A 49,511-nucleotide genomic window follows, 5' to 3' on the forward strand; every position below is an offset into this window, starting at 1 on the left:
TGAGGTTCGGCCGGGATTCGTGCAAAATTTGTCAAAACTCCATATAACTATATGAATAAAAAGGAGTTTTAACTTTTCGCTTGATATCCTTCACTCAGGTATTTTCAGTGCCTTGATGCCTGACTGAATGGAGTGGTCCCAACGTTGGGACTTCAACATTAGTCTTTAAGCTTATTTCTGAGAATTGCCTCTTCCTTCGAGGTGAAACCGGCCTCGCAGATAATAAGATTTCTGCATTGGTGTGGAAATAATCCATCATCATCATCCAAAGCGACCCAAGGAATGTCGCGCCCAGCCAGATAACATTCTATTTCTCTAAAACGTATCCCATTAATGTCTTCAACACTCTCAATATCAATAATGGGAAGAACGTCAATTACTCTCGAAGCAATGTCCTGAGTATTTGCATGAAGTGCGCCACTAATTCGCACTGCAATGTAGCCATGCTTTCGCATTTCAAAGTGGCCACCTAGCCGCACGTAAAAGTAGCCATCGCCAAGGTGTGAGTTTTATCCACACGGAATATGCGTCCAGATTACGTTGTTTCGATGGCCTGGCCTGACTAGACGCTATCAACCTTCCGCCGAAAGGAAACTTCGCAGCTTCTTCGCTTCCGCATCGCCGAATCCGGCGACGCATTGAATCAAGTTGGCGCAGCCACTAGGGAACAGATCCAGGTCGTCATCAAGCGCAACCCAATTGTCAGAACTGCCGTTGAGATATTGGTGTATTTCTCTGAATCGAATGGCTTCCATATCAGCCAGGCTATGTATCTCAATGACAGGCAGCACATCAACGATTCTGCTTTGAATATCAGAGGAAAAGAGTGCTGCCAATGCAGAGAGTGAAAGGCTTTCGCGCCATGTGCTGCTAATTACGACATTCACATTCGGATAGTCACGGAGAACGCTTTCTAGACGGTCTCGATTTACAAATAGCTGACTCGAATCTTCCGGTGTTGGAAACGGGTGCAGTACTCCATCAAAATCCAAAAATAGAATCATCGACCGGCCTTGGCACCAAACTCTCGGCCAATCGGTTCGAAATCCATCACTTCGCCGCTATGCAGCTTAGGGTCAAAAAGTGCCAATTTCATCTCAAGCGCCTTCTCTCCGCTGGCGCTTTTCTCTGCAATGCGACGCATATGGAAACGTCTTTTCTTGGTCCTGTTTTTCATTTTCGATTCCGCGGTATCAGTTGTCGGTGGCATCGCATTCTCCGATATAGAAATTGCGTCACGCATCGCTTTCAAGTTGTACAAGCTCGTTTCGGTAGGCGGTCCAAGATCAAGATCTGGGCCGACTAATGGCTGAAAGAAGTCGCGCAAAAACTGACTACGTTCGCCATTCAGAAGCTGCAAAGCATAGAAGCTTTCCTGCTTCCGATCCCGGGGACCCGATGCCCGATATCGCAAGTGCTCAGCTAATTCACACAGCGCTTGTGACACAACCGGATAGTTGCACTCCTCAACATACATCCGGAGACCGGCATGCTTGACCAGGCTAAAGACACGTTCGGAGTAAAGCGCAAACAATCTTGCCCCTATCTGCCGATCGTTGAACTCGTCACCGAGCATGAGCAAAACACGGTAGATACTTTTCCCGCATTCCCATACCTGTTCGCTATCTTGGCGCTCGTAATTCATGCGCAACAAGATCGTCAATGCGGCCAAACTATCCACACTGGCACGACGCTCGAGAGACCCGAGATAGTGCCGTCCGCCTTTCAACCGAATCTCATTATTCGCTTCAAAAACGACGATTTGAATCTCGGGCACAAGATGTCGAAACCATCCGTGCTCTTGGCCGCTGATCGATCCCTTATGGCGCAAGACAGACCATAGTACGTGGTTGATTTCCCATCCTGATCCCGGAATCAGCTGGTTCGCATGCGTTATCAACGACTCACGAGGAACATGGAGACCTTGTGAATATTCAAGGTACTTGTTATTGCGAATCCTGATGCCGTGAATGTCGTGGTCGGACTTACCCGGCTCCAAATATCGTTGAACGTGACGAGGAATGTAGGTGCCGAGTTCATCGCCAAGGTATCGGAACCAATTGATTGTTCGGATTGCATCGACTTCATCATCGCGCCTTTTTGATCGTATCGTCGCCATTTACAAGTCGATAAAGTGTCAAGAACGGTTCGACTATAGATGGAATATCTCATTTATTCAATGAGTTACGAAATCGCGGATTATTAAAAAAGAGCGAAATTAAGGGGGGAATATATAGATTGGCTGCGCGTTTCTAGGTTGCTAAGCTTTCGATGACTAAACAACCCTGTAACAGCGAGTTACCAGCAGCGCCATGACCGACCTGAAGTTTGACGAACCGATGGCCACGTTGCTGGAGCGAGAGCTGATGCATCGCTATGGGCCGATGGTGTCCAATGATAATTTGCGCATTGTGTTGGGCTATCCGTCGAAGGAGGCGTTCCGGCAAGCGATTTTCAGAAAAACCGTCCCAATCCCGATCTTCGATATTGAAAACAGAAAAGGCAAATTCGCCTTGGTCAAGGATGTCGCTGCATGGCTTGCAGAGCAACGAGAACGAGCCGTTACGGAAATGAATACATCGTCCGGCGACAAGTGAAGGAGCGTCATCATGACTTAGCCCAAACCGCATAGCGGGGGGTAGAAACGACAAAGGCCTGTGAGCGTCAACTCACAAGCCTTTTGTACAGCGTTGGATCTCCAAGAACCGCGCTCAGTATCTCCCTTCCCAAATCCTCTGTCAACACTTTGAATTAATCGAAGTGCCTAGCCACGTCCGTGTGGCGCTCATGAAATTGCTGCCTTTGGCAGCGATAGATACAGCCATGGCCAACAGGAGAACCGACATGCGAAAAATTCGCGATGTCCTTGAGTGCATATTCACAAAAGAATTATCCGTAAGAGAAACGTCGCGGCTCTTACGCGTCGGTCGCAGGACCGTTACGGCATATGCGGAACGTTTTAAAACAGCGCAGCTATCGTGGCCATTATCGATTGACATCGATGACGATCAACTAGAGAAGGCCCTATTCCCTTCCACTGAAAGGCAAAAAAAGACCGATCCGCCGGTACATGATTTCGCAGCGGTCCATGCGGCGCTCGGGCAAAAAGGTGCAACGCTGGGAATTCTTTACCAAGAATGGCGAGAAGGCGTCCCGCTAAAAAATCAGATCAGCTATTCGCAGTTCTGCAGACGCTATAACCGATTTAGAAAATCGCTGCAGGTATCGATGCGACAAACAGCAGTGTTTGGCGAGGTCGCCTTCGTGGATTATTCCGGCAAGACGCTGGCCGTGACAGATCCTGATAGCGGAGAGCTGAAAAAGGTCCAGATATTTGTCGGTGTGTTGGGCGGATCAAATTACACATTTTGCGAAGCGACTTGGACCCAGACGTCGAGGGACTGGATTGGTTCACATTCGAGGATGTTTGAATTCTTTGGCGGCGTGCCACGTATTGTTGTTCCGGACAACTTGAAAGCTGGGGTTACCAAGGCAGACCGATTCGCCCCGGTGATTAACGAATCGTACAACGCGATGTGCCGCTATTACGGCACTTATGTCTTTCCAGCGCGTCCACGGGAACCGCGGGACAAATCAAAGGCGGAAGCAGGTGTGTTGCTGGCACAACGGTGGATTTTGTTTTCTTTGAGAAGCCGCAAGTTTTTTTCTCTGAACGAGATGAATCAGGAGATAGGTGCGTTACTGGAAAAACTGAACCGGCGTTCATTTCAGAAATTGCCTGGTTCGCGTTTCACAAAATGGCTGGAGTTCGAACAACCGGCCCTCATGCCTTTACCTGCACAGCGATACGAGTTTGCAGACTGGGGAAAGGTGCGTGCGGCGCAGGACTATCACGTTTGCGTCGACCGCCATTTCTACAGCGTGCCTTACCACCTCAAAGGTCACGAATTCGAATATTGCCTCACAGCTCACTCTCTTGACTTGCTGCACCGAGGCAAATGCATTGTCACGCATACGCGTAGTTTGGAGCCCGATAAGGCGACAACCCTCGCAGAACATCAGCACCCGAGTCACCGAGCGGTACTGCAGTGGAATGAGCCGCAAGCGTTGGCGTGGGCCACAACAGAAGTTGGGCTGAATACCGCAACGCTACTCAAGACGCAACTTGCCAAGGTCCGAGGTTACCTGCTGGGCTATCGCATCACACAAGCAATGAAAGAACTGTTTAAAAGCTATGGCAAGACCAGACTGGAAGAAGCATGCACTTATGCCGTGAAAAACAATGTGACTGGCACGCATGCGTTGCGCAACATCCTTTCCAAAAACTTGGACCAGTTGTTGAAGCACGATGAGCCGGAAAATCCAAGCGACATAGCCCACCAAAATATCAGAGGCGCCGACTACTACAGCGAACTTTTGCAATCGACAAACAATAAGGAAATCGAATCATGATCAATAACACTATTCAACAACTCGAAACACTGAAATTGTTTGGCATGGCCGAGGAGCTGAGTCGGCAAATCAACAATCCCAATATGCAGGACCTACCATTCGAACATCGGGTGAGAAGTATGGTGGATCACGAAACCACGTTACGTGAGAGCAAACGTCTGCAGCTTTTATTGAAAAAAGCCAGGCTACCGATCAATGCTTCCATAGACGATATCGATTACCGATCGCCTCGTGGGCTAGACAAATCCAGCATGCTCACTTTATCAACGCTCGACTGGGTACGGCTTCGACATAATCTGGTGATTACCGGTCCTACTGGTACGGGAAAAACATGGATCGCCTGCGCCCTTGCCAACTACGCTTGTCGGCTTGGGCTATCGAGTTACTTCGTTCGCGTACCGGTGTTGATGGAAAGCTTGCTGTCGGCTCGCGCTTCTGGGCTATTCAGCACGCGGCTGGAGCAGTTGAAGAAGTTCGACCTGCTGATTTTGGATGACTGGGGCATAGAGACATTCAGCAAACGTGCGCAGAACGACTTGCTCGAATTGGTCGATAGCAGGCTCAGTGCAAAGTCGATGATCATCACCAGCCAATTTCCCATGAGCCATTGGCATGACGCGCTGGATAACAAAACGGTCGCTGACGCCATCATGGACAGGATTGCGCATAGCTCGTACTCGATGCAGTTGAGCGGCGAATCTCTGCGAAAAATCAAGGGAGTGGTCACGAAAAAGACCGGAAAAGCAGCACTGAGCGAAAAGCAGACGCGCTGATGGGATCATTCGTATTTGAAGGTGCGCCATGGCGCACTTCCAAATACGAAAGCGATCGAGATGCTTAAATAGCTTTTTGATTCACTCGTTTGCTGAGTTCTTCCGCGCTCTCGCGTCGCTCGCTATATCGATCGACCAGATACGGTGATACGTCCCGCGTGAGAAATGTGAATTTGAACAATTCTTCCATTACATCGACGACACGTTCGTAGTAAGAGGATGGCTTCATACGCCCAACGTCATCGAACTCCAAGAACGCCTTGGCGACCGACGATTGATTAGGAATGGTGATCATGCGCATCCAGCGGCCAAGTATGCGCATCTGGTTCACGGCATTGAACGACTGCGATCCACCCGATACTTCCATCACGGCCAATGTTTTACCTTGCGTCGGCCGTACTGCACCGATGGCCAATGGGATCCAGTCGATCTGGGCCTTCATGATGCCAGTCATCGCGCCATGACGTTCCGGTGAGCACCAGACCATGCCTTCGGCCCATTCCGCAAGGCTGCGCAGTTCCCGCACCTTTGGGTGCGTATCCGGCTCACTGTCTGGCAGCGGCAAGTCACGAGGGTCGAACACCTTGACCTCGCCACCCATCACTTCGAGTAGACGCGCCGCTTCCATGGTCAGTAAACGGCTGTACGAGCGATCGCGTACTGACCCATACAGGAGCAGGAACCGCGGCGCGTGACGTGAGCTGCCTACACCGTGGAAATCCGCGTTAGTCGGAACCCGAAAATGTTCAGGCTGGACGTTCGGTAATTCAGTCGACACGTCGTCCCTCGCTGTCCGGTACTGCCTCACCGTCTTCTTTTAAGAACTGCTCCTTTTGCCGGTGGCGGCAGAAAGTCCAATACCAACTCCGATGGGCAGCACAGTTTAGTGCCTATTGGCGTGGCAACGAAGGGCCGATTGATCAGAATTGGAGTACGTACCATGGCGGTAGGCAGCTGTTCATCGCTTAACGCAGCTTAGGGTAATTAACGCAGCGCCAGTAGTATGGCAATCACGATGGGCGTCAGTATTAATGCGGCGCCATGGCAGGCCAACACCGCCGAGGCGGCCGCACCCAGTAAGATAATTAGCACAAACAGTTTCTGACCGTTGCTCAATGCTATCAGCTTGAACTTGGCCTATCTATTCGACTGGGATTGCACCTGAAAACGCACCATCTCAGGGCATAGCCTACGCAGATTATAACGGTTGTTCGCCTATCCTTTGAAAAGCAACAGTTCCTGTCTAAAATAGAATACTTCTCATTCTTGTCTGTCGATCATGCGTGTCGCCCGTTTTATATCTCCCTTACTTTTTATCGCTTGTTTCTTATTCTCCCTGGGAAGCACCACAGTCAGCCATGCGCAGGACGCGACCACACAAGACAAAGCCAAGCAGATCTGGCAGATCCTTGATTACTTGGCGGTAGATTACGGCGCGGCCGTCCAAAACGGCGCTGTCGCCAGCAAGGACGAATACGCAGAGATGCAGGAATTTTCCGCAAACGCCGAAAAGCAACTGTCCGAACTGCCTAAAACAGACGCCAGCGCAAAGCTCGTATCCGAAGCGAGCAAATTGCGGGAACTGATCGCGGCGAAAGCGTCGCCGGAGCAAGTGGCCGCGCAATCTCGTGCCCTGGCTGCAGACGTATTAAAAGTCTATCCGGTGCCGTTGTCGCCGACGCAGGCGCCTGATCTCAAGCGCGGAGCGGCTTTATATCAAGCAAATTGCGCCTCTTGCCACGGCGCTGCCGGGCATGGCGACGGTCCTCTGGCCAAAAGCTTGAATCCACCTCCGATCGCACTGTCGGATCACGAACGTGCACGGGAACGCAGCGTTTTTTCACTGCAGCAGATTATTTCGCACGGCGTGGCAGGCACGTCGATGCCAGCGTTCACGCAGCTGTCTGAAGACGACCGTTGGTCGATTGCATTTTTCGCGTCCACGATGTCGTACAGCGATGCCGACCGCGAAGCGGGCAAAAAAGCATGGACAGACAATGGGGCGCTGCGCAACGCGGTACCGGACCTGAACGCGCTGACACAAGCCACTGAGGCGGGACTGGAAAAACAGGTCGGTGCCGGTGCGCGTCCACTGCTGGCACACTTACGTAACGAACCTAGCCAGGTGATGGCCTCTAACGAAGATAGCCTCGCTTTGGCGAAGAAACGTCTGACTGAAAGCGTACAAGCTTTGCAGGCAGGCGATAAGGCCAATGCTTCCCGACTTGCCTTATCAGCCTATCTCGATGGCTTCGAGATTGCTGAACCGGCCCTGTCTGCCAAAAACAATGCGCTATTCAATGATCTTGAAAAAGGAATGGGTGCATTCCGGGCAATCGTCAATCGCGGTGATCTCGCAGGAGCAAAAGAGGCGGAACAAGCACTGCAAGTTAAGCTGACCCAAGCACAAGATGCATTAACAACCGCAACTGACGATCCACTTGCCACTTTTCTTGGCGCCTTCACCATTTTGCTACGCGAAGGGCTCGAAGCGTTGCTGGTCGTCGTTGCCATGGTTGCGTTTTTGAAGAAAGCCGACCGTCGCGACGTCTTGAAGTATGTGCATGCGGGCTGGGTAGTCGCTTTGGCTGGTGGCGGCGTCACGTGGGCCGTGGCGACGTATCTGGTCGATCTCAGCGGCGCCAGCCGGGAAATGACAGAAGGATTTTCAGCGATCTTTGCCGCCGTCGTTTTGCTGGGCGTTGGCATCTGGATGCATCAAAAAAGCATGGCTGGTCGCTGGCAGGCCTACGTGAAGGACAAGTTGTCTTCAGCGCTGAATGGGCGCTCGGCATTCATGCTCTTCATTCTGTCGTTCGTGACGGTATATCGCGAAGTCTTCGAGACGGTGTTGTTCTACGCTGCGCTGTGGACCGGTGGAAACGGGGCGTATATGTTATTGGGTATGGCTGCTGCCATTCTGATTTTGGCTGTCGTTGCCTTCATTCTCCTGCGGACATCCGCCCGACTGCCGATCGGTCAGTTCTTTGCTGCCAGCTCCGCGTTGGTCGCCCTCCTGGCCTTCGTCATGGTCGGTAAGGGCGTGGCGGCTTTACAGAAGGTCGGCGTATTCGACATCACGCCCATAACCTTCCCGCAAGTCGATTTACTTGGCATTTATCCTACGACGCAGACGGTTGCTGCCCAATTACTAATATTGGCCATCATTGTTGCAAGCGTAATGTACAACGTACGGTCTGCCAGAATGTAGACGGCGTCTTAACGGGGCCAATAGCGTCATTGCCGTTTGGCTCGGTTCGTATTGCCCGATTTGAATTGTTCGACGGCGAGCGCATGCAGTACCCCACATTCGCTTGACCTGCGCTGTGCATCACAACGGCGACGCAGACCGGCAAGTTGGCTTTGCAACGTCTGCAACGCTTGCATCTGCCGCTCTACGTCGAACAAATGGTCGTCGATCAGCTGATTCACGTCATCGCACAATAAGTCCGGCTTGTCTTGCAACTCAATGAGTCTGGCTATTTCTTGCATGGCCAGCCCGAGTGCGCGGCAATTGCGGATAAAGAGCAGACGCTCCAAATCTTGTTCGCCATAGACACGGTAGTTCCCCGGCGTGCGTCCAGGATTACCCAACAGCCCCTTGCTCTCATAGAAGCGCACGGTCACCGCTTGGCAGCCAGCCGCTTTCGCGAATTCGCTTATTTTCATAAAGCCTCCTTGACCTTATAGCTACTATAAGCTTTATTCTGCAAGAATTGACGCGGGAGGACAACATGGCGGCAGAAACGAGTCAGCAGGGAAACAACCGTTACCGTAGCACCTATACGGTACCGAAGATGGATTGCCCTTCAGAAGAGAACTTGATTCGGATGGCACTGGCAGCCATACCGGTCCACCAATTTGCATTCGACCTTCAGAACAGACGTGTGACGATCGAGCATGACGGCATACCTGACGATGTATCTGCACGCCTTGAGCCTTTGAAACTAGGCGCGACCTTGGCCAGCTCCGAGCCACTATCGGTTCTAAATGATCGGCAGTCAACGCATCAAGAAACGACGTTCAGCATCCCGAAGATGGACTGTCCATCTGAAGAGAATCTGATCCGCATGGCGTTAGCCGACGAGCCCGTCACCTCATTGCGTTTCGACTTGCCGAATCGGACGTTATACATCACGCACAGTGCCGATCCGGCCGATTTGCTCGCACGCCTGTCGCCATTGAATCTTGGGGCGTCGGTGAAAGAAACGCGTGTGGTAGGCGAAGGCAGCAGCGGTTATCAGCAAACTGTTTTTTCCATACCGAAGATGGATTGCCCTTCTGAAGAAAACCTGATCCGCATGGCGCTTCAGGAATACGGTGATAGCGTGCGTTTGTCGTTCGATCTAAAAAGCCGTCAGTTGCAGGTCGTGCACCAGGTGCCGGCGTCAGAGATTCTTGCCAAGCTCAGCCCTTTGAATCTCGGTGCATCGATTACGCAGACAACAATGGCGGACAGCGGACCGGTCAGCGCGACGGCGGCACCAGACGACACAGGAGAAGCGCGCACGCTGCGTCTGCTGCTGGCGATCAATGGCGCCATGTTTGCCGTCGAAATGATATTGGGATTAATGGCGCAATCGGCCGGGCTGGTCGCGGATTCTCTGGATATGTTCGCCGACGCTGCCGTGTATGGGCTTTCGCTTTACGCGGTTGGCGGGGCCGCGCACATGAAGGTCCGGGCAGCGCATATCGCTGGTTGGCTACAGATGATTCTGGCCGTCGGCGCGCTGGTAGAAGTCATACGCCGGTTCACGTTCGGCAGCGAACCGGAGTCGGACCTGATGATGGGGATCGGCGTACTTGCCCTGATCGCTAACGTGAGCTGCCTGGTACTGATTTCCCAAAAACGGAATCATGGGGTGCACATGAAAGCGAGTTACATCTTTTCTGCGAACGATGTGCTGGCGAACATCGGTGTCATCGTGGCCGGCTTGCTTGTCCACTGGACACATTCGTCGTATCCGGATCTTATTATCGGCACCTTCATCGCGTTGATTGTCATGCGTGGTGCTCAACGCATTTTGAAACTCTCTTGATGGATATTCCCTTTCAGGAGACCTCAACGGAGCAACGCTGGCTCCAAGCAAGAAGGCGGCACCGCACGGGCCTGCTCACGCTCGCCTTCATTGTGTTCGCTCTTGATCAGTTGACCAAACGGTGGATAGAGTCGACCTTGGACTTGGGGCAAGTATGGCCGGTATCGTCCTTTTTCAATTTGGTTCATGCCCTCAATACAGGTGCGGCATTCAGCTTTCTGGCCGACCAATCCGGGTGGCAACGTTGGTTTTTGATCGCACTCGGCGTCGGCATATCAGCTGCGCTCACCATATCGATCGTCTTGCATCCACTGCAAAAAACGGCGACATCGTTTGCCCTGCTAATTGGCGGCGCGATGAGCAATGTTGCTGATCGTTTAACGCGGGGCGCCGTTGTCGACTGGCTGGATTTTTACCTGATGAGATGGCATTGGCCCGCATTCAATATTGCGGACATGTCGATCGTGGTCGGCGCGCTCTTGCTTTGCCTCCACGCACATTACGGCGAACAGCCGACTCCCTGAGAGGGGACAGCCGGGACGTTAAAAAAATTGCGGTTGGTTCTCGCCTTCAAACTTATATTGAACTGTAGTGCGTGTTGCACTCCAATGCGAAATTAATGCCAAGCCGCAGTAACGCCACCTTAGCGGTCCTGCCAGCCTTCTTCGCTGACACGTCATATAAGTTCAATGCATCGTAGATATACCTACATTGCGAGTCTCACATCTATAACCACGTCAATAAATAAATTCTTCAAAGCGAAGGCGGCGGCAAAAGCGCTGCGAAATTGTGGCTACTATGAGATGCGAATTTATGGCTACTTTGGCGTGCGGATCAATGGCTACTTTCATGCGCATCCTCAATGTCCTGAGAAAACAGGGTTTTCAAGTACGGAAGTGCGTAATCTTGCCGCCAGCTACTGCTAATTACGATTTGTACATTTACGTATTCTCTTAGTACTGCCTCAAGCCTCGGTAGATTGCAAAATAATTTCGCACTGTCCTGAGGTGGAGGAAAATCATGCAGAACGCCGTCAAAATCTAGAAAAATAATTTTCATTCTGCGAATCGCATTTAACCTGTACCTAACAGATACGTGGAGCGCGTAGACGTCATCAAAGTGTGACTTTACGGAATGAGATACCAAAGAAAAAGGCCCCGAAGGGCCTGATCTCGGTAGTAGGCTACCTTGCGAGATTCTGTTTCCCCTGCTAGCCGCAGGACCCAATTTTCTTTGGGCAGCACGTCCGTCTTTCACTCGCTCTCGGATCGTCTTGGACGGAATTGTACATTGAGAGTCAGTCTCGCAATGCGTCAGTGGCACTAAATTTTCGTCCAACCGGCGCTACTTTCCCCAACACTTCGCAGTTCTGTCGCGTGTCTTACTAATCATGACGATCCGCTACGATTGCCAGAAAAAGAAAAGCCGCCAAGGTTGCGCATTGTTAAGAGGCGTGGCGGCTATGTTGAAATCACTATAACCAAACCAGTGCATTTGCACAAGACCTTTAGTGAGTATACGCATCGACATTGCCACTGATTCGCATCTCAAAGCTGCCACCTAACGCATCTGAAACCTGCCATCGATTCGCATGGCAAATTTGCCTACGCAGACCAAGCGTTATGCGATCAGTTCAATGCCACAAACTGATTTATGGATTTTGGCCGAGCGTTTTTTCTCCAAACACCCAGGGCAGCAAGCGCGCAATATTCAACGCATCATCGAGACCACGATGATGCGTTCCCTCCAGCGTGAGTCGAGCTAGTTGACAGGCCTTGACCATCCCAACCTCTTTACCGATGCGCTGCGCTTTTGCGAATAATCGCTTGGCATTCTGGTGCGGGAGGCCAAGCGGTTCGGCAATTCCATGCAAAGCGCTATCCCGCATGATTTGTTTTTGGTCGTATGCACCCCAGCTCACCCAGATTGATGTTGCGGTTCGATATTGCTCGACAAACTGGTGGAGCAATACCGCCGCATCCGGAAACAATGGCGCGCTATCCACATCACCTTGGTGAATGCCTGTGAGAGAAGTACAAAACGTAGTCAATTTTGGATTTCTGACGGGGCGCACGAACGATTGAAAGCGTCCCAGAACCGTTGCCTCGGGCCCAACCCAGCACGCACCGATTTCGATGGTTTCCATCTGCTCTGCAACGATAGAGCCGTCATCCGAGCAAGTCGCTTCAAGGTCAATTACTAGAATCGTCGCGTCTGGACGTGCCATTCATTCTCCACTTCAAATACTTTATCGATAGAAGACGCTTCCTCATGAGGATTCTTCCTCCGTCTGTCTTTATCCGATCGATATGCTATGTACTTGTAGCTGTTCTTTGATATTCGCCTCGTGTTTGGCCAGCCAATTCCCTGGCTCGATCTTTTCAGATTTTTTCCCTAACCGAGACATAGCCAGCCTAGCGGCCTTGGCACGCTCGTTTTTATCCTTTGTCAGAAAACAGAACAGGGAAAAATCATTCTCGAAAAATTTTCGCTCAAGATCGAGTAAACGCTGCCCTTCTTGGATAGATCCGACATATTGTTGCAGCCTTCCTGCAACAGCATTGACTTGCTTAGATTTACGTCGCAAATCCGGCTCTTGGATCAATGTTTCGGCAAGTTCGTACGCACGTACAATGTCATTGACTGCATCGTAGAGCGCATTAAATGCTCCTGCAGTAACCAGATCAAGTGCGGCAAGACTTCCAAGCCGGTGTTGGAATGAGCTGTTTTCGTATGTCGTGTGTCCATTCGAATCTGTCTCGGTTCGCTGCCGTGTGGCAGTAATGAAGACTTCATAGCGACGCGTTCTGACCATGTCCTGTAAACGTCTCGTGGTCAGCAAACCGAACTGACTTGTTGTCTTTTGCATCCGAGCTTCAAGGGCTTTGACGTCCGCCTGCATCTTTCCTAGCGCTCCAAGGCGCTCGGACTTGGCTGTAAGCGCTTCCGATAATGAGGCGATGCGCTCTTGCCGCGCCTTTTCATTCCGATAATGACTGAGATCGACCATCAATCGGCGATCGGCACCGAATTTGTTCACGCCACAATCGCCTCCGACCAAAGTCAACTTTCCGTCGGCTCTCTCGACAAGCCAGCCATGATTATGTGGTTCCTCGCACAGTTTTCCATTTTCTTTCTGCACACAGCAGCGCACTTTTTCCGGTAAGTGATAGTCGCCAAACAATCGTTTGTAATTAGCCGGGTTGAGTGGTGCATTCACTTCAAACTGATCGAGTGCTTGAATTTCTTCGAAGCTGCCGAAGGTACGAATTTCTAAACTGGATGCATTAGGCTGAGCACTCATGGATAGTGGGCAAAGTTGTTTGCAATGTCGCATTCTATACTGGACATACGTACAGTAACCGACCATGCCAAATGATTTGATTATCTCCATTATTTCGACTATTATTGAAATATGGAAGAATTAGAAATCGCCAAAGCGCTAAGTGCCATCGCGCACGAGTCGCGGCTCGCCGTTTTCCGTCATCTTGTTCAGGCCGGACCGCAAGGTCTACCCGCCGGCAAGCTGGCCGAATTAACAGGCTTGGCTCCTTCGTCCCTATCGTTCCATCTCAAGGAACTCGTCATGGCCAATATGGCGAGCTCAAGGCAGGAAGGGCGATTTGTCATCTACTCGGCCAAGTACGAAACCATGAATGCCGTGCTGGCCTACCTCACTGAAAACTGCTGCGGCGGCAACCCTTGCACTCCGGCTTCCCCCGCCTGCTGCCCTGAAGGAGAATCGTCATGAAACGCATGCATGTCCATGTCCGTGTGGCCGATCTGGCGCACAACATCCGTTTTTACTCGGCGCTGTTTAATGCAGAACCAACAGTCGTCAAGTCTGACTATGCCAAGTGGATGCTCGAAGACCCACGCATCAACTTCGCGATCTCATCGCGCTCGAACGCCATTGGCGTCGACCACTTGGGCTTTCAAGTAGAAACCGAGGAAGAGCTTGAAGAGATGAACGAGCGGCTTGCGAAGGCCGATCTACCAATCGAAACGCAGGTAGACGCCGCATGTTGCTACGCAAAGTCGAACAAGCACTGGACTATTGATCCGCAAGGGATTGCCTGGGAGAGCTATCACACGCTCGACAGCATTCCGGTGTTCAGCGAATCGCGCGAAGAGCCAGCCGAAACGGCCTGCTGCGCACCGGCACCCACGATTATTCCCGTTGCGGCATGCTGCGCGCCCGCCAAAGACAAAAGCAGCTCGGGCTGCTAACCATCCGTTCTTAACTTCCACCTCGATCGCGACATCATGACCGACAAAACCTACAACATCCTTTTCCTCTGCACCGGTAATTCCGCACGCTCGATCATGGCAGAAGCGCTTGTCAGCACCATGAGCAAAGGCCGCTTCAAGGGCTTCAGCGCTGGCAGCAATCCGGGCGGCAAGGTCAATCCGTTCGCAATTGAGATGGTGACCCGCACTGGATATCCAGTCGACCATTTGCGCAGCAAGAGCTGGGATGAGTTCGCCGCACCAGACGCGCCACATATGGACTTCATCATCACCGTTTGCGATAACGCGGCCGGCGAAGCCTGCCCGCACTGGCCAGGGCACCCAGCGACAGCACACTGGGGCTTTGAAGATCCAGCTGCGGCAGAAGGTACTGATGAAGAAAAACGTGCCGTGTTTGAAAAGATATATCGTCAGATTCTGGCGCGGATGAATACTTTCCTCAGCCTTCCACTGCACGTGCTGGAAAAGCACGCCATCCAGCAAGAACTCCGCAAGATTGGTGAAACACCGGTCGCAGCCTAACCGTCATGACAGCTTCACAAGCGGCCGTCGCGAAAGAGGCAGCACCAAGCATTGGTTTTTTTGAGCGATATCTGACGGTCTGGGTCGCGCTATGCATTGTTGTCATCGGCATCGGGCAGGTCTTCCCTTCCGTGGTACGTGTAGTTGGCGGCATGGAAATCGCCCAGGTCAATCTGGCGGTGGGCGTACTGATCTGGGTGATGATCATTCCAACTGCCCATCAAGCGCCATGTAGTGGCAAGTTTGCCATGCGAATAGATGGCAACTTTCAGATGCGACCCGTAGCAGGTTTGTTATGCGATCAGATGGCAAGGTTGCGATGCGAATCGATGGAAGTTTTGATGCGAATATTCACTTTAGAGCGTACCGTAGAAATTTCAGCCAAGATATCAATGCCAGATAAGGCAAGTATAGAAAAGTTAGGAAAGTTATCGAAATTTCCTAACTTTGACGACTGAGACTTGGTTATGCGATTCGCCTTCAACTGCAATGATGACAAATTAACAAATTGTTGGTAAATATTCCTAGTATCGGATCTCACCTTCCTGAATAATTATCGGGCGCCATTTGCGCATGAATTACTTGGGAGGAAACATGAAAAAACTATTAGCCGTGGCATGCATGCTTTTGATGAGCTCTGCAGCCTTTGCTCATTCGGGCGGAACCGATAAAAATGGTTGCCACAATGATCGTAAAAATGGCGGTTATCACTGCCATTAAGATTGACGATGTGATTGGTGGCTTACGACAGGATGCAGTAAGCCACCTTCTTCTACCCTTCCCCTAGGGATTGGGGTTGGAATTTGTCGAGCAACCCACGCAGCTCTGCAATCCGGTTTTCTTGAGAATCAATTTGAGCGGTCGCGGCGGCAAGCTGTAGTTGCGACTGTTGTAGATCCACAACGGACCGCGCATATTGTGTATCGCGCTCGACCAACATTTTCTCCTTTTGCGCCAAATCCTTTTCAAGCAAGTTGCAGCGTTCCTGGAATGGCCGTAACACATCTATTTTCTGTTCGGTCTGATGCAGACGGGTATCCCGTTCGCGTAGCGCCAATTCAGCATGTGAAATTTCATTGACCAGTCGACTTCCCTCTTGATTGAGCCGCGTCACTTCTTCTTGCTTAACGACCAGGCTTTGCTGGAGGTGTCGCATTTCGGCTTGTAGTTGCTGAATTTGCTGCTCATGCCGGCGACTATCCTGATCGCGCTGCTCTTTTACCGAGTGTCGATAATGCTCCAGCGCTTCTCTGGCATGCTGATGCTTTTCTTCCAGCGAACGTCGATGCCCTTCGTTTTCCAAAAGGCGCTCTTTGAGATCAGCCACTTGCTGTTCAGCCGTATGTCGCGCAATCGATTCTGATTGGAGTTGCGTTCGGCGTTGCTCCTGACTATCTGCCAGAGCGTTGTAAGCGTTTCGTACCTGGTCAAGCTGGGCAGTCAAGGAATCGATTTGCGCCCTGAACTCGGCAGCAGTGTCCGCGTGGTACCGCTCGCGTTCAGCCGCTTGTACCTGACATTCATCGATCTTGGCGCGCGATTCGTTTTCCAACTGCATGGCCAACCGCTCCACCAGGTCCAGCACTGCCTCGGAGACGGTCATGCAGCCATTAGCAACACCGCCCTCTTCGTCTTCCAGTTCCTTCAGGTATTTGTGGATCGTTGTTTTGGAGCCGGTATTGCCCAATTCAATACGTATGGCATCAAGCGATGGGTGCCGGCCAAGCGCCAACAACGCATCACGTGCCTTTTTCACGTCAGTCTTATATAGACCGCTTCGCGCCATTGGATCGTCCTCAATCAATATCATACCGTGGTACGTACCACGTATATACATACTAATAATACCGCAATTCTGGAGAAAAATTTGAACTGATTGATGCCAGATAATAAAAAATTATCCTATGTGATGCCTCCAGAATGCACATTTAGCACGGTGCTTGCCTGTACCGCAGCGTTAGGCAGCACGATCGTTAATGCAACGAATAAAGCTTTAATCAGGACGCGAATTTGCAACGATGATGGCTGTCAAATCAACGTCGGAATAATATTTGGAATAATTTGTTGAATATTTTGTTGTTGCGGCATATGATTCAGACATTCCGATCCTATGGAGTCTGTATGCCGTTTCTGATCAAGTCCCAAGCTGATACTCTGCTACGTCCATTTTTCAACGATTTCGAACAAATCATGCGTGCCGCCTGGCAGGATTGGCGGGATAACCGGTTGGCAGCACAGATGCAACATAAGCGTGTGCGAGCAGCCATTGTATGGAACCAGATGTTGGCACATGCCAAACGGCAGTTTGATGGCCGCGAGGACGTCACTGTTGATACGGTCAAGGAATGGGAAGGCATCCTGATTGATGGGCGAATCTTTATCCGCATGAAAAAAGGGACGGATAAGCTACTTTCCCGCAATTTTCCTACACAGACAGCATTGGCGTTTCATGATCAGGATCAGGATTTGTTCGGCGGAATTGTCCGTCTAGAATTACTTTATGTGTTGAACACGGCCGAAACAGACATTGAGCGCATCGTTTTGATTCAACGACACAAGAAGCAAATTGTTTGGTCGATTGACTTGCTCGACGAAGCAGACGACAGGCACAATGTACAGCCGCTTATTCCGCTGGAACCCGCCCCCGAAACGGGCTCTGTGGCGGACCGGATTATCAAACCGAAGACAGATCAAATAGACAAGAAGCAATATGGAAGCTCAGGCGTCGATTCCTAACGCGGTATTTCGCCCGGATTTATTGGGCCTGCGTCGCCGCATGCGCGACATGGGGCAGGCCCAATTGGCCGATGCATGTGGGATTGGCCAAGGAACCTTGTCCAAGATTGAACAAGGCCTGCGTGAACCAACGGAAGAGATCGTACATAAGCTGGCCTCAGCCCTGCACTGCTCTCCCTCATTCTTTTATCAGGCAGAGCGTGAATACGGCTCACCGATGAGTGCGCATCCGATGTTCCGCAAAAAGGCTTCGGTCGGACAGAAAGTGCTCGATCGCGTCATTGCGGAATTGAATGTCCGCATCGGGCATATTCGGACGTTTCTATCGAGCGTCGATTTTGCACCTGAATTGCCTTTTCCGCAGTATGACGTGGATGACTATAACGGCGACATCGAAACAATCGCCGAACACGTGCGCCGCGCCTGGTACGTGCCCCGTGGTCCAATCAAATCGTTAACGGAGTTTGCCGAACGTGCCGGCTGTCTGGTTGTGCACTGTGACATGGAAGCAGCGCGCATCGATGGTGTCAGCTACCGTATTCCAGGCCTTCCGCCAATTATTTTCCTGAATCGCAATCAGCCGGCTGACCGTATGCGGTTTTCACTGGCCCATGAACTAGGGCATTTGATTCTGCATGACTATCCAACGCCAGACATGGAGAAGCAGGCCGATCAGTTTGCGTCTGCATTGCTGATGCCGAAAAGCGATATTGGTCCAGAATTGAATGGGTTGACGATCGAAAAAGCCGCGTACATGAAACCGCTGTGGCGCGTGTCGATGGCATCGCTGATTTATCGCGCCTCAACGCTCAATCGCATCGATCAGGGGAAATACATCTATCTGTGGCGTCAAATGTCGGCACGGAACTTCCGCTTACGTGAGCCAGCTTCACTGGATTTTCCTCATGAGGTTCCCAGCGTCATGGACGCCCTGGTGACCAATCTCACCCACAACATGGGTTACTCCCATGACGAACTGGCCGCGATTCTGCACCTGTATTACGACGAAGTTGCACATATGTACAACTTGACGCCGTCTGCTCCGAAAACTGGCTTGCGTGTTGTGAAGTAATGTCTGGTGTCACAAAAGTCGAGCAATACCTGCAAGCCGCCATACGGGAAAACACCCGTAAAAGCTATGATGGGGCAATCAGGCACTTCGAGATCGAGTGGCGAGGATTTTTACCGGCAACGGCTGATAGTGTTGCCCGTTATCTAGCCGACTATGCTGGCAATCTATCCGTCAGTACGTTGCGCCAACGTCTTGCCGGACTAGCGCAATGGCATGTCGACCAAGGCTTTCCGGATCCGACAAAAGCGCCGGTAGTAAAAAAGACCATGCGTGGTATCCAAGCGCTGCATCCAGCGCGAGAAAAGCAGGCACGGCCGCTGCAGCTGGCGCAGCTCGATCAAGTCTCTAAATGGCTGAATCAAGAAATCCAGCATGCCCAAGACTGCGGCGACAGGCCCACATTTTTGCGTCATTCCCGTGACAAGGCTCTTCTTTTACTGGGATTTTGGCGAGGCTTTCGAGGAGACGAGCTATCGCGATTGGAAGTGCAAAATGTGGAGGTCGTTTCCGGCGCAGGGATGACGGTGTTTTTGTCGCGCACCAAAGGCGACCGCAACAACCAAGGAACATTTTTTAAAGTGCCTGCATTGTCCCGACTCTGCCCAGTCGAAGCGTATTTGGACTGGATCTACGCGGGAGGTCTAACTGAAGGGGCAGTTTTTCGCCGCGTCGATCGCTGGGGGCACATCGGCGATCGCGGACTGCATATAGACAGCCTCGTACCGTTACTACGTATCGCATTCGCATCTGCGAACGTGCCATTTGCAGATCAATATAGCGGCCATTCGCTGAGACGTGGATTTGCCAACTGGGCGACTTCCAATGGATGGGATCTAAAAACCTTGATGGAATATGTCGGATGGAAGAGTGTTCAATCTGCTATGCGCTACGTTGACTCCGTAGATCCATTTGGACAGGCGAGAATCGAAAATGCGCTGTCAGCGAACCAATCGCGCCATATTCCTTCATAAAACTGCTATCTATTAATGTTCGTGCTCTGGTTCGTACGACTGACAATAGCAATCACGGATATTCCTCTACTAAATCACTAACGAGATGCACTGTTAGACTGGTCTTTCCACTTGGAATGTCCCATACGTGAAGGTCGGGACGTCCCCCAAGTATGGCACGCAAGGACCGTCAATATCCGCAACGCTAGTCTCTTCCTGGCACACTTTCCAACAGCACATTGAGACTGCTTCTAAGTAAGGTCCACGTTCGCGGTAGCACCCAAAAACAGATTGCCACTGCTACTACAGAATCGCCCCATGTCCACCCCGTATAGCGGATGATGACGGCGCCTACAATAACACCAAGCGAACCAAGCATATCGCTCCTCACTTCGAAATACGGCCCCTTCATGCTCTTGTCTTTACCACCGGACAGAACACACATGCTGACGAGGTTGGTTATCAACCCAAGTATGGCAATGATCAGCATGCCGGCGGACTGGATTTCTGACGGTAATTGCAAGCGCCGATAGATGTCAAAGAGAATATATAAGGCGACACCGAACAGCAATACAGCGATGAATGCAGCAGCCAGAATCCCGAAACGGTAGTAACCGAAGGTTCGCATTCTGTTCGTTGGTCGCCTACCAATACGGATTGCGGCAAATGCGATCGCTAGCTCCGTGGTATCAGTAAACATATGGGCTTCATCGGATAGCAACGCCAGACTGCTGGTCAATATGCCACCAATCACTGTAGCGATCAGGAAGTCGGTAATCAGACCCAGCGCGAGCAGCAATGCCTTCTCACTCCCCTCACCTTGCGGCACGTGGGAATGCGAATGACCCAAGTGAGAATGCCCGTGTCGCATCATGTCGCTCCTTTCGGATAAGCTCGCCGCCTCCAAAACAGGAGTCTCGCGTACCATGAACTGTCCTGTGCGCCATTCATTCCAGTCGATTCATCGTCACGATGCATAATCTCGTACAGTAGCGGCAATACCAGCAGCGTCAGCAGCGTCGAGGATAAAATGCCGCCAATAACCACTGTTGCCAGTGGTCGCTGTACTTCGGCTCCGGTACCGGTGGCCAATGCCATCGGCACGAAGCCGAGTGAGGCGACAAGCGCAGTCATCAATACCGGGCGCAACCGTGTCATCGCTCCTTCATGGATGGCATCAGACAACGCTCTTCCCTCTTCCCTCAAGTTGCGAATGAACGAGATCATCACCAATCCATTCAACACGGCCACGCCAGACAGTGCGATGAAGCCGACCGCAGCCGAGATAGATAAGGGAATCCCGCGCAACCATAGTGCGATCACACCGCCCGTCAGGGCAAACGGGATGCCCGTGAAGACCAGCAAACCGTCCTTGATATTGCCGAACATGGCAAACAGCAGCACAAAGACCAGCAGCAAGGAGATTGGCACCACGATTTGCAGTCGTTGTGCTGCCGATGCAAGGTTTTCGTACTGGCCGCCCCATGCTATCCAATAACCAGGAGGAATCTTCACGCTTTGGTTGACTTGCACCTCGGCATCCGCAACAAAGGAACCGAGATCCCGTCCGCGGACATTGGCGCTGACCACTACCCGGCGCTTGCCGTCTTCACGGCTGATCTGGTTCGGGCCCGGTGCAATATCCAGGCCAGCGATCTCCCCCAGAGGGATATAGCTGGCGTTCTGGTTCGGGTTCGTCGCCGGCAACTGGATCGGCAAGCGTTTCATCGCTTCGGGATCACCACGTATCGATTCTGGCAGGCGGACGACAATATCGAAGCGGCGGTCCCCCTCGAATAAGGTTCCGGCTTCCTGACCACCTATCGCTGTCGAAATCGCCTGCTGGACCGTGGCAATGTTGAGGCCATAGCGCGCCGCTTTGTCACGGTCGATATTGATTGTCAGCATAGGCAACCCGGTGGTTTGCTCCACTTTGACTTCAGACGCGCCGGAGACGCCCTTCAGAGCTTGGGCAATACGATTTGCCGTTTCATTCAACACATTCATATCGTCACCGAACACCTTCACCGCGACGTCACTTCGCACACCGGATATCAACTCATTGAATCGTAGTTGAATCGGTTGCGAGAACTCGTAGCTATTCCCCGGTATCTTGTCGACTACCTCTTGAATCTGCGCAAGCAGCTCGTCACGTGACTTTCTCGGTTTGGGCCACTGATCTTCCGGCTTCAGCATGATGTAGCCGTCGGAAATATTCGGCGGCATCGGATCGGATGCGACTTCCGCAGTGCCAGTGCGTGCGAAGACACGCTCGATCTCAGGGAAGGTCTTTATCAAGGTCGTTTCGATCTGCCTTTGCATTTCGACGGATTGCGTCAGGCTGGTAGCGGGAATCCGTAAGGCTTGAATGGCAATATCGCCTTCATTCAAGCTGGGTACAAATTCGCTTCCCATGCGTGAAGCGATTAACAAGCACAACACAATGATTGCCCCAGCCAGCGCCAGAATCACCGGTTTGTTCGCCATTCCATGCTTGAGCAAGGGCTCGTACCGAGCTCTGGCGTATTCCATCAGCCGATTTTCTTTTTCCTGAACCTTATCCCCGATGAACAGCGCCACCGCGGCTGGAATGAAAGTTACCGAGAGGATCATCGCACCGAGCAAGGCCGTAACAACGGTGAAGGCCATCGGATGGAACATTTTCCCCTCTACGCCAGAAAGAGCAAAGATGGGCAGGTACACGATCATGATGATCAACTGGCCGAAAATCAGCGGTCGGCGCGCCTCCCTGGAAGCGGCGTAGACCTCGTGGAAGCGTTCGGAGCGCGTCAACGGACGGCCGTGATGCCTTTGCGCGTGCGCGAGCCGCCGCACGCAGTTCTCGACGATGACCACCGCACCATCGATAATGATGCCAAAATCCAGCGCGCCCAGACTGAGCAGATTGGCGCTGACCTGATTGCTGACCATGCCGGTGAATGTGAACAGCATCGCGAGTGGGATCACCATCGCGGTGATGAGCGCCGCACGAATGTTCCCAAGAAACAGGAACAGAACCGCGATCACGAGAATGGCACCCTCCAGCAGATTCTTTTTGACCGTGTGAATCGCCTTGTCCACCAGGACGGTTCGGTCATAGACGGTGATGGCTTCCACGCCAGGCGGCAGGGTCTTGTTGATCTGCTCCATGCGTTTGGCTACCGCCTTGGAGACTGCACGGCTGTTCTCTCCCATCAGCATGAACACCGTTCCAAGAACCACTTCGCGCCCATTGTCTGTTGCTGCGCCCGTGCGCAGCTCGCGGCCGATATCGACCGTTGCCACATCGCGGATGCGAACCGGCACCCCACCGGTATTGGCGACAACGATATTGCGTATGTCGTCCAGCGTGCTGACCTGCCCTGGCACACGGATCAGATATTGCTCACCTCGGCGTTCAATGTAGCCTGCGCCGACATTGCTGTTGTTACTCCCCAGCGCCGTGACCAGGGATTCCAGCGTCAGATGGTAAGACGCGAGTTTTTCGGGCGAAGGCGCGACGTGGTATTCCTTCGCATAACCACCGATCGAGTTTATCTCAGTGACACCGCGCACGTTGCGTAATTGCGGTTTGATGATCCAGTCCTGGATCTCACGCAAGTCTGTTGCGGTGTAACCGGTACCGTCAGGCTTTTTGGCGTTTGGCTTCGCTTCGACAGTCCACAGGTAGATTTCACCCAGGCCCGTGGAAATTGGACCGAGCTTAGGCGTGATGCCAGCTGGCAAACTGTCTTTTGCTTCCTGTATCCGCTGATTGACCAGTTGGCGAGCGAAGTAGATATCCGTACCATCCTTGAAGACAACGGTAATTTGCGATAAACCATATCGCGACAGCGAGCGCGTCTGCTCCAGGTCAGGCAAACCAGCCATTACCGTTTCGATCGGATAGGTAATGCGTTGCTCTGTTTCGAGAGGTGAATAGCCAGGTGCCGCCGTGTTGATCTGGACCTGGACGTTTGTGATGTCGGGAACTGCGTCGATTGGCAGCTTCTGGTAGCTGTATATTCCATATCCTGCCATGCCCAGCACGGCAAGTAATACAAGCCAGCGATGGGCGATTGAAAATTGAATGATGCGTTCAAACATGTCGTTTTCCTCTCGCATCAATGCTCATGTTCGACATCGTTCTTGCCCTGTTCTGCCTTCAGGACAAAGCTGCCAGTAGCTGCATATGAAACGCCCTGCTGCAAGCCTTCCACTATTTCGACGTAATGGACGTCACTACGGCCCGTCTCTACGTGTACAGGAATGAAGCCCTGTGGCACCCGCACGAAGACGGTCGGCTTTTCTTCCACCGACTGGATCGCATCGGACAGCACTGCAAGGGGGACCTCAAATTCGCCGGACGCGATCTCCACGTTGGCAAACAGACCGGGGCGCCATGCCCCCTTCGGATTCGGCAATACGATGCGCGCCGTTGCGGTTCTGGTCTGTTCGCCCAGCAGTGCTCCTACGTACGAGACCCTCCCCTTGGCTTCGGAATCAAAGGAGGTGGCGCGCACCACAGCGCTTTCTCCCACGCGGACAGCGTCGAGCTGATGCGCTGGCACGCTGATTTCCGCCCACACGGTTGACAAGTCGGAAACGGTGAAGACATTCAGGTCTTCACGTACCGACTCTCCCTGCGAAATGTGCTTTTCGACGACCATGCCGTCGAACGGCGCGCGAAGTTCGAAGCGGTTCAATGCGCCAGTGTTTGCACTTGCACCAATCGCTGTCAGCTTTTGGCGTGCATTGCGTGCAGCGATTTCCGCCTCACGCAGCGCCTGCTGCGCCTGCAGATAATCCTGCTGTGCGGAAATTTTCTCCTCCCATAGCTGTCTCTCGCGCTTGTAGGTTGCGCGTGCCAATGCCAACCGTTCCTCAGCATTCAGCAAATCGCTGCGCAGATCCGAGACCACGGTACTGCTGATCGTTGCGAGCAACTGGCCTTTTTTGACTTGCTGACCGAGGTCGGCGGAAACCGACTCGACAATACCCGTTACGCGAGGGACGATATGCGCCGTTCGATCCTGATTGAACTTGATTTCCGCTGGAAGCTGGATCGTCGACGCAATGGTCGCCGGGCCGCTGGTCGCCAGTTTGATTCCTGCTTGAGCTATCTGCGCCTCATTCAGTACGATCGGCTTTTCTTCATCGGCGCGATGCCCAGCTTCGCCTTCATGTGCGTTGCTGTCTTGTGGGCGGTTCGCCGTTTCCGCAGTGGCGTGCGTTTCGCTTGGTTCGGCTTCGTTGCCGCTACTCTGCGGACGATCCAGCACAAGGATCAATGCACCAAGCAGCGCCGTGACGACAACGATGGCCAGAATGGCCGTCTTCTGTTTCTTGTTCATAAGTTCTCGCTTATTTTGTTGTGCCGGCGGCGCCGGTCAGCCGCTCGATCTCGGCCGCCGCGATATGGGCCTCCGAAAGAGAGCGCAAATATTGGGATTCGGCCTGAAAGAGGGTTCTCTGCGCATCAAGTACGTCGATGAAGTCAAATTTGCCGTATTCGAATCCCTTGGTCGCCGCTTGGTAGGCCGTCGTCGCGTCAGGCAGTATTTCCGATCGGTAAAGCGTCGCTTCTTCGTGCGCCGTCTTCAAGCGTTGATATTCACGGCGTATTTCATTTTCAGCTCTTACGCGCACAGCCGTAAGTTCGTCGTTGGCTGCATAGCTGCGGCTCAATGCCTCGTGGAGACTGCCTTGATTACGGTCGAATAGTGGCAATGGAATGGAAAGACCGATTACCGTCTGATCCCGGCCCAGCGTTTCATCGCGCTTGTTGCCGATGGTGAGCGTCAGATCACCGACCCGCTTGGAACGCTCGACGGCTACAAGTGCTCGCCGCCGCTCAAACTCCAGCCGCGCACGTATCACTTCTGGCGATTGACCTACCTGTGCCTGTACCGTGCTCCATGCAGGCAGTGCAGGCAAATCGTCGACCTCACCCCGTACCGTATCGAAATCCGGCTCGCCGATGCCGAGAAGCGCTGCCAAGCGGAATCGCGCATTGATCAGATCGCTGTTCGCCTGACTCAACTCCACCTGCGCGGCGGAGCGAGCCACACGGGCCTTGGTCTCATCTAGCGGAGAAACCTTACCGGCGGCGACGCGCTTTGCCGCAATATTCCTCGCTCGTTCTGCCAATTCGAGCGAGCTCTGCGCGATGCGGTATCGCTCTTGCATCGCCAGAACGGTGTAAAAAGCGCCCACGACTTCAGTTCTGATCTCAATACGTTTAGCGCGCAACGCCTCATCCGCAATGTCGGCGCCACGCTGAGCCGCTTCCATACGTGCAGCACGTTTTCCACCCAGCTCGATCGGCTGGCTTAACTGTACCGTCGTCGTGCGCGTTTCCTTGTGCAGATCTTCAAGCAGATAGCCGAGTTCGGGATTCGGTATCGCACTGGCCTGACGTTTCAATCCGGCATTGGCCTCTACTTCATGCAGCGCGATGCTAATCTCCGGGTTGTTTTGCAAGGCGCGGTCGATCGCTTGCTGCAGGGTGAGCGCACCATCGTCCTGGTGAAGATAGAACGTTTTTTGCTCGCTGCGCGATTGAATATTTTGAGGCGGTTCTGCGAATGCGATTTGCATGACAAACGGCACGGCGCAAATGAGCCAATATGACTTCGATGTCATCAGATTCTCCAAATGAAAAACAGGAAAAATCCGGCGACAAGCTCAGCGAGTCAGCAATGCAAAAATATGAAGACTGAGGTCAACGCCGGACTAGACGGCAGCTGACCACTTGGGACGCTCAGGGCGAGGAGAAGGAAGTGACGCGAAGAAGGTTGCTGTCGAAATCAGCGATTTAAAAGCTATGACGTTGAATATTGGTGCAGCCAAGCCAAGCGGTGGCAGAATGACATTGGAATGATGCGCCAGATGGCATACCGAGCAATTGTCATCAAAACCAACAGGCGTTTTATTGGTGTGAGAGTTGTCCGCAACGACTTCTCTACTCCCGTCATCATGATTATGAGCGAAATAGCCGCCTGTCGCCTCCGCCAGCTCGGAAGAGCTATAGAGGACAACGGCTCCCCAGCTCGCCTGAAGCGGCAATATGAAAAGCATGAAGATAATCACAAGACGACGCATGTTCCGAATAATAAGGTCTGGAAGCGCCGAATGCAATCCTCCAGAATTGCTAGTGGTCGCAACTACTTGAACGTACGCTCACCATACTTTTTATTCGCCATTTTTGAACCTTTTTCAGAATAGGGTTTGCCACAGCCCCTCTTAATTAACTCATCTATTTGCTTCAAGCCGCTCAACAGTGAAAAATGCTTGACCTTCCCACATGGGAAGGCCTAGGCTTGCGAAAATAAGAGAAAATTGCGCTGTCGACATGACTCGTTTCGTAAAAACCGTTCTGCTTTGGCTGTTGATCGCCGCGCTGCCCCTCCAGGGAATAGCCGCTGCGGTAAAGGCCGCTTGCGGCCCGGAACATCACGAAACAATAAGTTCAAATATCATGTCGTCTCATGAGGCGATGCCGGACGAAGAGCATGCACATCACACAATGGTGATGAACGATGCCGGAAATCCTTCCGATCACGGTTCGAAGAGCCAGCATCAGCATAAGAGCGCCTTTTGTAGTTCCTGTGCAGCCTGCTGTGTCGGTGCAGTCGCTCCGCCTGTCAGCTTGAAACAACCTTCCCCGCCGACTCTTTCTGAGACGGCACATGTTCTTGCCTCGCCATGGATTGCAGGATTCATTCCCGCCGGTCCTGAACGCCCTCCTCGACACCTTTCCGCTTAATCGAACGCGAATCTGCGCGTAGCGACACTTGTCGTTTGCCGTAGATCTATTGTGATCGCGCATTTGCGCGATCGCCTCATCGATTCTGAGGGAAATTATGGTCTTTTCATATCGGCTTATCGCCGCTGCTGTCGCGCTTCTGCCGGCAGTCGCGATGGCCAACCCATCGCACACCGCGCCCGATCCGGTCAGTGCAAACACAGCAGTACCGACACTGCAATATCAATCGAGTTTTGCATCCTATCGCGCCGCCGTCGATGAAGAAGCGACGCCTGATGCCCGCTGGATCAGCGCCAATCAGGAAGTTACTGGCGGCGGGCATTCCATGCACGGCATGCATGACATGCAGACCTCCAGTCCCGCCCCCATGCAGATGAATATGCAGGCGCATGAGGGACATGAAATGGGAGGTCACTAGGATGCGGCAGAACAAGAAACTTCGCCGTTATGTCGGCATTCCATTGATGCTTTCAATGCTCATCCTGGGCGGTTGTGCTTCCTTTTCGCAGGACGGCGGCTTTGACTCGGTATCGGCCCTGACAAAGGAACGTTCTGGCCAAAGCGTCCAGAAAATCGCTTCGCCGGATGCAGAAGATGCTGCGCGCGCAAAAGTGCGTGAGCTGCTTGCCACCCCTCTTACACCCGACACCGCCGTTCAGATCGCACTGCTGAACAACAAGGGATTGCAAGCATCGTTTGCCGAACTCGGGATCGCGGAGGCGGATTATGTGCAGGCCGGGCGCATGCGTAATCCGGGATTCTCGTTCGGAAGACTCGGTAATGGCAGTGACGCCGAGATCGACCGCAGTGTCATGTTCGATTTGATTGGTCTGCTCACAATCCCGGTAAGAAGCGGAATCGAACAGCGTCGCTTTGAACAGACGAAGCTACAAACCGCCAAGGAAGCGATCATGCTCGCTGGCGAAACACGGCGTGCCTATTTCAACGCCGTTTCTGCCGCGCAAACCGCGCAATACATGCAGCAGGTCCAACAGGCAGCCGAGGCCGGTGCAGAACTCGCACAACGAATGGCACGCGTGGGCAACTGGAGCAAATTGGATCAGGCGCGTGAGCAAGCATTTTATGCCGACGCAACCGCTCAGGTAGCCCGTGCCCGTCACAACGCAGTTGCTGCGCGTGAAAAATTGAATCGACTACTTGGGGTCTGGGGTAGCGGTTTGACCTACGAGCTGCCAGACAGGCTGCCTGATCTTCCCAGTTCTGTCGTGGAGGCAGGGAATATTGAGCAAAAAGCATTGGAACAACGGCTCGACGTCCAAATTGCAAAAGGCGATGCCGTGGCAACCGCTCGAGCCCTTGGCCTGACCAAGGCAACGCGGTTCATGAATGTGCTGGATGTCGGTTACATAAACAAGAGCGAGGCCGGCATGCCACGCGAGAACGGCTATGAAATTTCGCTCGAATTGCCGATCTTCGATTTCGGCGGCGCCCGCACGGCGAAAGCTGAAGCGATCTACATGCAGTCGGTAAACCGTACTGCGGACATCGCTATACGTGCCCGCTCCGAGGTACGTGAAGCTTATTCCGGATACAGAACTTCCTACGACATCGCGAAGCACTATCGGGATGAGGTAATCCCACTTCGCCAGAAGATTTCAGACGAAGTCATGCTCCGCTACAACGGCATGCTGGTGAGTGTTTTTGAATTGCTGACAGACGCCCGCGAGCAGATAAGCAACGTCAATGCGGCAATCGAAGCACAACGGGATTTCTGGATCGCAGAAACTGACCTTCAAGCTGCGATGAATGTTGGAGGCGCGGATAACGGCAGCTCGATGCAGGTTGCCAGTGGCGGCGCACCAAGCGCAGCTGCACACGATTAAAAGGACGCAATAAATGGTTTCTCGTAGAAATTTTTTCAAAGGTGCCGGTGTGGCGGTTACCGCTGGTCTTGTCAGCCGCGTCAATGCCGCGACCTTGCCCGAAATCGTCAACATGTCAGGGCCCGCGACGCAGCAGCCCTCGTTGCCCGCCAGCGGCCGCCCGTTCAATCCGGTCATCACGCTCAACGGCTGGTCTTTACCTTGGCGAATGAATGTCGGTGTCAAGGAGTTTCATCTGGTGGCTGAACCTGTCGTGCGCGAAATTGCGCCGGGCATGAAAGCGAACCTGTGGGGCTACAACGGCCAAAGCCCAGGCCCCACGATTGAAGTGGTTGAAGGCGATCGCGTCAGGCTGTTCGTGACCAATCGCCTGCCAGAAGCGACAAGCGTGCACTGGCATGGCCAGCGCTTGCCAAGCGGCATGGATGGCGTAACAGGCCTCACACAACGTGCAATCGAGCCGGGCAAAACATACGTGTACGAATTTGTCGCCGAGCATGCTGGCACGTTCATGTATCACCCGCATGCCGACGAAATGGTACAGATGGCGATGGGGATGATGGGATTCTGGGTCACTCACCCACGCAACCCGGCAGAGCATCGCGTCGATCGCGACTACGTCATGCTCCTCAACGCCTATGACATCGATCCCGGCAGCTATACGCCCAAAGTCAACACGATGCTGGACTTCAATTTATGGACCATCAATTCGCGTTCCTTCCCTGGCGTGGCGCCGATGGTCGCGACGACCGGAGATCGGGTTCGGGTGCGTATCGGCAATCTCACGATGACGAACCATCCGATACACCTGCACGGCTTTTCGATGGAAGTAACGGGCACCGATGGTGGCTGGGTACCGAAATCGGCACGCTGGCCGGAAGTGACAGTGGATATTGCCGTGGGCCAAATGCGCGCGGTCGAGTTCGTGGCCGACAAGGCGGGAGATTGGGCTTTTCACTGCCATAAGTCGCACCACACGATGGGACCAATGGGCCACTCGGTACCGACCATGATTGGCGTCAAGCAGGACGATATCACCAGGAAGATCAACAAGCTGGTGCCGGATTACATGGCAATGGGACAAAACGGCATGGGAAGCATGGCAACCATGCAGATGCCGATTCCCGACAATACCTTGCCGATGATGGACGGGCAAGGGCCATTCGGCGGAATCGAAATGGGCGGCATGTTCACGGTCCTGAAGGTACGAGATGGCCTGCCGCGTAACGACTATCGGGATGTCGCTTGGTACAAGCATCCGAAAGGCAAGCTCGCCTATGAATGGACTGGTGACAAGCCGCCAGTTAGCCAGGCGCCGAAGATGGACAGCGGTGTGCCGGCAACGGAAGTCACTGTCCGCAAACCTCAAAGTCATCAGCATTAAATTTAACCAAGGAGCTTTAAATGAAATCCGCAAAGAAATTCGTTCTGTCCGCCCTTTTTATTGCCGCGACTGCAGGACAGGCAACGGCATGGGCGCACGCAACCTTGCAAAGCGCGACGCCGGCAAAGGATGCCGAGGTCACCGTTGCGCCAAAAGAAGTCGTGATGCACTTCAACGAAGACCTTGAACCAGCATTTATTTCGGCCAAAGTCGTGGATAGCACGGGCGCAGTGGTTTCCACTGAAAAGGCCGCCCTGGATGCAAAGGACGCCACCGTCATGAAACTGGCTGTGCCGGCGCTGTCGCCGGGCAAGTACACCGTACAGTACAACGCCGTAGGCCATGACGGCCATCGTCGCAAGGGCGAATATTCCTTCACGGTGAAATAGCACATGGAAGCTTCGCTCCCACAGGTCATTGCGACCTCCTTCATTAACGTCAGCCTGGCATGGGTCGTCGGCGCGCTGGCCGCTCGCGCCTGGCTGACGAAAGTGAGCGCCGATTGGCGCATTCCGGCCAGCCGAGCCTTGTACCTCCTTATGCCGTATGCACTAATCACTTGCGCGTGCGCCCTCCTCTTTTCTCTCTGGTCTGAAGCCGTAGTTATGGCTGACGTTCCATTTTTTGAGGGAGGAGCGGCATTTAAGGAAATGCTGAAATCAACGCATTACGGACATGCGGGGCTGACCGCAATTACCGCCGTCGTATTGGCGCTGGCAGGACATCTGGTTTTGGCAAATCGGGAGACACCAAAATTCTACGCAGCGACAATCGCCGTCTTCGTCGTTCTACTCGGCGCTGCCCGCGTAAGTATCGGTCACGCATACGAATATGGCGCGTTCAGTCTGGCGACAGCAGTCGAGCTTGTCCACGTCCTTGCGATGGCCATGTGGGCCGGCATTGTCTTTATCGCCGGTTGGGTAGCGCTGCCAATAGTAAGCAAATCAGAGCACACCGCGATACCGGATCGCGCATCTTTTCTTAATAGCCTGTCGGACTGGGCGACCGTGGCGCTGATTGCGATCGTGGCCACTGGTGCATACAACGCTTACCGTGTTCTGCATGCGCCGGCAGACCTGTTCAGCTTTTACGGCAACGTACTGCTCTTCAAGCTCGCCATGGTAGCGATTGCGATTCTGCTCGGTGCCTACAACAAGTTTTTCGGCCTGCCTGGCGCATCCGCCTACGAGTTCAACGACAACACATCTGGTTTGCGCCGTGTAATCACCGTCCTGCGTGTGGAATCGGTTGCTCTATTTTTGGCAATAGTTGCCGCTGCAGTGCTGACTGGCAGTGCGCCGCCGGCATGATCACCCCACTTTTTATTTTTTGAAAGGAAGTCTATGAAATCAATCTCTACCGCCATCTTTTCCGCCATGTTGGTAATGGCTGCCGCTCCGGCTCTTCACGCCCAAAACGCCCCTGCTACAACGGATGCGTCTGCAGCGATGTCGAGCGGAGAGATAAAGAAAGTCGACAAGAGTACGGGCAAGCTCACCATCAAGCACGGGCCGCTCGTGAATCTCGGCATGGATGGCATGACGATGAACTTCAAGGTGTCCGATCCTGCGATGCTGGATGCCGTGAAGCCGGGCGACAAGGTGAACTTTATTGCCGAAGAGCCCAACGGCCAGTTGACTGTAACGAAGATCGTTAAACAGTAACTGATGCGCCGCTGCTTGCAGCGGCGAATTTAACACGATCTTGACGAGCGAAATGTTCGGGGAGGCGTACGTCCGTACGATTGGTGTTGTACCAGAAAACTTGAAATGTTATTTAAAAAATGATGAACATTTTTCCAATTCTTCGCTCGTAAATTGGTATCTACACCGTCGAGAAATCAGGGATCTGAGGTAGAAAACTTTGATGAGCACACGAAAGAATGACGGAATAGAACAAGGAATGGAATCTTACAGATAAAGGTGCTCACCCACCCCCAACCTGAAGGAGAAATGCCATGAATCAACAGCAATTCCAATCTTGTATCAACGCCTGTAACGACTGCGCAAATGCCTGCGATTACTGTTCCGCCGCATGTTTGGGCGAACAAGATGTGAAAGCGATGACGCGTTGTATCGCTCTCGATATCGACTGCGCACAGATCTGCCGCATGGCGGCGGCCTATATGGCGCGTGGCAGTGAATTCGCAGAACTGATTTGCCGCGCCTGCGCCGATATCTGCGACGCCTGCGGAAAAGAATGTGCGAAGCACAAGATGGACCACTGTCAGCAGTGTGCTCAAGCTTGTCGGCGCTGTGCCGAAGAATGCCGCAGCATGGCCGCGCAGCCGGCATAAGAACAGGACAGTAACGCCGCTTGCTGAATCCATGATGGAAGACGCAACGAAAGCTCGCGTATCAGGAGGTTGCCATGTACAAAATACAGGTAGAGAAGATGAGCTGCGGCGGATGTGCCAGCCGCGTGACCGAGGCAACCAAGGCCGTTGATCCGGCCGATCCCATTCCGGGGGCCGGATATTTCACCTTGGCGCGAACCTGACGCGCCTGGACGAGGGAGAAGACATGGACACGAAAACGCATTCTCACCATCGGGAACATGCCCACCAGACGGTCGAAGCTGGGACTGGTAAGCCCTTTATCGATCCCGTCTGCAAGATGACGGTGGCGGACGATCCGACTAAGCGAATTGAGTTTCAAGGAACGACCTACCACTTCTGCAGTACCGGCTGCATGGCCAAATTCCGCGAACATCCGAATACTTACCTGGCACCCTCGCCGTCAAACGACAACAAAAACGAACAAGCGGACACGGTCTACACGTGCCCAATGCATCCGCAGATTAGACAGAGTACACCGGGCGATTGCCCGATTTGCGGCATGTCGCTTGAACCGGTGATGCCTTCATTGGAAGAAGAATCGAATCCAGAACTTGCTGATTTTAGGCATCGCTTCTGGTGGACACTTCCCCTTACCGCTGCAGTCGTGCTGATTGCGATGTTTGGACATCAATTTGTCGCTGGTGGCCTTCCCAAGCAAAGTTGGATCGAACTGGTTCTCAGCTCGCCGGTGGTCTTGTGGGCCGGATGGCCGTTTCTGGTCCGATGTGTGCAATCTATCCGTCGTCGAAGCCTCAATATGTGGACGCTGATCGGCGTCGGCGTTTCCGCGGCATACTGGTATAGCGTTGCCGCCACCCTGTTTCCACAAATATTTCCCCAAAGCTTTGCCATGCAAGGACGCGTCAGCGTCTATTTCGAAGCGGCGTGCGCTATCGTTTCGCTGACCTTGCTCGGTCAAATTTTGGAGCTTAGGGCACGTTCACAGACTTCAGCCGCAATCAAGCTGTTGCTTGGCATGGCACCGAAAACCGCGCGCCGCATACTTTCAGACGGCACCGAAGAGGATATTCCGCTGACGCATGTTCATCCAGGGGACATCTTGCGCGTGCGGCCAGGAGAAAAGATCCCGGTGGATGGCGAGGTCATTGAAGGGCAAAGTGCGGTAGATGAGTCGATGTTGACCGGCGAACCGGTCCCGGTCACCAAGAAACTTGGCGACAAGATCATTGGCGCTACCTTGAATACCAGCGGTAGTCTCGTCATGAAGTCCGAGAAAGTCGGTGCTCAGACCGTGCTTTCTCAAATCGTACAAATGGTTGCGCAGGCACAGCGTTCGCGTGCGCCCCTGCAACGACTGGCCGATGTCGTCGCAGGTTATTTCGTGTTTGCCGTCATCGGTATTGCTGGCCTTACGCTGCTGGGATGGGGATTGTTCGGCCCGCAACCGAGCTGGGTATACGGGTTCATCAATGCGGTCTCCGTATTGATTATTGCCTGTCCCTGCGCGCTTGGTTTGGCCACACCTATGTCGATCATGGCCGCAACAGGCCGCGCTGCAGGGCACGGCATCCTGTTTCGGGACGCCGCCGCGATTGAGGCATTACGCAGCATCGATACGCTCATTGTCGACAAGACAGGCACCTTGACAGAGGGGCGTCCCGTGTTCAACCGCGCTCTCCCCGCCACCGGCCATTCTGAAGATGAAGTCATTCAGCTGGCTGCCAGCATTGATCAAGGTAGCGAACATCCCCTGGCGCAAGCCATCGTGGCGGAGGCGAATAAACGCAATCTATCCCTGGACAAACCGACCATGTTTGATTCAGAAAGCGGGATTGGTGTACGTGGGGTCGTGAAAGAACACCAGATCGCTTTGGGAAACTCGGCATTGATGGATGCAGAACAGGTTGATTGGTCATCATTGGCACAGCAAGCAGAAGCGCTGCGGCGTGAGGGTGCAAGCGTGATGTTTCTAGCCGCCGACGCACGTCTGGTTGGACTTCTCGCCGTTTCCGATCCGTTGAAGGCCAATACCAGCGAAGCTCTGCACGCCTTGCTGGGAAGCGGTATGCACGTCGTCATGGCGACCGGCGATGGCCTTACGACCGCACGGGCAGTTGCCGAGCGCCTGGGGATTAAAGACGTGTATGGCGAAGTCAAGCCGCAGGACAAATTACATCTGGTTGAAGATTTGCAGAAAGCAGGAAAGAAAGTCGCCATGGCGGGCGACGGCATCAATGACGCGCCCGCACTTGCACGCGCCGATGTCGGCATTGCGATGGGAACTGGCACCGATGTCGCAATCGGTAGTGCGCACATAACGCTGGTCAAGGGGGACTTGCGCGCCATTGCACGCGCCAGGGATTTATCGGAAGCGACGATCAAAAACATGCACCAGAACCTGGGATTCGCATTTATCTACAACGCGCTTGGCATTCCGTTGGCCGCCGGCCTGCTTTATCCGTTCACCGGACATTTTTTATCACCAATGATTGCCGCCGCCGCAATGAGCCTCAGTTCGGTTTCGGTCGTCATGAACGCGCTACGCCTGCGGCGGGATTGATGCCGAATTCACAACAAAAAGTTATTTATTGAAGAGGGAATGATGAGCTCCTATCAATTTGAAGAAGTGGACACATGGAGGCGGCGGCTGTTGAAAAGCGCAGGCGCTGTCGGCGCGTTGATGGGCTTCGGACCGGCGGGACGTTTTGCGTGGGGAGGCGATGCACCGGCACCGCAACCATCGGTATTACGGGGAACTGAATTCGAGCTCGATATCGCGCCAACGCCAGTGAACATTACCGGACAGGCACGCATTGCGACCGCAGTGAATGGTCAAATTCCAGCACCAACCCTGTACTGGCGCGAAGGCGACACAGTCACACTGCGTGTCACCAATCGTTTGTCGGTACCGAGTTCGATTCACTGGCACGGCATTCTTCTGCCGGCTGGTATGGATGGCGTGCCAGGCCTGAGCTTCCATGGCATTGCCCCTGGAGAAACCTTTGTCTATCAATTCGAAGTCAAGCAGACCGGCACTTACTGGTATCACAGCCACTCCCGATTCCAAGAACAAACGGGACTGTATGGATCCATCGTTATTGAACCGCGCGATGGAGAACGCTTCAAGGCCGATCGCGAGCATGTGGTGATGTTGTCGGACTGGACCGACGCGGAGCCCGAATCCATTTTTGCCAAGTTGAAAAAGACCGGGGATTTCTTCAACTTCAATCAACCCACGGTGGGTGGCTTCATGCGCGACGTTTCCCGCATGGGACTCAGCGAAGCGGTGAAAATGCGAAAAATGTGGAACCAGATGCGTATGATGCCCACCGACTTCAGCGACGTTACGGCAGCACTGGGCACCAGCGCCAGATTGACCTACCTTGTCAACGGGCAATCCGCTTCCAGAAATTGGACCGGCCTCTTCCAGTCAGGGGAAAAGCTCAGGCTGCGTTTTATCAACGGTTCCGCGACAACGATTTTTGACGTTCGGATACCTGGCCTGAAAATGACAGTCGTATCGGCTGACGGACAGGACGTCGAGCCAGTCCCCGTTGATGAGTTCCGGATATCCGTTGCCGAAACATACGATGTGCTTGTTGAGCCGCAGGGGGATAACGCCTACACCATCTTTGCCCAATCCATTGACCGTACCGGTTACACCAGGGGCACGCTGGCGCCCCGCCTCGGCATGCAAGCTGCCGTGCCGGCAGTCGATCAGCCGGAATGGTTGACCATGAAGGACATGATGGGTGCCATGGCCAGCATGGGGGGCATGAGCGGCATGGGGAAGATGGACGGCGCGGCCATGGATCATTCGATGATGCCCGGCATGCAACATGACCAGATGAACGGCATGTCGGACATGCCGATGCCAGCGGTACGCCATGCGAGGACTGAATACGGGCCGAACGTGGATATGCACGTCAATATGCCGCGCACCGACCTGCAGGATCCGGGCGTCAATCTGCGCAACAACGGAAGGCGCGTTCTCACCTACAACGATCTGCATACCATCGGCGGGCCGCTGGACAAGCGTCAGCCGTCACGCGATATCGAGTTGCATTTGACAGGCCACATGGAACGTTTCGTGTGGTCCTTCGACGGCCAGAAGTTTTCGGAATCCATGCCTATCCATTTCCGCTTTGGCGAACGCCTTCGGATTATTCTGGTGAATGACACCATGATGAATCATCCCATTCACCTGCATGGCATGTTCAGCGAACTGGAGTCGCCAGACGGTCAATTCCTGGTGCGCAAACATACGATCAATGTGCAGCCCGCGCAACGCATCGCCTATCAGGTAACGGCAGATGCGCCGGGACGCTGGGCCTTTCACTGTCATTTGCTGTATCACATGGAAGCGGGCATGTTCCGGGAGGTGGTGGTGTCATGAACATTCTGAAAACAAGCGGTAGAGCCGCGCTCTCTGCAGCCCTTTTGATTTCCATCCTGCAGCCGCACAGCGGCATGGCGCAAGCGACGATGTCGGATCACATGTCGACGATGCCTGGCATGGAGATGCCGGCCACCGAGACAATGTCTCACGGCAAATCGATGAACGGAATGTCCGGAATGGACCATGGCGACATGCCGATGCAGGGCATGCCTAATATGCAAGAAAAGCCGGTTTCTCCTGCCAGTGACATGTCGGATATGAAGATGGACGACATGCCGCAAATGGATATGAGCGGCATGCAAGGTGGCAAGGCGCCTCCCGACGCCCGCGATCCTGATGCCTATGCTGAAGGACTATCAAAGGAGCCCATGCCAGGTATGGACATGGCGGATGACCAATCGTTCGGTCGGCTACTGGTAAATGAACTGGAATACACCAATAGCAATAGCGCCCACGGACAGAATCTCGATATGGAGGCGTGGTATGGCGGCGATCTGAATAAAGTCTGGTTCAAGGCCGAAGGTGAGCGAAGAAATGGGACTCTGGAAGATGCACGCACCGAGGTACTGTGGGATCAGAATATCGCCACCTACTGGAGCAGTCAGCTCGGCTTACGACACGACAATGGAAACGGCGAATCGAAGAACTGGTTGGCCATCGGCGTGCAGGGCCTGGCGCCATATTGGTTCGAGACCGAAGCTACTGCCTATGTCGGAAGTGGCGGTTCCCTCGCCGCCCGCCTGGGAGCACGCTATGAATTACTGTTTACCCAGCGGTTGATTCTCGAGCCGAAAATCGAAACGAATTTGTATAGCAAGAATGATGCTGACAGAGGTATCGGGTCTGGCTTGTCCGATATCTCCGTTGGACTGCGGCTGCGTTACGAAATCAACAGGCAATTTGCCCCTTATATAGGTGTTTCATGGAATCGCAAGTATGGAAACACTGCGGACTATGCGAGGGAAGCCGGCGAAGACGTTCACGATACGGAGTTGGTTGCCGGTGTGCGGATGTGGTTTTAGCCTATTAACATCGGAGTCATCGAAAGCCACACCTGGATTTTTTTTGGAAAACGGAGTAGGAATGAAAAAATTGTTCATCGCGAATTTGCTCTTGATGACGGCGACGCTCGCCAACGCTGCTGGCGAAACCATTACCGTCTACAAAGACCGTAACTGCGGTTGCTGTGCCGCTTGGGTCGATCACTTACGCGAATCGGGCTATCAGGTCAAAGCAGTCGACTCGGAAGATATGTCGGCAGTGAAAAAGCGCTTTGGCGTTCCCGCATCCCTGCAGTCGTGCCACACGGCTGTTATCGACGCCTCTGGACAAATCATCGAGGGCCATGTGCCGGCTGCGGCGGTGGCAAAACTCATTGCCACCCCTGGAGTAAAAGCTGTAGCTGTGCCGGGAATGCCCATGAATTCACCTGGGATGGGAAAAATGGATGGCAAGCTTGTCACGGTGGAATTTTCGGGTAAGCAGTTTTCCAAGAATTGACCGCGCAATATTGCCGACCGTTTGTGCTTCGCTTCATTGAAGATTTAACTTTAGGAGGTCATCATGAAATCACCATACTCTCTATCAATGCTGGCGGCCGCCGCCTTGATCGCAACAACGCTGGCTGGCTGCGCAGCCAGCCAGTCACAACGCCCCCAGCAATCGCAAGGTTCAATGGGGTCAATGGACATGTCCAACGCTGACTCGATGGCGATGTGCAAAGAGATGCACACGCAAATGATGAATGCAAAGACACCGGAAGAACGGCAGGCGATGATGGCGGAACACATGAAAAACATGTCTCCGGAGATGATGCAGCACTGTCCTATGATGCAGGGGCAGCAAGGCGGAGCATCCACGAAGTAAGTCTGGTTCGGCAGAAAGACGCGGGCTGAAGCGTAGTCAACGTCGCAAAGGCTTCGTTTTTTGGCCTTCCTGCGTACAGGGCTTCTCTATTCCGGGTAATTCTGTTATACACTCGGCGAAATTCAAAAAGCCATGCGCCAATTCATTTCATCATTTCGACGCGGTATCGCCGCCTTCCTGGCATTGTCGATTTTGACATCGACCATTGCCATGGCGGCTTACCTGTGTCCGCAAGTGCCGGTAGCACCGATGCCAGAAATGGCTATGGATGCACCTTGCGCGAGCGTGGATGTAGAAAAGCCGGTGCACTGCGCAACATCGCAATCGCCTGTCCAGTTGGCGCTGGAGCACCTATCCGCAGCGCCGGCCTTGGCCTTGCCGATGATCGTTTTCGTCTTGGCGATCCTGGCGCCTCGCTCCTCCTCTTTCGTCCCTCGCTCGGCATGGATTTCGAGCCCACTCGGGGCGGATCCCCCCTACCTTCGTACGCAGCGCCTTCGCATTTGATCTAACCCTCTGTTGCTCTATCGGCAGGCATTAGCCGTCGATTATTTTCGTCTTCACACAGAGGGTTGTATGACCATATCGCTATTAACGCGAGCACGTTCAGGATGCTCGCATTTCGCATGGCACATGAGTGCGTGCGCATTTTTCTTGTCTGTTTCTTCCTTCGCCTTCGGCCAGGCGAATGACTTGCTCCTCGATCAGGCCCTTCAATTAGCCCAAGATCGTGCCGGTTCTGTAAAGGCAGCTGGCGCCTCAGTACAAGCCAGCCGGGAACTGGCTGTCAAGGCCGATCAGTTACCAGACCCCATGCTCAAGGTTGGCATCGATAATCTGCCTGCTACCGGCGCCGATCGCTATAGCACGACCAGCGACTTCATGACGATGCGCCGCATTGGCATTGAACAGGAATGGGTATCGTCCGATAAACGTGCCGCCCGTGCAGCACGTGCGCAGCGTGCGATCGAAATGGGGGACGCCACCTACCTTGAAACGATCGCCAACGTCCGAGAGCAGACAGCAAAGGCTTGGCTGAATGTCTTGTATGCCCAGCGCAAGCTGGACTTGGCCCATGAAATGGAAGCAAACGCTGCGGACACGCTGAAAGCCGTGAAAGCGGCACATCGGGCGGCAGCAGCGGCAGCCGAAGAAGCCGTTCAAGCTCAAACCGCACTATTGCTCGCCCAAGATGCAAAAAGACGCGCCGAGCAAGAACTGCGCATCGCACAGCGAAGCTTGAGCCGCTGGACGGGCATTCCCTCCCCGACCGTAGCAGACGTAACGCCGACACTGACTTCCCACGTCGCCAATCTTCCTGTTGAAGAACTTGAAAAATATCATCCGATGCTGATGGCGGCGCGTCGTGCGATTGCACTGGCTGACGCAGACAGCACTGTCGCTGTAAAGGAAAGTTCACCGAACTGGAGCGTGGAAGCGTCTTACAGTCAACGCGGCAGCCAGTATTCCAACATGGTCTCCGTCGGCATCAGCATCCCGCTCACTTTGAATCGTGAACGCCGGCAGAACCGCGACATCGCTGAAAAAGCTGCACTCGGCACCAAGGCCCGAATGGAATACGAAGAGACCTTGCGTGCCCTGCGCGAGGAAATCGAAAATCTGTCGACGACGATCAATAGCGACAAGGATCGCATCGCATTTCTCAATGCAAATCTTCTTCCTTCCGCCAGGCAGCAAGTGCAATTGGCCGAGGCTGCCTATCGCGCAGGGTCTGGCAAGCTCGCCGGAGTGTTTGCCGCGCAAAAAAATCTTCTGGATCAGCGGCTGCAAGTTCTGGAACTCGAGCAAGCGGCCTCGATTGCCTGGGCCTCACTGGAATACCACGTCATCCCGCATGACATGACAGTATCTGGAGACACAAAATGAAAAAACACACTCTCATCAAAACAGCGGTAGCTGCCTTTTCTGCTGCAGCACTTCTCCTGATCGGCTACAAACTTGGTCAATCGAATCAGTCGATGGACATGAACACAGATGCATCCATGTCAAAGGGCAACGCCTCCGTCGATCCTAAAACAGGCCGGAAAGTCCTGTACTGGCATGACCCGATGGTTCCGGGACATCGTTTTGACAAACCGGGCAAAAGCCCTTTCATGGACATGCAGCTCGTTCCGGTTTATGCGGACGAAGGCGCACAAGACGGCGGTGTCAGGATCGATCCTTCTCTGCAACAGAATCTTGGCATTCGCCTCGCCACTGTTCGCCAGGAATCGATCGCACAGGCCTTCGATGTCGTCGGAACGACGGAATTCGATGAAAGTGCCGCCGAGGTCATACAAAATCGCGCAAACGGCTACATCGACAAGCTTTATGCCCGCATTCCGATGCAGCGGATCAAACGCGGCGAAGCGGTCGCATCGATTTTTGTTCCAGATTGGGTGCCGCCGCAAGAGGAATATCTGGCACTGAAGCGTAACGGAAATAGCGAACTGGCTGCAGCAGCCCGACAACGCATGCGCGTCCTGTCGATTCCAGACTCCTTGATCGCACAAATTGACCGAACCGGACGATCCCAATCACACGTGGTGCTCACCTCCCCGGTCACCGGCGTCGTAACGGAGCTGCCGCTACGCGAAGGTGCGGCGGTCACGCCCGGGATGACGATTGCGAAGATCAACGGGCTGAGCAACGTGTGGTTGACGGCCGAGATTCCGGAAACACTCAGCGGTAGCGTCAAGCCCGGCATGCAGGTCACTGCCACGGCATCGAACAATGACGCCGAAGAATATAGCGGAAAGATCCGCGACATCTTGCCGGGTGTGAACGCAGCCACCAGAACCGTGCAGGCGCGCATCGAGCTCGCGAACAAGGACGGTCGCTTGATCCCGGGATTGCTGATGCGCGTCCGATTGTCATCGACAGAAAAGCGCAGCCGGTTGCTGGTGCCGACCGAAGCCATCATCTCGGACGGCAAGCAAACGGTGGTCCTGCTCAAGGAGCAGGAAGGCGGCATTCGCCCGGTGGTGGTCGCCGTCGGCCAGGCCTTCGGCAACGACACGGAGATCACAGCCGGTTTGACGGAGGGTCAGCAAGTCGTCGCATCCGGACAATTCCTGATCGATTCGGAAGCGAGCCTGAAATCAGTCCTGCCAAAGCTGTCGGGCGGTATTCCCCCAGCCAAGACGCCTGCAGCAGCCACCATTTACGAAGGCAAAGGCCGCGTTGAAAGCGTCAGCAAGGATGGAATCACCTTCTCGCACGAACCGATACCGGCGCTCGGCTGGGGGGCCATGACGATGGAGTTCAACAAGGCCAAGCCGAACGACTTCGCCGACATCAAGCCAGGACAGCAGGCCAACTTCCGTTTCCACGAAACGGAAAACGGCTACGTGCTGGAGGAAGTTCATCCGACTGGAGTGCAGCCATGATCCCGCGCATCATCCGTATCTCGATCGAGCAACGCTTCTGGGTCATGCTTGGCGCGATCGCCATTGCTGTCTGGGGCGTCTGGTCGGTTGGCAAGACGCCTCTGGACGCGCTCCCGGACCTGTCGGATACGCAGGTCATCATCCGCGCCCAATTTCCCGGTAAAGCCCCGCAGCTGGTCGAGGATCAAGTCACCTATCCGCTGACCACTGCGCTGCTTGCCGTGCCAGGTGCAAAGACTGTTCGTGGCTACTCCTTCTTTGGCGACTCCTTCGTTTACGTCCTGTTCGACGATGCCACTGACCAGTACTGGGCGAGATCGCGCGTACTGGAATACCTGAGTCAAGTGCAAAGCCGCCTTCCACCGGGAGTCAAGACCGAGCTCGGTCCTGATGGCACGGGCGTGGGCTGGATCTACGAGTACGCGCTGGTTGACCGCACCGGCCAGCACGACTTGAGCCAATTGCGCACCTTGAACGACTGGTTCCTGAAATTCGAGCTGAAGACCGTACCGGACGTCTCGGAAGTCGCAAGCATCGGCGGCATGGTCAAGCAGTACCAGGTCGTGCTTGACCCCGACAAGCTGCGCGCATTCGGCATTTCGCAAGCCAAGGTGCTGGAAGCGCTGGATAAAGGAAACCAGGAGTCTGGTGGCTCGGTTGTGGAAATGGCAGAAACCGAATACATGGTGCGTTCTCACGGTTATCTGCATACGCTGGACGACTTCCGCAACGTCGTCATCAAGGCCAATAATGCCGGCACGCCCGTCCTGTTACGTGATGTGGCGACCGTCCGATTGGGTCCTGAAATGCGGCGCGGCATTGCCGAATTGAATGGTGAAGGCGAAGTGGCCGGTGGCGTCGTCGTCATGCGGTCGGGGAAAAATGCGCTAGAAACCATCAAGGCAGTCAAAGCCAAAATGGCATCGCTGCGGTCTTCCCTTCCTGCCGGCGTGGAAGTGGTGACCACCTATGACAGGTCGACCTTGATCAAGGCCGCGGTAAGCAACCTGACGCACAAGTTGATTGAGGAATTCATAGTCGTTGCATTGGTATGCGCGATCTTCCTGTTTCATCTGCGAAGCGCCTTCGTCGCAATCGTATCGCTTCCCCTTGGCGTCCTGGCTGCTTTCATTGTCATGCGATATCAGGGAGTGAATGCCAATCTGATGTCGCTAGGCGGCATCGCGATCGCCATCGGCGCCATGGTCGACGCTGCCATTGTGATGATAGAAAACGCGCACAAGCGCCTTGAGGCCTATGGCCACCAGTATCCGGATCGTCCGCTGGAGGGAAAGGCGCGCTGGGATTTGATTGCGGAGGCAGCAAGTGAAGTCGGGCCAGCGCTGTTTTTCTCGCTTCTCATCGTCACGCTGTCGTTCGTGCCGGTATTCGCGCTTGAGGCGCAAGAGGGCAAGCTGTTCGCTCCCCTCGCCTATACGAAAACCTACACGCTGGCTGCCGCAGCCGGACTGGCCATCACGCTCATCCCGGTTCTCATGGGATACATGATCCGGGGACGCATCCCGAGCGAAGCGTCGAATCCGATCAACCGGATTTTAATCAACGCATACCGGCCGGCGCTGGATCTCAGCTTGCGGCATCCTGTCTGGACACTGTCGATCGCTGTGCTGGCGCTCGTGTTGACCGCCATTCCTGTGTCGCGCCTGGGCGGCGAGTTTCTTCCGCCGCTGGATGAGGGCGATTTGCTGTACATGCCGTCGGCCTTGCCGGGATTGTCCGCCTCAAAGGCGGCCGAGCTGCTGCAGCAGACCGACCGCCTGATCAAAACCGTGCCGGAAGTTGCGACCGTATTCGGCAAGGCGGGCCGGGCCGAATCCGCCACCGACCCTGCCCCGCTGGAAATGTTCGAGACCACTATCCAGTTCAAGCCTAAAGACCAATGGCGGCCGGGAATGACGCAAGCCAAGCTGATTGAGGAACTGGATCGCGTCGTGAAAGTGCCGGGACTGTCCAACGTATGGGTGCCGCCCATCCGCAACCGGATCGACATGCTGTCCACCGGGATCAAGACACCGGTCGGGGTCAAGGTATCCGGCCCGGACCTGGCCGTTATCCAAACGGTGACAGAGCAAATCGAATCTGCGGTGAAATCAGTTCCCGGCGTGACCTCCGCCCTTGCAGAACGCGTCAGCGGCGGGCGTTACATCGATATCGATATCGACCGTCTGCGCGCGGCGCGCTACGGGCTTTCCATCACCGACATTCAATCGGTCATTTCGTCGGCCATCGGCGGCGAAAACGTGGGCGAAGTGGTCGACGGACGACAACGGTTTCCCATCAATGTACGTTACCCGCAAGCCTACCGCGATTCCGTACAGACGCTGCGATATCTGCCGATCGTAACCGATGCTGGTGCGCAGATCCGTCTGGCCGACGTCAGCGATATCAAGATCATTGACGGCCCGCCGATGATACGTAGCGAGAATGCCCGTCTATCCGGTTGGGTCTACGTCGACGTTCGCGGGGTGGATCTCAGCACTGCCGTCAAGGACATGCAAGCTGCTGTATCCCAGAAAGTGAAGCTTCCGCCAGGCTATGCGATTGGCTGGTCAGGTCAGTTCGAATATCTGCAGCGCGCCGCAGACAAGCTCGAAACGGTGATACCGCTGACCTTGGGCGTAATCTTTATTCTGCTCTACCTGGCGTTTCGCTCGTTCTCGGAAGCGGCACTATTGATGTTGACCGTTCCTTTTGCCCTGATCGGCGGTTTCTGGTTTATCTGGCTGCTGGGACACGCGGTCTCCGTCGCCACCGCAGTCGGTTTTATTGCATTGGCGGGGCTGGCGGCAGAGTTCGGCGTCGTCATGCTTGTGTATCTGCGGAATGCGCTGAACGAACGACTTGCCTCCGGACGTGCGCTCGACAAAGGCTTGATCGAAGAAGCGATTCGTGAAGGAGCCGTGTTGCGTGTTCGTCCAAAAGCCATGACCGTTGCCGTCATTCTGGCTGGCCTTATTCCCATCATGATCGGTAGCGGTGCGGGCTCCGAAATCATGCAGCGTATTGCCGCGCCCATGGTGGGCGGCATGGTAACCGCCCCCCTGCTATCGCTTTTTGTTATCCCCGCAGCATGGCGCCTGCTTCAAGAGCGCAAATTGAAATCAACCCAACCAAAGGAGTCAATATGAAACATTTGCCTATCGTCATCGCAGTCGTCGCCGCCCTTGCGGCATCGAGCAGTTTCGCCCAGCAATCGCATCAAGGTATGGATATGGGAGGCATGAAAATGGATGGCACATCATCCATGGGCACCAGCTATCCCTTGACTACGGGTGAAGTAAAGGCTGTGAACAAGGAGCGGCAAATGATCACGCTCAAGCACGCAGCGATCAAGAGCGCGACAGTGGAAATGTCGCCAATGACAATGGCGTTTCCAGTGAAAGACGCTGCCATGCTCAAGAACGTCAAGGTCGGTGATACAGTGAAGTTCACCGTTGAGAACGTAAAGGGACAGGCGATGGTGACTGTGCTGGATCCACAGACATAACGCACTTCTATCGTAATTTTTGCGATTTTTTATGCTCGCAAAAGCTCGCCTTGGCAGCTTCCCACGGTCTAGTCATGCGCTATTCGGTCAGGAAACTGTTTGGGGCGAGCAGACAACGAAAAACGATAGCGAGACTATCGCAGAGATGCCACGCACTCTCTTGTGGCCGGCGGCAACAGGCCGCATCCCCGGCCGAGACACACATAGGCCAGCATCTATTTGATCAAGTTGACTTTGGAACACCTCATTGGCAGTGTATCAATTTTTTTCAAAATTGACTGCGTATGGCGGGAGCATAGTTTGAGCAGCATCCATGAAACGGCTTACCCACGCTTCAAGCCGGACTTGACCCAGCGTGAATTAGAAGAAATCTATACACCAAATGAGACTGAACAGCGTTTTGCACGCCGACTTAGTCGTAGCAATGCTTCACGGCTGTATTTGATGGTTCTGTTGAAAACCGTTCAACGGCTGGGTTATTTCCCGATGTTCGCGGAAGTGCCAGAAGCCATCGTGACTTTTATCACTAAATCCATTGGCGTACCCCCGGTACCGTTACGCGCAATGGTGGCGGAAGAGAAATCGCGCTCTCGGCGTGATTTTATCGATGTAATCCGTACATATTTGAAGATCCAGCCAATCTCAAAAGAGACGGACAAGGCAATCGAGTTGGCGGCAACGCAAGCCGCCCAAACCAAACAAGAATTGGCAGACATCATCAATGTCGTTATCGAAGAATTGATACGTCAGCGCTACGAACTTCCTGCATTCAGCCGCTTGAATCGCGCCGCATTTCGAATTCGAAATCACGTCAATGAACAATACTTTCACACACTGGCTGATCCATTGCCATCAGCCGTCATCAACCAGTTCGATGCCATGCTGATTCTCTCCCCCGGCCAGTTAATCACCGGTTGGCAACAAATAAAACAAGATCCGAGAAAGCCGACCAACACCGAAGTCCGCCAATATCTCGAGCGTGTGAAATGGCTCAAAAGCTGGGCTTGCGGATTGCCACAAGTTGACCATATTCCGGTGGCCAAGCGCACACAATATGTCAACGAAGCACGTGCGCTGGATGCAGCAGATCTAAAGGCCATGCAGCAGAACAAGCGCTATGCGTTGATGGTGTTGTTATTTCATTCGCAATTGAGTAAAGCACTAGACGATGCAGTCGATATGTTTATCCGCAAAATGCGAAAAATCCATACCGGTGCGGTAGAACAACTGCAACTGTATTATTTGGAACACCAAAAGCGTACGGAAAAACTCGTTTCGCAATTGCGTGATGTGCTTGAAGCGTTTCAAGAGGGAGAAACCGATCAAGAACGAGGCAAACGGATTGCCATTGCCATGCATGGCGATCCCGAAAGCCTTCTCGCCGAATGCGAGGAGCACATGGCCTATGCAGGAAACAATTATCTTCCGTTTATGTTGGCGCCATACCAGACACAACGGCCTTTGTTGCTGAACTGCTTGAGTCTGCTTGACCTGGAATCCACATCTGCCGACGTGTCTCTCATAGAGGCGATTCGGTTTGTTCTGGCGAATCGACAAAGCCACAAAGAATGGTTATCGATCGTTGGCACGAATATCAACTTGAAATGGCTCCCGGAAAAATGGCGGCGGCCTGTGACTGGCCAAAAATCGGGCGCTGTCATAGAAATCAACCGCAAGTACTTTGAACTCTGTGTTTTAACCGAAGCAATGCAGGAACTGCAGTCGGGCGATCTTTATGTGTCCAATAGCGATCAATATAGTGACTACCGCACCCAGCTAGTCGACTGGGATACCTATGAAGCCCAAGTCACAGAATATGGGGCGATGCTTGATTTCCCTACTGATTCCAAACAATTTGTCAGCAACCTCAAAAAATGGTTTTCTGACACAGCTTTCCGCGTCGATCAGGGTATGCCAAACAACGAGCATCTTGATTTAAACGGCAATGAAATCGTCTTGAAAAAACACGGCAAGGACACCAAACCTGCAGCTCTGGACCATATCGACAAAGAGATTACGGCGCGCCTTCCAGAAAAGAATATCCTCGACATCCTGGTTGAATCAGAGACGTGGCTCGATCTTCACAAACAGTTCGGAACCTTATCTGGCTTTGAAGCCAAAATTGACGATCCGCGTAAGCGATTCGTCACGACATTGTTTTGTTATGGCTGCAATCTCGGCCCTACTCAAACGGCGCGATCGGTCAAAGGGCTAAGCCGTAAGCAAGTAGCCTGGTTAAATTTGCACCATATAACTGAGGAGCGATTGGAAAAGGCAACTGTTCAAGTTATCAACGCCTATAACAAATTCGCACTCCCCAAGTTCTGGGGATCTGGAAAAAGTGCGTCGGCCGATGGCACCAAATGGAACATGTATGAGCAGAACTTACTGTCCGAATACCATATTCGGTATGGCGGATATGGTGGAATCGGGTATTACCACGTCTCAGACATGTATATCGCCTTATTCAGCCACTTTATCCCTTGTGGGGTCTACGAGGCTATCTACATTCTGGACGGTCTTATCAAGAACGAATCGGATATTCAGCCTGATACGCTGCATGGTGACACGCATGCTCAGAGCGCACCGGTCTTCGGCTTGGCATATCTGCTGGGTATCAATTTGATGCCGCGTATTCGTCAGCTGAAAAAACTGGTTTTTTACAAGCCAGAACGAGGCGTACGGTATGAACATATTAATGGCCTGTTCAGTGAAGCCGTCAATTGGGAAATTATCGAGACCCATTTGCCAGATATGTTACGCATTGCCTTATCGATTAAAGCCGGCAAAATCACGCCATCGACGATCCTACGGCGGCTCGGGACTGCAAGCCGAAAAAATAAGCTTTATTTTGCCTTCCGTGAGTTGGGGCGCGTGGTCAGAACAGAGTTTCTGTTGAAATATATTAGCGACCTCGATCTGCGCAAAACTATCAACGCAGCGACAAACAAGAGTGAAGAATTCAATCAATTCATCAAGTGGCTATTTTTTGGCAATCAGGGCGTGATTGCTGAAAATGTCCGTCATGAGCAACGTAAGGTAGTGAAATACAATCAGTTGGTGGCCAATCTGGCAATTTTGCACAATGTCGAGGCAATGACGGGCGTGCTGAAGGATATGCAGGAAGAGGGACTGCCCATAACCGAGGAAGTGTTGGCCTCTTTGGCGCCATATCGTACTGAACATATCAACCGATTCGGGGATTACACCTTAGATTTTGATCGAGTGGTTCCGCCAATGAACTACAAGACAAAAATTATTTAAATCAAAAAGTTAGGTGGGATTTTGGCAAATTTTGCAAGAATCCCGGCCGTCCCTC

The 49,511-nt window shown here is 53.5% G+C and carries 46 protein-coding genes and 2 pseudogenes; 33 read left to right on the forward strand and 15 right to left on the reverse strand.

What is annotated here, in order from left to right:
* Positions 1-572: 572 nt before the first annotated feature.
* Both IEV40_RS14265 and IEV40_RS14270 read right to left on the reverse strand, forming a co-directional pair.
* The gene (locus IEV40_RS14265) at positions 573-1,004 is read right to left on the reverse strand and encodes an HAD domain-containing protein (protein ID WP_188422762.1); all 432 of its coding nucleotides are present in this window, start codon (positions 1,002-1,004) and stop codon (positions 573-575) included.
* Entirely contained in the window at positions 1,001-2,119 is a 1,119-nt protein-coding gene (locus IEV40_RS14270) for a hypothetical protein (protein WP_188422763.1), read from the reverse strand. The genes IEV40_RS14265 and IEV40_RS14270 overlap by 4 nt, the downstream gene beginning before the upstream one ends.
* Before the next feature lie 193 nt (positions 2,120-2,312).
* Between IEV40_RS14270 and IEV40_RS14275 the strand changes: the two genes are divergently transcribed.
* The 3 genes from IEV40_RS14275 (at position 2,313) to istB (ending at position 5,186) form a co-directional block, all read left to right on the forward strand.
* On the forward strand, positions 2,313-2,597 hold the full coding sequence (locus IEV40_RS14275) for a hypothetical protein (RefSeq protein WP_188422764.1): 285 nt from the start codon (positions 2,313-2,315) through the stop codon (positions 2,595-2,597).
* A 190-nt stretch (positions 2,598-2,787) separates the two neighbouring features.
* Entirely contained in the window at positions 2,788-4,413 is a 1,626-nt protein-coding gene (gene istA / locus IEV40_RS14280) for an IS21 family transposase (protein WP_188422765.1), read from the forward strand.
* Positions 4,410-5,186: an IS21-like element helper ATPase IstB gene (gene istB, locus IEV40_RS14285; protein WP_229724164.1), complete on the forward strand. Its 777-nt coding sequence runs from the start codon at positions 4,410-4,412 to the stop codon at positions 5,184-5,186. The genes istA and istB overlap by 4 nt, the downstream gene beginning before the upstream one ends.
* 64 nt (positions 5,187-5,250) lie before the next feature.
* Here istB and arsH read toward each other — a convergent pair whose 3' ends face one another.
* The 3 genes and pseudogenes from arsH to IEV40_RS14300 form a co-directional block, all read right to left on the reverse strand.
* Entirely contained in the window at positions 5,251-5,964 is a 714-nt protein-coding gene (gene arsH / locus IEV40_RS14290) for an arsenical resistance protein ArsH (RefSeq protein WP_188422766.1), read from the reverse strand.
* Positions 5,965-5,990: 26 nt separating this feature from the next.
* Positions 5,991-6,128, reverse strand: coding sequence for a thioredoxin domain-containing protein (locus IEV40_RS14295; protein WP_371870064.1), 138 nt, complete (start codon positions 6,126-6,128; stop codon positions 5,991-5,993).
* A 45-nt stretch (positions 6,129-6,173) separates the two neighbouring features.
* A pseudogene (locus tag IEV40_RS14300) lies at positions 6,174-6,296 on the reverse strand (ArsB/NhaD family transporter); the annotation flags it as partial.
* 169 nt (positions 6,297-6,465) lie between these two features.
* Here IEV40_RS14300 and IEV40_RS14305 point away from each other — a divergent pair.
* Entirely contained in the window at positions 6,466-8,397 is a 1,932-nt protein-coding gene (locus tag IEV40_RS14305; RefSeq protein WP_188422767.1) for a cytochrome c/FTR1 family iron permease, read from the forward strand.
* Positions 8,398-8,423: 26 nt separating this feature from the next.
* Here the strand turns inward: IEV40_RS14305 and cadR are convergent, their stop codons facing one another.
* Positions 8,424-8,855, reverse strand: a complete 432-nt coding sequence (gene cadR, locus IEV40_RS14310) for a Cd(II)/Pb(II)-responsive transcriptional regulator (RefSeq protein WP_188422768.1) — start codon at positions 8,853-8,855, stop codon at positions 8,424-8,426.
* 368 nt (positions 8,856-9,223) lie between these two features.
* On the opposite strand from cadR, the gene IEV40_RS14315 reads away from it, so the two are divergent.
* Entirely contained in the window at positions 9,224-10,225 is a 1,002-nt protein-coding gene (locus IEV40_RS14315; protein ID WP_188422801.1) for a cation efflux transmembrane domain-containing protein, read from the forward strand.
* Complete coding sequence (lspA, locus tag IEV40_RS14320) at positions 10,225-10,749, forward strand: signal peptidase II (RefSeq protein WP_188422802.1); 525 nt, start codon at positions 10,225-10,227, stop codon at positions 10,747-10,749. The genes IEV40_RS14315 and lspA overlap by 1 nt, the downstream gene beginning before the upstream one ends.
* A gap of 310 nt (positions 10,750-11,059) precedes the next feature.
* On the opposite strand, the gene IEV40_RS14325 is transcribed toward lspA, so the two are convergent.
* From IEV40_RS14325 to IEV40_RS14335, 3 genes are all read right to left on the reverse strand, one after another.
* On the reverse strand, positions 11,060-11,284 hold the full coding sequence (locus IEV40_RS14325) for an HAD domain-containing protein (protein WP_188422769.1): 225 nt from the start codon (positions 11,282-11,284) through the stop codon (positions 11,060-11,062).
* Positions 11,285-11,876: 592 nt separating this feature from the next.
* Complete coding sequence (locus tag IEV40_RS14330; RefSeq protein WP_188422770.1) at positions 11,877-12,452, reverse strand: 3'-5' exonuclease; 576 nt, start codon at positions 12,450-12,452, stop codon at positions 11,877-11,879.
* A 69-nt stretch (positions 12,453-12,521) separates the two neighbouring features.
* Positions 12,522-13,529, reverse strand: coding sequence for a hypothetical protein (locus IEV40_RS14335; RefSeq protein WP_188422771.1), 1,008 nt, complete (start codon positions 13,527-13,529; stop codon positions 12,522-12,524).
* Between the two features lie 111 nt (positions 13,530-13,640).
* Between IEV40_RS14335 and IEV40_RS14340 the strand changes: the two genes are divergently transcribed.
* From IEV40_RS14340 to IEV40_RS14360, 5 genes and pseudogenes are all read left to right on the forward strand, one after another.
* Positions 13,641-13,976 carry an ArsR/SmtB family transcription factor gene (locus tag IEV40_RS14340; protein ID WP_188422772.1) on the forward strand — a complete coding sequence of 112 codons (336 nt, stop codon included), beginning with the start codon at positions 13,641-13,643 and terminating at the stop codon, positions 13,974-13,976.
* Positions 13,973-14,455, forward strand: coding sequence for an ArsI/CadI family heavy metal resistance metalloenzyme (locus tag IEV40_RS14345; RefSeq protein ID WP_188422773.1), 483 nt, complete (start codon positions 13,973-13,975; stop codon positions 14,453-14,455). Before IEV40_RS14340 ends, IEV40_RS14345 begins: the two co-directional genes overlap by 4 nt.
* A gap of 36 nt (positions 14,456-14,491) precedes the next feature.
* Entirely contained in the window at positions 14,492-14,998 is a 507-nt protein-coding gene (locus IEV40_RS14350; RefSeq protein ID WP_188422774.1) for an arsenate reductase ArsC, read from the forward strand.
* A 5-nt stretch (positions 14,999-15,003) separates the two neighbouring features.
* Positions 15,004-15,210: pseudogene (locus IEV40_RS14355) on the forward strand (arsenical-resistance protein); the annotation flags it as partial.
* Between the two features lie 382 nt (positions 15,211-15,592).
* A complete protein-coding gene (locus tag IEV40_RS14360) occupies positions 15,593-15,718 on the forward strand; it encodes a YHYH domain-containing protein (RefSeq protein ID WP_188422775.1) in 126 nt (41 codons plus the stop codon).
* A 52-nt stretch (positions 15,719-15,770) separates the two neighbouring features.
* On the opposite strand, the gene IEV40_RS14365 is transcribed toward IEV40_RS14360, so the two are convergent.
* Positions 15,771-16,808 (reverse strand): DNA-binding protein, encoded by a 1,038-nt coding sequence (locus tag IEV40_RS14365; protein WP_229724166.1) that lies wholly within the window; start codon positions 16,806-16,808, stop codon positions 15,771-15,773.
* A 311-nt stretch (positions 16,809-17,119) separates the two neighbouring features.
* Between IEV40_RS14365 and IEV40_RS14370 the strand changes: the two genes are divergently transcribed.
* Genes IEV40_RS14370 through IEV40_RS14380 form a run of 3 tightly spaced genes read left to right on the forward strand, consistent with a single transcriptional unit; the run spans position 17,120 to position 19,777 of the window.
* The gene (locus IEV40_RS14370) at positions 17,120-17,734 is read left to right on the forward strand and encodes a hypothetical protein (RefSeq protein WP_188422776.1); all 615 of its coding nucleotides are present in this window, start codon (positions 17,120-17,122) and stop codon (positions 17,732-17,734) included.
* Positions 17,709-18,806, forward strand: coding sequence for a helix-turn-helix domain-containing protein (locus tag IEV40_RS14375; RefSeq protein WP_188422777.1), 1,098 nt, complete (start codon positions 17,709-17,711; stop codon positions 18,804-18,806). Before IEV40_RS14370 ends, IEV40_RS14375 begins: the two co-directional genes overlap by 26 nt.
* Positions 18,806-19,777 carry a site-specific integrase gene (locus tag IEV40_RS14380; RefSeq protein ID WP_188422778.1) on the forward strand — a complete coding sequence of 324 codons (972 nt, stop codon included), beginning with the start codon at positions 18,806-18,808 and terminating at the stop codon, positions 19,775-19,777. Before IEV40_RS14375 ends, IEV40_RS14380 begins: the two co-directional genes overlap by 1 nt.
* 184 nt (positions 19,778-19,961) lie before the next feature.
* Here IEV40_RS14380 and IEV40_RS14385 read toward each other — a convergent pair whose 3' ends face one another.
* The 5 genes from IEV40_RS14385 to IEV40_RS14405 all read right to left on the reverse strand — a co-directional run bounded on the left by IEV40_RS14385 (position 19,962) and on the right by IEV40_RS14405 (position 26,839).
* The gene (locus tag IEV40_RS14385) at positions 19,962-20,627 is read right to left on the reverse strand and encodes a cation diffusion facilitator family transporter (protein ID WP_443093955.1); all 666 of its coding nucleotides are present in this window, start codon (positions 20,625-20,627) and stop codon (positions 19,962-19,964) included.
* Entirely contained in the window at positions 20,627-23,842 is a 3,216-nt protein-coding gene (locus IEV40_RS14390) for a CusA/CzcA family heavy metal efflux RND transporter (protein WP_188422779.1), read from the reverse strand. Before IEV40_RS14390 ends, IEV40_RS14385 begins: the two co-directional genes overlap by 1 nt.
* A 17-nt stretch (positions 23,843-23,859) precedes the next feature.
* A complete protein-coding gene (locus IEV40_RS14395) occupies positions 23,860-25,089 on the reverse strand; it encodes an efflux RND transporter periplasmic adaptor subunit (RefSeq protein ID WP_188422780.1) in 1,230 nt (409 codons plus the stop codon).
* A 10-nt stretch (positions 25,090-25,099) separates the two neighbouring features.
* Positions 25,100-26,380, reverse strand: a complete 1,281-nt coding sequence (locus IEV40_RS14400) for a TolC family protein (RefSeq protein ID WP_188422781.1) — start codon at positions 26,378-26,380, stop codon at positions 25,100-25,102.
* Between the two features lie 90 nt (positions 26,381-26,470).
* The gene (locus IEV40_RS14405; protein ID WP_188422782.1) at positions 26,471-26,839 is read right to left on the reverse strand and encodes a hypothetical protein; all 369 of its coding nucleotides are present in this window, start codon (positions 26,837-26,839) and stop codon (positions 26,471-26,473) included.
* An 818-nt stretch (positions 26,840-27,657) separates the two neighbouring features.
* Here IEV40_RS14405 and IEV40_RS14410 point away from each other — a divergent pair.
* The 19 genes from IEV40_RS14410 to IEV40_RS14500 all read left to right on the forward strand — a co-directional run bounded on the left by IEV40_RS14410 (position 27,658) and on the right by IEV40_RS14500 (position 49,456).
* Complete coding sequence (locus IEV40_RS14410) at positions 27,658-27,921, forward strand: hypothetical protein (RefSeq protein WP_188422783.1); 264 nt, start codon at positions 27,658-27,660, stop codon at positions 27,919-27,921.
* Positions 27,902-29,347, forward strand: coding sequence for a TolC family protein (locus IEV40_RS14415; protein WP_229724167.1), 1,446 nt, complete (start codon positions 27,902-27,904; stop codon positions 29,345-29,347). The genes IEV40_RS14410 and IEV40_RS14415 overlap by 20 nt, the downstream gene beginning before the upstream one ends.
* Before the next feature lie 13 nt (positions 29,348-29,360).
* Positions 29,361-30,731 carry a multicopper oxidase family protein gene (locus tag IEV40_RS14420; RefSeq protein WP_188422785.1) on the forward strand — a complete coding sequence of 457 codons (1,371 nt, stop codon included), beginning with the start codon at positions 29,361-29,363 and terminating at the stop codon, positions 30,729-30,731.
* A 20-nt stretch (positions 30,732-30,751) separates the two neighbouring features.
* A complete protein-coding gene (gene copC / locus IEV40_RS14425; protein WP_188422786.1) occupies positions 30,752-31,120 on the forward strand; it encodes a copper homeostasis periplasmic binding protein CopC in 369 nt (122 codons plus the stop codon).
* Between the two features lie 3 nt (positions 31,121-31,123).
* Entirely contained in the window at positions 31,124-32,041 is a 918-nt protein-coding gene (locus tag IEV40_RS14430; protein WP_188422787.1) for a CopD family protein, read from the forward strand.
* A 75-nt stretch (positions 32,042-32,116) separates the two neighbouring features.
* The gene (locus tag IEV40_RS14435) at positions 32,117-32,395 is read left to right on the forward strand and encodes a copper-binding protein (protein WP_229724169.1); all 279 of its coding nucleotides are present in this window, start codon (positions 32,117-32,119) and stop codon (positions 32,393-32,395) included.
* A 293-nt stretch (positions 32,396-32,688) separates the two neighbouring features.
* Positions 32,689-33,027: a four-helix bundle copper-binding protein gene (locus tag IEV40_RS14440; protein WP_188422789.1), complete on the forward strand. Its 339-nt coding sequence runs from the start codon at positions 32,689-32,691 to the stop codon at positions 33,025-33,027.
* Between the two features lie 74 nt (positions 33,028-33,101).
* Positions 33,102-33,230, forward strand: a complete 129-nt coding sequence (locus IEV40_RS14445; RefSeq protein WP_188422790.1) for a heavy-metal-associated domain-containing protein — start codon at positions 33,102-33,104, stop codon at positions 33,228-33,230.
* A 23-nt stretch (positions 33,231-33,253) separates the two neighbouring features.
* Positions 33,254-35,590 (forward strand): heavy metal translocating P-type ATPase, encoded by a 2,337-nt coding sequence (locus IEV40_RS14450; protein ID WP_188422791.1) that lies wholly within the window; start codon positions 33,254-33,256, stop codon positions 35,588-35,590.
* A 39-nt stretch (positions 35,591-35,629) separates the two neighbouring features.
* Entirely contained in the window at positions 35,630-37,426 is a 1,797-nt protein-coding gene (locus IEV40_RS14455) for a copper resistance system multicopper oxidase (protein WP_308632403.1), read from the forward strand.
* The gene (locus IEV40_RS14460) at positions 37,423-38,451 is read left to right on the forward strand and encodes a copper resistance protein B (protein WP_229724168.1); all 1,029 of its coding nucleotides are present in this window, start codon (positions 37,423-37,425) and stop codon (positions 38,449-38,451) included. Before IEV40_RS14455 ends, IEV40_RS14460 begins: the two co-directional genes overlap by 4 nt.
* A gap of 61 nt (positions 38,452-38,512) precedes the next feature.
* Complete coding sequence (locus IEV40_RS14465) at positions 38,513-38,929, forward strand: DUF411 domain-containing protein (protein ID WP_188422792.1); 417 nt, start codon at positions 38,513-38,515, stop codon at positions 38,927-38,929.
* Between the two features lie 63 nt (positions 38,930-38,992).
* Positions 38,993-39,295 carry a hypothetical protein gene (locus IEV40_RS14470; protein WP_188422806.1) on the forward strand — a complete coding sequence of 101 codons (303 nt, stop codon included), beginning with the start codon at positions 38,993-38,995 and terminating at the stop codon, positions 39,293-39,295.
* A 132-nt stretch (positions 39,296-39,427) separates the two neighbouring features.
* Positions 39,428-39,802, forward strand: a complete 375-nt coding sequence (locus IEV40_RS14475; protein ID WP_188422793.1) for a hypothetical protein — start codon at positions 39,428-39,430, stop codon at positions 39,800-39,802.
* A gap of 126 nt (positions 39,803-39,928) precedes the next feature.
* Positions 39,929-41,182 (forward strand): TolC family protein, encoded by a 1,254-nt coding sequence (locus IEV40_RS14480; RefSeq protein WP_188422794.1) that lies wholly within the window; start codon positions 39,929-39,931, stop codon positions 41,180-41,182.
* The gene (locus IEV40_RS14485; RefSeq protein ID WP_188422795.1) at positions 41,179-42,684 is read left to right on the forward strand and encodes an efflux RND transporter periplasmic adaptor subunit; all 1,506 of its coding nucleotides are present in this window, start codon (positions 41,179-41,181) and stop codon (positions 42,682-42,684) included. Before IEV40_RS14480 ends, IEV40_RS14485 begins: the two co-directional genes overlap by 4 nt.
* The gene (locus tag IEV40_RS14490; protein ID WP_188422796.1) at positions 42,681-45,833 is read left to right on the forward strand and encodes an efflux RND transporter permease subunit; all 3,153 of its coding nucleotides are present in this window, start codon (positions 42,681-42,683) and stop codon (positions 45,831-45,833) included. Before IEV40_RS14485 ends, IEV40_RS14490 begins: the two co-directional genes overlap by 4 nt.
* Positions 45,830-46,192 carry a copper-binding protein gene (locus tag IEV40_RS14495; RefSeq protein ID WP_188422797.1) on the forward strand — a complete coding sequence of 121 codons (363 nt, stop codon included), beginning with the start codon at positions 45,830-45,832 and terminating at the stop codon, positions 46,190-46,192. The genes IEV40_RS14490 and IEV40_RS14495 overlap by 4 nt, the downstream gene beginning before the upstream one ends.
* Before the next feature lie 300 nt (positions 46,193-46,492).
* On the forward strand, positions 46,493-49,456 hold the full coding sequence (locus tag IEV40_RS14500) for a Tn3 family transposase (RefSeq protein WP_188422798.1): 2,964 nt from the start codon (positions 46,493-46,495) through the stop codon (positions 49,454-49,456).
* Positions 49,457-49,511 lie beyond the last annotated feature (55 nt).

Origin of the sequence: Oxalicibacterium solurbis, assembly GCF_014635845.1 — a bacterium.
Taxonomy (GTDB): Bacteria; Pseudomonadota; Gammaproteobacteria; order Burkholderiales; family Burkholderiaceae_D; genus Oxalicibacterium; species Oxalicibacterium solurbis.

Bases quoted from the DNA above. Each gene is read 5' to 3' on its own strand.
- IEV40_RS14265 (WP_188422762.1), bottom strand. From the start codon at position 1,004: ATGATTCTATTTTTGGATTTTGATGGAGTACTGCACCCGTTTCCAACA.
- IEV40_RS14270 (WP_188422763.1), bottom strand. From the start codon at position 2,119: ATGGCGACGATACGATCAAAAAGGCGCGATGATGAAGTCGATGCAATC.
- IEV40_RS14275 (WP_188422764.1), top strand. From the start codon at position 2,313: ATGACCGACCTGAAGTTTGACGAACCGATGGCCACGTTGCTGGAGCGA.
- istA (WP_188422765.1), top strand. From the start codon at position 2,788: ATGAAATTGCTGCCTTTGGCAGCGATAGATACAGCCATGGCCAACAGG.
- istB (WP_229724164.1), top strand. From the start codon at position 4,410: ATGATCAATAACACTATTCAACAACTCGAAACACTGAAATTGTTTGGC.
- IEV40_RS14295 (WP_371870064.1), bottom strand. From the start codon at position 6,128: ATGGTACGTACTCCAATTCTGATCAATCGGCCCTTCGTTGCCACGCCA.
- IEV40_RS14305 (WP_188422767.1), top strand. From the start codon at position 6,466: ATGCGTGTCGCCCGTTTTATATCTCCCTTACTTTTTATCGCTTGTTTC.
- cadR (WP_188422768.1), bottom strand. From the start codon at position 8,855: ATGAAAATAAGCGAATTCGCGAAAGCGGCTGGCTGCCAAGCGGTGACC.
- IEV40_RS14315 (WP_188422801.1), top strand. From the start codon at position 9,224: ATGGACTGTCCATCTGAAGAGAATCTGATCCGCATGGCGTTAGCCGAC.
- lspA (WP_188422802.1), top strand. From the start codon at position 10,225: ATGGATATTCCCTTTCAGGAGACCTCAACGGAGCAACGCTGGCTCCAA.
- IEV40_RS14325 (WP_188422769.1), bottom strand. From the start codon at position 11,284: ATGAAAATTATTTTTCTAGATTTTGACGGCGTTCTGCATGATTTTCCT.
- IEV40_RS14330 (WP_188422770.1), bottom strand. From the start codon at position 12,452: ATGGCACGTCCAGACGCGACGATTCTAGTAATTGACCTTGAAGCGACT.
- IEV40_RS14335 (WP_188422771.1), bottom strand. From the start codon at position 13,529: ATGAGTGCTCAGCCTAATGCATCCAGTTTAGAAATTCGTACCTTCGGC.
- IEV40_RS14340 (WP_188422772.1), top strand. From the start codon at position 13,641: ATGGAAGAATTAGAAATCGCCAAAGCGCTAAGTGCCATCGCGCACGAG.
- IEV40_RS14345 (WP_188422773.1), top strand. From the start codon at position 13,973: ATGAAACGCATGCATGTCCATGTCCGTGTGGCCGATCTGGCGCACAAC.
- IEV40_RS14350 (WP_188422774.1), top strand. From the start codon at position 14,492: ATGACCGACAAAACCTACAACATCCTTTTCCTCTGCACCGGTAATTCC.
- IEV40_RS14360 (WP_188422775.1), top strand. From the start codon at position 15,593: ATGAAAAAACTATTAGCCGTGGCATGCATGCTTTTGATGAGCTCTGCA.
- IEV40_RS14365 (WP_229724166.1), bottom strand. From the start codon at position 16,808: ATGATATTGATTGAGGACGATCCAATGGCGCGAAGCGGTCTATATAAG.
- IEV40_RS14370 (WP_188422776.1), top strand. From the start codon at position 17,120: ATGCCGTTTCTGATCAAGTCCCAAGCTGATACTCTGCTACGTCCATTT.
- IEV40_RS14375 (WP_188422777.1), top strand. From the start codon at position 17,709: ATGGAAGCTCAGGCGTCGATTCCTAACGCGGTATTTCGCCCGGATTTA.
- IEV40_RS14380 (WP_188422778.1), top strand. From the start codon at position 18,806: ATGTCTGGTGTCACAAAAGTCGAGCAATACCTGCAAGCCGCCATACGG.
- IEV40_RS14385 (WP_443093955.1), bottom strand. From the start codon at position 20,627: ATGCGACACGGGCATTCTCACTTGGGTCATTCGCATTCCCACGTGCCG.
- IEV40_RS14390 (WP_188422779.1), bottom strand. From the start codon at position 23,842: ATGTTTGAACGCATCATTCAATTTTCAATCGCCCATCGCTGGCTTGTA.
- IEV40_RS14395 (WP_188422780.1), bottom strand. From the start codon at position 25,089: ATGAACAAGAAACAGAAGACGGCCATTCTGGCCATCGTTGTCGTCACG.
- IEV40_RS14400 (WP_188422781.1), bottom strand. From the start codon at position 26,380: ATGACATCGAAGTCATATTGGCTCATTTGCGCCGTGCCGTTTGTCATG.
- IEV40_RS14405 (WP_188422782.1), bottom strand. From the start codon at position 26,839: ATGCGTCGTCTTGTGATTATCTTCATGCTTTTCATATTGCCGCTTCAG.
- IEV40_RS14410 (WP_188422783.1), top strand. From the start codon at position 27,658: ATGGCCAACCCATCGCACACCGCGCCCGATCCGGTCAGTGCAAACACA.
- IEV40_RS14415 (WP_229724167.1), top strand. From the start codon at position 27,902: ATGAAATGGGAGGTCACTAGGATGCGGCAGAACAAGAAACTTCGCCGT.
- IEV40_RS14420 (WP_188422785.1), top strand. From the start codon at position 29,361: ATGGTTTCTCGTAGAAATTTTTTCAAAGGTGCCGGTGTGGCGGTTACC.
- copC (WP_188422786.1), top strand. From the start codon at position 30,752: ATGAAATCCGCAAAGAAATTCGTTCTGTCCGCCCTTTTTATTGCCGCG.
- IEV40_RS14430 (WP_188422787.1), top strand. From the start codon at position 31,124: ATGGAAGCTTCGCTCCCACAGGTCATTGCGACCTCCTTCATTAACGTC.
- IEV40_RS14435 (WP_229724169.1), top strand. From the start codon at position 32,117: ATGGCTGCCGCTCCGGCTCTTCACGCCCAAAACGCCCCTGCTACAACG.
- IEV40_RS14440 (WP_188422789.1), top strand. From the start codon at position 32,689: ATGAATCAACAGCAATTCCAATCTTGTATCAACGCCTGTAACGACTGC.
- IEV40_RS14445 (WP_188422790.1), top strand. From the start codon at position 33,102: ATGTACAAAATACAGGTAGAGAAGATGAGCTGCGGCGGATGTGCCAGC.
- IEV40_RS14450 (WP_188422791.1), top strand. From the start codon at position 33,254: ATGGACACGAAAACGCATTCTCACCATCGGGAACATGCCCACCAGACG.
- IEV40_RS14455 (WP_308632403.1), top strand. From the start codon at position 35,630: ATGATGAGCTCCTATCAATTTGAAGAAGTGGACACATGGAGGCGGCGG.
- IEV40_RS14460 (WP_229724168.1), top strand. From the start codon at position 37,423: ATGAACATTCTGAAAACAAGCGGTAGAGCCGCGCTCTCTGCAGCCCTT.
- IEV40_RS14465 (WP_188422792.1), top strand. From the start codon at position 38,513: ATGAAAAAATTGTTCATCGCGAATTTGCTCTTGATGACGGCGACGCTC.
- IEV40_RS14470 (WP_188422806.1), top strand. From the start codon at position 38,993: ATGAAATCACCATACTCTCTATCAATGCTGGCGGCCGCCGCCTTGATC.
- IEV40_RS14475 (WP_188422793.1), top strand. From the start codon at position 39,428: ATGCGCCAATTCATTTCATCATTTCGACGCGGTATCGCCGCCTTCCTG.
- IEV40_RS14480 (WP_188422794.1), top strand. From the start codon at position 39,929: ATGAGTGCGTGCGCATTTTTCTTGTCTGTTTCTTCCTTCGCCTTCGGC.
- IEV40_RS14485 (WP_188422795.1), top strand. From the start codon at position 41,179: ATGAAAAAACACACTCTCATCAAAACAGCGGTAGCTGCCTTTTCTGCT.
- IEV40_RS14490 (WP_188422796.1), top strand. From the start codon at position 42,681: ATGATCCCGCGCATCATCCGTATCTCGATCGAGCAACGCTTCTGGGTC.
- IEV40_RS14495 (WP_188422797.1), top strand. From the start codon at position 45,830: ATGAAACATTTGCCTATCGTCATCGCAGTCGTCGCCGCCCTTGCGGCA.